This is a genomic window from Bacillus sp. AFS053548, from assembly GCF_002575105.1.
GTDB lineage: Bacteria > Bacillota > Bacilli > Bacillales > Bacillaceae_G > Gottfriedia.
On the sequence record NZ_NUHI01000012.1, the window covers coordinates 57,672 to 115,342 of the forward strand.

The 57,671-nt window shown below is 34.1% G+C and carries 49 protein-coding genes and 1 pseudogene (2 of these 50 cut by a window edge); 18 read left to right on the forward strand and 32 right to left on the reverse strand.

The window, feature by feature from the left end; genetic code table 11:
- Positions 1-123 carry the 5' portion of a hypothetical protein gene (locus CN946_RS06660; RefSeq protein ID WP_098860424.1) on the reverse strand. It extends 60 nt beyond the left edge of the window, so 123 of the gene's 183 nt are visible here — the first part of the coding sequence; its start codon is at positions 121-123; the stop codon falls past the left edge of the window.
- Between the two features lie 267 nt (positions 124-390).
- Between CN946_RS06660 and CN946_RS06665 the strand changes: the two genes are divergently transcribed.
- From CN946_RS06665 to CN946_RS06680, 4 genes are all read left to right on the forward strand, one after another.
- Positions 391-1,824, forward strand: coding sequence for a spore germination protein (locus CN946_RS06665; RefSeq protein WP_098860425.1), 1,434 nt, complete (start codon positions 391-393; stop codon positions 1,822-1,824).
- A gap of 1 nt (position 1,825) precedes the next feature.
- Positions 1,826-2,908 carry a GerAB/ArcD/ProY family transporter gene (locus tag CN946_RS06670; protein WP_098860426.1) on the forward strand — a complete coding sequence of 361 codons (1,083 nt, stop codon included), beginning with the start codon at positions 1,826-1,828 and terminating at the stop codon, positions 2,906-2,908.
- A complete protein-coding gene (locus CN946_RS06675; RefSeq protein WP_098860427.1) occupies positions 2,905-4,035 on the forward strand; it encodes a Ger(x)C family spore germination protein in 1,131 nt (376 codons plus the stop codon). Before CN946_RS06670 ends, CN946_RS06675 begins: the two co-directional genes overlap by 4 nt.
- 417 nt (positions 4,036-4,452) lie before the next feature.
- On the forward strand, positions 4,453-6,129 hold the full coding sequence (locus CN946_RS06680; protein ID WP_098860428.1) for a M4 family metallopeptidase: 1,677 nt from the start codon (positions 4,453-4,455) through the stop codon (positions 6,127-6,129).
- A gap of 100 nt (positions 6,130-6,229) precedes the next feature.
- Here the strand turns inward: CN946_RS06680 and CN946_RS06685 are convergent, their stop codons facing one another.
- The 8 genes and pseudogenes from CN946_RS06685 to CN946_RS06720 form a co-directional block, all read right to left on the reverse strand.
- The gene (locus CN946_RS06685) at positions 6,230-7,225 is read right to left on the reverse strand and encodes an alpha/beta hydrolase (RefSeq protein WP_098860429.1); all 996 of its coding nucleotides are present in this window, start codon (positions 7,223-7,225) and stop codon (positions 6,230-6,232) included.
- 156 nt (positions 7,226-7,381) lie between these two features.
- Positions 7,382-8,152 carry a Cof-type HAD-IIB family hydrolase gene (locus CN946_RS06690; protein ID WP_098860430.1) on the reverse strand — a complete coding sequence of 257 codons (771 nt, stop codon included), beginning with the start codon at positions 8,150-8,152 and terminating at the stop codon, positions 7,382-7,384.
- Between the two features lie 46 nt (positions 8,153-8,198).
- The gene (locus CN946_RS06695; protein WP_098860431.1) at positions 8,199-9,146 is read right to left on the reverse strand and encodes a LacI family DNA-binding transcriptional regulator; all 948 of its coding nucleotides are present in this window, start codon (positions 9,144-9,146) and stop codon (positions 8,199-8,201) included.
- Between the two features lie 43 nt (positions 9,147-9,189).
- Positions 9,190-9,489 (reverse strand): hypothetical protein, encoded by a 300-nt coding sequence (locus tag CN946_RS06700; RefSeq protein WP_098860432.1) that lies wholly within the window; start codon positions 9,487-9,489, stop codon positions 9,190-9,192.
- 221 nt (positions 9,490-9,710) lie between these two features.
- Complete coding sequence (locus CN946_RS06705; protein WP_483295371.1) at positions 9,711-11,429, reverse strand: alpha-keto acid decarboxylase family protein; 1,719 nt, start codon at positions 11,427-11,429, stop codon at positions 9,711-9,713.
- 179 nt (positions 11,430-11,608) lie between these two features.
- Positions 11,609-12,286, reverse strand: a pseudogene (locus CN946_RS06710) (SDR family oxidoreductase); the annotation flags it as partial.
- Positions 12,287-12,357: 71 nt separating this feature from the next.
- Positions 12,358-14,016: an FAD-binding dehydrogenase gene (locus tag CN946_RS06715; RefSeq protein WP_098860434.1), complete on the reverse strand. Its 1,659-nt coding sequence runs from the start codon at positions 14,014-14,016 to the stop codon at positions 12,358-12,360.
- 181 nt (positions 14,017-14,197) lie between these two features.
- Positions 14,198-15,076, reverse strand: coding sequence for a YitT family protein (locus CN946_RS06720; protein WP_098860435.1), 879 nt, complete (start codon positions 15,074-15,076; stop codon positions 14,198-14,200).
- Between the two features lie 174 nt (positions 15,077-15,250).
- Between CN946_RS06720 and CN946_RS06725 the strand changes: the two genes are divergently transcribed.
- The gene (locus tag CN946_RS06725; protein WP_097978114.1) at positions 15,251-15,694 is read left to right on the forward strand and encodes a MarR family winged helix-turn-helix transcriptional regulator; all 444 of its coding nucleotides are present in this window, start codon (positions 15,251-15,253) and stop codon (positions 15,692-15,694) included.
- Between the two features lie 2 nt (positions 15,695-15,696).
- Complete coding sequence (locus CN946_RS06730) at positions 15,697-16,881, forward strand: MFS transporter (protein ID WP_098860436.1); 1,185 nt, start codon at positions 15,697-15,699, stop codon at positions 16,879-16,881.
- Between the two features lie 39 nt (positions 16,882-16,920).
- Here CN946_RS06730 and CN946_RS06735 read toward each other — a convergent pair whose 3' ends face one another.
- From CN946_RS06735 to CN946_RS06745, 3 genes are read right to left on the reverse strand one after another with little or no spacing between them, the layout of a single operon-like run.
- Positions 16,921-18,042: a Ger(x)C family spore germination protein gene (locus tag CN946_RS06735; RefSeq protein WP_098860437.1), complete on the reverse strand. Its 1,122-nt coding sequence runs from the start codon at positions 18,040-18,042 to the stop codon at positions 16,921-16,923.
- Positions 18,039-19,136 (reverse strand): GerAB/ArcD/ProY family transporter, encoded by a 1,098-nt coding sequence (locus tag CN946_RS06740; protein ID WP_176547238.1) that lies wholly within the window; start codon positions 19,134-19,136, stop codon positions 18,039-18,041. The genes CN946_RS06735 and CN946_RS06740 overlap by 4 nt, the downstream gene beginning before the upstream one ends.
- 20 nt (positions 19,137-19,156) lie before the next feature.
- Positions 19,157-20,611, reverse strand: a complete 1,455-nt coding sequence (locus CN946_RS06745) for a spore germination protein (RefSeq protein WP_098860439.1) — start codon at positions 20,609-20,611, stop codon at positions 19,157-19,159.
- 161 nt (positions 20,612-20,772) lie between these two features.
- Here CN946_RS06745 and CN946_RS06750 point away from each other — a divergent pair, with 161 nt between their 5' ends.
- Entirely contained in the window at positions 20,773-21,516 is a 744-nt protein-coding gene (locus CN946_RS06750) for a hypothetical protein (protein WP_098860440.1), read from the forward strand.
- Between the two features lie 19 nt (positions 21,517-21,535).
- Positions 21,536-21,883 carry a DUF952 domain-containing protein gene (locus CN946_RS06755; RefSeq protein ID WP_098860441.1) on the forward strand — a complete coding sequence of 116 codons (348 nt, stop codon included), beginning with the start codon at positions 21,536-21,538 and terminating at the stop codon, positions 21,881-21,883.
- A gap of 114 nt (positions 21,884-21,997) precedes the next feature.
- Here CN946_RS06755 and CN946_RS06760 read toward each other — a convergent pair whose 3' ends face one another.
- Positions 21,998-22,732 (reverse strand): AAA family ATPase, encoded by a 735-nt coding sequence (locus CN946_RS06760; RefSeq protein WP_098860442.1) that lies wholly within the window; start codon positions 22,730-22,732, stop codon positions 21,998-22,000.
- A 646-nt stretch (positions 22,733-23,378) separates the two neighbouring features.
- The gene (locus CN946_RS06765) at positions 23,379-23,714 is read right to left on the reverse strand and encodes a hypothetical protein (RefSeq protein ID WP_098860443.1); all 336 of its coding nucleotides are present in this window, start codon (positions 23,712-23,714) and stop codon (positions 23,379-23,381) included.
- Between the two features lie 213 nt (positions 23,715-23,927).
- On the opposite strand from CN946_RS06765, the gene CN946_RS06770 reads away from it, so the two are divergent.
- Positions 23,928-24,995 (forward strand): GIY-YIG nuclease family protein, encoded by a 1,068-nt coding sequence (locus CN946_RS06770; RefSeq protein WP_353616186.1) that lies wholly within the window; start codon positions 23,928-23,930, stop codon positions 24,993-24,995.
- A gap of 29 nt (positions 24,996-25,024) precedes the next feature.
- On the opposite strand, the gene CN946_RS06775 is transcribed toward CN946_RS06770, so the two are convergent.
- From CN946_RS06775 to CN946_RS06815, 9 genes are all read right to left on the reverse strand, one after another.
- Positions 25,025-26,320, reverse strand: a complete 1,296-nt coding sequence (locus CN946_RS06775; RefSeq protein WP_098860445.1) for a uracil/xanthine transporter — start codon at positions 26,318-26,320, stop codon at positions 25,025-25,027.
- 19 nt (positions 26,321-26,339) lie between these two features.
- Positions 26,340-27,245, reverse strand: coding sequence for a DMT family transporter (locus tag CN946_RS06780; RefSeq protein ID WP_098860446.1), 906 nt, complete (start codon positions 27,243-27,245; stop codon positions 26,340-26,342).
- A 374-nt stretch (positions 27,246-27,619) separates the two neighbouring features.
- Positions 27,620-28,864, reverse strand: a complete 1,245-nt coding sequence (locus CN946_RS06785; protein ID WP_098860447.1) for an amidohydrolase — start codon at positions 28,862-28,864, stop codon at positions 27,620-27,622.
- Positions 28,865-28,897: 33 nt separating this feature from the next.
- Positions 28,898-30,139, reverse strand: coding sequence for an amidohydrolase (locus tag CN946_RS06790; RefSeq protein WP_098860448.1), 1,242 nt, complete (start codon positions 30,137-30,139; stop codon positions 28,898-28,900).
- 23 nt (positions 30,140-30,162) lie between these two features.
- The gene (locus CN946_RS06795; protein WP_483295372.1) at positions 30,163-31,434 is read right to left on the reverse strand and encodes an amidohydrolase family protein; all 1,272 of its coding nucleotides are present in this window, start codon (positions 31,432-31,434) and stop codon (positions 30,163-30,165) included.
- Between the two features lie 752 nt (positions 31,435-32,186).
- Positions 32,187-33,752 (reverse strand): glutathione ABC transporter substrate-binding protein, encoded by a 1,566-nt coding sequence (locus CN946_RS06800; protein WP_098860450.1) that lies wholly within the window; start codon positions 33,750-33,752, stop codon positions 32,187-32,189.
- A 114-nt stretch (positions 33,753-33,866) separates the two neighbouring features.
- Positions 33,867-35,363, reverse strand: coding sequence for an amidohydrolase family protein (locus tag CN946_RS06805; protein WP_098860497.1), 1,497 nt, complete (start codon positions 35,361-35,363; stop codon positions 33,867-33,869).
- 31 nt (positions 35,364-35,394) lie between these two features.
- Positions 35,395-36,873: an amidohydrolase family protein gene (locus CN946_RS06810; protein ID WP_098860451.1), complete on the reverse strand. Its 1,479-nt coding sequence runs from the start codon at positions 36,871-36,873 to the stop codon at positions 35,395-35,397.
- A 247-nt stretch (positions 36,874-37,120) separates the two neighbouring features.
- Positions 37,121-38,677: a glutathione ABC transporter substrate-binding protein gene (locus tag CN946_RS06815; RefSeq protein ID WP_098860452.1), complete on the reverse strand. Its 1,557-nt coding sequence runs from the start codon at positions 38,675-38,677 to the stop codon at positions 37,121-37,123.
- 211 nt (positions 38,678-38,888) lie between these two features.
- Between CN946_RS06815 and nikC the strand changes: the two genes are divergently transcribed.
- From nikC to CN946_RS06855, 8 genes are all read left to right on the forward strand, one after another.
- Positions 38,889-39,791, forward strand: a complete 903-nt coding sequence (gene nikC / locus CN946_RS06820; RefSeq protein ID WP_098860453.1) for a nickel transporter permease — start codon at positions 38,889-38,891, stop codon at positions 39,789-39,791.
- Positions 39,792-39,803: 12 nt separating this feature from the next.
- Positions 39,804-40,724: an ABC transporter permease gene (locus CN946_RS06825; RefSeq protein ID WP_098860454.1), complete on the forward strand. Its 921-nt coding sequence runs from the start codon at positions 39,804-39,806 to the stop codon at positions 40,722-40,724.
- 12 nt (positions 40,725-40,736) lie between these two features.
- Positions 40,737-41,765 carry an ABC transporter ATP-binding protein gene (locus tag CN946_RS06830; protein ID WP_098860455.1) on the forward strand — a complete coding sequence of 343 codons (1,029 nt, stop codon included), beginning with the start codon at positions 40,737-40,739 and terminating at the stop codon, positions 41,763-41,765.
- The gene (locus CN946_RS06835) at positions 41,765-42,751 is read left to right on the forward strand and encodes an ABC transporter ATP-binding protein (protein ID WP_098860456.1); all 987 of its coding nucleotides are present in this window, start codon (positions 41,765-41,767) and stop codon (positions 42,749-42,751) included. Before CN946_RS06830 ends, CN946_RS06835 begins: the two co-directional genes overlap by 1 nt.
- A gap of 294 nt (positions 42,752-43,045) precedes the next feature.
- Entirely contained in the window at positions 43,046-43,807 is a 762-nt protein-coding gene (locus CN946_RS06840; protein WP_098860457.1) for a sensor histidine kinase, read from the forward strand.
- Positions 43,804-44,502 (forward strand): response regulator transcription factor, encoded by a 699-nt coding sequence (locus CN946_RS06845; RefSeq protein WP_098860458.1) that lies wholly within the window; start codon positions 43,804-43,806, stop codon positions 44,500-44,502. The genes CN946_RS06840 and CN946_RS06845 overlap by 4 nt, the downstream gene beginning before the upstream one ends.
- 3 nt (positions 44,503-44,505) lie before the next feature.
- On the forward strand, positions 44,506-45,825 hold the full coding sequence (locus CN946_RS06850; RefSeq protein ID WP_098860459.1) for an SLC5/6 family protein: 1,320 nt from the start codon (positions 44,506-44,508) through the stop codon (positions 45,823-45,825).
- Between the two features lie 134 nt (positions 45,826-45,959).
- Positions 45,960-46,631 carry a Rossmann-fold NAD(P)-binding domain-containing protein gene (locus CN946_RS06855; protein ID WP_098860460.1) on the forward strand — a complete coding sequence of 224 codons (672 nt, stop codon included), beginning with the start codon at positions 45,960-45,962 and terminating at the stop codon, positions 46,629-46,631.
- Positions 46,632-46,684: 53 nt separating this feature from the next.
- Here CN946_RS06855 and CN946_RS06860 read toward each other — a convergent pair whose 3' ends face one another.
- A complete protein-coding gene (locus CN946_RS06860) occupies positions 46,685-46,879 on the reverse strand; it encodes a hypothetical protein (protein WP_098860461.1) in 195 nt (64 codons plus the stop codon).
- Between the two features lie 277 nt (positions 46,880-47,156).
- On the opposite strand from CN946_RS06860, the gene CN946_RS06865 reads away from it, so the two are divergent.
- The gene (locus tag CN946_RS06865; protein ID WP_098860462.1) at positions 47,157-48,635 is read left to right on the forward strand and encodes a S8 family serine peptidase; all 1,479 of its coding nucleotides are present in this window, start codon (positions 47,157-47,159) and stop codon (positions 48,633-48,635) included.
- Between the two features lie 73 nt (positions 48,636-48,708).
- Here CN946_RS06865 and mtaB read toward each other — a convergent pair whose 3' ends face one another.
- The 8 genes from mtaB to hemW all read right to left on the reverse strand — a co-directional run.
- Entirely contained in the window at positions 48,709-50,043 is a 1,335-nt protein-coding gene (gene mtaB / locus CN946_RS06870) for a tRNA (N(6)-L-threonylcarbamoyladenosine(37)-C(2))-methylthiotransferase MtaB (protein WP_098860463.1), read from the reverse strand.
- A 4-nt stretch (positions 50,044-50,047) separates the two neighbouring features.
- The gene (locus tag CN946_RS06875) at positions 50,048-50,800 is read right to left on the reverse strand and encodes a 16S rRNA (uracil(1498)-N(3))-methyltransferase (RefSeq protein WP_098860464.1); all 753 of its coding nucleotides are present in this window, start codon (positions 50,798-50,800) and stop codon (positions 50,048-50,050) included.
- 1 nt (position 50,801) lies between these two features.
- Positions 50,802-51,752 carry a 50S ribosomal protein L11 methyltransferase gene (gene prmA / locus CN946_RS06880; RefSeq protein ID WP_098860465.1) on the reverse strand — a complete coding sequence of 317 codons (951 nt, stop codon included), beginning with the start codon at positions 51,750-51,752 and terminating at the stop codon, positions 50,802-50,804.
- A 146-nt stretch (positions 51,753-51,898) separates the two neighbouring features.
- Complete coding sequence (dnaJ, locus tag CN946_RS06885; RefSeq protein WP_098860466.1) at positions 51,899-53,032, reverse strand: molecular chaperone DnaJ; 1,134 nt, start codon at positions 53,030-53,032, stop codon at positions 51,899-51,901.
- A gap of 301 nt (positions 53,033-53,333) precedes the next feature.
- On the reverse strand, positions 53,334-55,157 hold the full coding sequence (gene dnaK, locus CN946_RS06895; protein WP_098860468.1) for a molecular chaperone DnaK: 1,824 nt from the start codon (positions 55,155-55,157) through the stop codon (positions 53,334-53,336).
- 93 nt (positions 55,158-55,250) lie between these two features.
- On the reverse strand, positions 55,251-55,823 hold the full coding sequence (gene grpE, locus CN946_RS06900; RefSeq protein ID WP_056472839.1) for a nucleotide exchange factor GrpE: 573 nt from the start codon (positions 55,821-55,823) through the stop codon (positions 55,251-55,253).
- 57 nt (positions 55,824-55,880) lie between these two features.
- Positions 55,881-56,909 carry a heat-inducible transcriptional repressor HrcA gene (hrcA, locus tag CN946_RS06905; protein WP_098428314.1) on the reverse strand — a complete coding sequence of 343 codons (1,029 nt, stop codon included), beginning with the start codon at positions 56,907-56,909 and terminating at the stop codon, positions 55,881-55,883.
- A 199-nt stretch (positions 56,910-57,108) separates the two neighbouring features.
- On the reverse strand, positions 57,109-57,671 hold the end of the coding sequence (gene hemW, locus CN946_RS06910) for a radical SAM family heme chaperone HemW (protein ID WP_098860469.1). It continues 574 nt past the right edge of the window; 563 of the gene's 1,137 nt are visible here — the last part of the coding sequence; its start codon lies beyond the right edge, outside the window; the stop codon is at positions 57,109-57,111.

Genomic DNA, 57,671 nt, shown 5'->3' on the forward strand with positions numbered 1-57,671 from the left:
ATATCTAAATCTCTTTCCGTCTTTTTTAAACGCTCTACCATCTTCTTGAAAACCTAAATCGTGTAAAACGTCTTTAATTGAACCATTTTCGTAATCTTTTCCAACCTGGAATTCGATACTCAAGTAACTCACCCTTTTACTATTTTTTATTATTTATTTTGGTAATTTTAGGGTGATTTTATACTTAACTGTGACTGTTTAGCAATCGTATAATCTAAGCTTAGTGAACAACTTTTATCTGATTAACGAGGTACACATTTGTAAAGAAACAGACTACATACGCCCTTAACTAAGTAAAAAAGTTACTCAACATCAAATCAGAATAGTATTCACCTAAAATGTGCAAATTAAGACTGGTAACAAATGTAACTTTGAATGGGGTGAGGGACATTGAAGGACACTACAGAACGCCGCTCTAGTTTTATTGACCAAGAGGGAAATTTAAATTCAAATATTGAACTTCTTCGGACATTGTTTCCTACCTCAGATTTAGAAGTTAAAAATGTAATGTTAAGGGAGAAAAAGGGTGTAATTATTTATTTAAATAGCTTAGTAAATGAAGAAAAAATAGACCAGTTTGCAACTAATATTCTTGAATATAAAGAAGATATATTTCAATTTTTTTATAGTCATACAACACCTACAAAAAAAATAGAAGACATAGAGCATTCATTACTTGCGGGAAAAAGTGTTATTTTAATTGACGGTGAAGTGAAAGCATTTCTCTATTCTGTTGATGATTTTCCTATACGTCCCTTTTCTCCACCAAGTATCGATAATTCGATTAAAGGTTCAAAAATTTCATTTGTAGAGATGACTCAACATAATTTAGGATTGCTACGACGTTATATTCAAAGTCGCGATTTATTATTCAAAGAAACAAAAATTGGCATAGAAAATAAATCTAGAGTTACACTCGCTTATTTAAATAGTGTAGCCAAGCCAGATCTAGTTACTGAGATTGAATCAAAACTTTCTACAATTAAATTTGATTCGATTCTAAACGCAAGCCAATTGGCTCAAATGATGGAAAACTATCCGTTATCATTTTTGCCTCAGCTTGTCACGACAGAAAGACCTGATATTGCAGCAGAAGCAATCCAAAAAGGAAAAGTTGTGATCGTATTAGATCGATCATCCGAAGTAATTATATTGCCTGGGTCATTTATTTCGTTCTTCAAAAGTATTGATGACTCATCAACTAGGCCAGTAATAACATTTTTTATTTTTTTCTTACGAATAATCGCACTTTTCATAACACTTTATTTACCTGGAATCTATATTTCAATCGTGTCATTTAATTATGATGTAGTTCCATTAAAATTAATTATATCGATTGGCGAATCTCGTGCAAATGTTCCTTTTGATCCGCTTGTAGAAGCTATTATTATGGAAATAACGCTTGAATTGTTAAGAGAAGCAGCTATTCGTCTTCCTACTCCAATTAGTACGACAGTAGGGGTAGTTGGTGGAATTGTCATTGGTCAAGCCGCCGTACAAGCTGGAATTGTGAGTAATATCATGGTAATTGTCGTTGCATTAACTGCTATATCATCTTTTATTATTCCGAATTATGATATGGCTTCAAGCTTACGCATTTTACGATTCCCTATTATGATTATGGCTTCAATATTTGGGATTATTGGTATTATTGCAAGTACGATGATCATTATTGCCCACGGATTAAAATTATCCAGCTATAATGAATCCTTTAGTCAACCATTTTCTCCTATGAACTTTAAACAGTTAAAGAAGAAATATCAAAACAGTGCACTATCAATTCTTTTCAATCAACACATAACGAATCAAAAAAAGAGGAAATAATATGAGACAAAACGCACCTAAAGTTACGTTTGTTCAATTTGTTTTATTAATATTTGGTGTACAAGTTGGAATTGGGGTGATTTCTTTACCCCGGGTATTAGAAGAAAAGGCTGGAACAAGTGGATGGATTTCTTTATTAATAGGAGGTTTACTCTCTTTAATCATTAGTGTCGCGATTGTAAAACTACGGGAAAAAGACCCTAACTGCTCATTTAATACCTACCTTACTCATAGTTTTGGGAAAGTGATTGGTACGATATTTTCCATTTTCTTTACCCTTTTCTTTCTTGGAACGGGGTTTGTCGTTTTTTTGCGAACTATCTTATTTATCCAATCATATATTTTACAAGAGTCTTCATTAATGATACTTATCGTATTGTTTTTAATTCCAACCTATCAATTCGTAACAGGTGGTATTCAAATTATTGGAAAATATGTTGAAATTATTTTTCCGATCGTTATCTTTTTTTTAATTATGCTCCTCTTCACTTTAAAGCAAAGCAATATACATTTTATCTTGCCAATAATTAAGGATGGATGGAGCCCAATTTTTAAAGCTGTCCCTACAACAGTTACAGCCTTTTTAGGAATAGAAATTATTTTCATTCTCTATCCTTATTTAGAAGAAAAAGAAAAAGCACTTAAAGGTGTTATGATTGCAAATGGTATGATAACCTTTCTTTACTTATATGTTACGATTATTTGTTTTGTCGTATACAGTCCGGATGAGATTGGGATGATTTTTGAACCAGTTTTAGATATTTTAAGTGTCATTGAATTTCAATACGTTGAAAGATTAGACTTTATTCTCTTTTCACTTTTTCTAATGGTTATTTCGAAAACTTGGATTATGTATATTTGGATTGGTGTAACTAATCTAGCGGAAATGTTTCAGCAAAAACGGATTGATTATCTATTCATCGGTCTATCAAGTGTATTTTTATTTTTAACAAGTTTCTTCATTCCAACATTTAAACAAAATAACCTCTACATGCAGTTATTATCTACGTATGGTTCGATCGGAATGTTAATTATTTTAATCTTAATTTGGGTTCGTTCATTAGGGAATAAGGTGATTGGATGAAATGTCTAAAAATCGCAACGATTAGCTTGATATTGTTCGTGCTTTTAACAGGGTGCAAAAAAACAGTAAATATTGAAGATATCACAATGGGACTAATATTAGGAATCGACGCCGATGAACAAAACGACCAACTAAAAATATTTATGTCCAGCCCCGTTTTTAGTGAAGAAGCCGAAGAAAAGAATGAACAGATCATGGTAGATGCTTCATCCGTACGTGAAGCTCGTAATTTATTTGACGCAAGGGTAACTGGTGTTTCTTCAGCTGGGAAGCTCCAAGCTTTTTTGGTCAGCACTAAATTGATCGAAAATAAAACTTGGACGTCTGTTTTAGATGTATTCTATCGTGATCCAAAATTAAGACAAAATGCCGATCTTGTCTATTTTGATGGATCTGTTTCGGAACTTGTAGATTTAAACCCAAAAGATAAGCCTAGACTATCAATTTTTATTCCTCAGTTAATCGAAACTGCTGATTTTCGAAATATTACAATTCGAACAACGATTCGAATGTTTCATCTGATGGAGTTCGAAAAAGGAATAACACCCTATTTTCCAAAAATGTCCATTAAAGACGGGGAGCTTGAAGTTAGTGGTGTAGCTTTATTAGATCGAAATTTTTTAATAAAAAGAACTCTTTCCATAAAAGAAACGCAGTTATTACGTATGCTTCAGGGTAATAAAACTGGTCAGTTGGCCCCGATGACTACTATAGCTAGTGGAAAGAAAGGAAAGGAAAATAAACCGCTAATTGACTTTAGACAAGGAAGCTATAATGTAAAGGCTATTAAAAGAAAAGTAGATTGCACATTCGATCATAACCATTTTAATTTTAAAATATCATTAACAATCCCCATCATGATTTCACAATCTCCTTATCCGTTGAGCGACAAAACCGCGGGTAAATTAAGTAAGGAAATTAGATCTTCATTGGAAAAGGATTTAAATAAACTTGTCAATAATTTACAGGATGATGAAGTAGATCCAATTGGCCTTGGAATCTTAGCAAGCTCTTACGAACATAAACAGTGGAAAAAAGTAAAACAAAAATGGCCAGAGGCCTTAAAAGACTCAAAGGTTCAAGTGAAAACAAAGATAATAATTGTTGATAAAGGAATTTCTATGTAGTAAAGATTGTGTAAAAAAGATAAATGAATATTAAACTAGGAAAGCAGGAATTCTTTACATTTTCTGCTTTTTTTGTATTTCCGACTTTACCCTCTTTCTAAAACACAAAATAATCATTTACTAATATAATAATTTTAATACTTTTTTTCTCTTTAAGCTCCGTTTCCTTAAGTTAATTTTAACCAAAAACATACATATTCTTAATAAAATTCGATTTTTTATTTACCATTTTTTAACTAAAATCGATACTTTTTGACTATTTTAAAGATTCAGAATTTATTTTTCGTCGATATTTCCGCTTATTTTTGCCTAACAAAATGCAAGAATTGACGGTTTTTGTCGTTTGATAAACCAGTTTTTGAGATGATACGATGAATTCCTCAATACCACATTGTTAACCAAGGGGAGGAATTTTTAATGAACAAAAAAGTTTTAGCGGTTGGATTATCTGTAGGTTTGGCGGCAAGTAGTTTATCAGTAACTAATACATATGCTGCACCAAAAAATGTATTATCAAATTACAAGTACAACAAATCAGTGGGATCTCCTGAATTCGTTTCGGGCCAGCTGACAAAACCATCAGCTAAAAATGCTGAAGGCGTTGTAAAAGCTTATGTAAATGCTAACAAAGATAAGTTCAAATTAGGATCAAAGTCTGCAGATGATTCATTCATTGTTCAGTCTAGTAAAAAAGATACTTACGGTACTGCTCTTCACCTACAACAAGTTTATAACGGTGTTCCTGTATGGGGATCAACTCAAACTGCAGTAGTTGGAGATAATGGAGTTCTAAATGTTTTCTCTGGTACAGTTATTCCGAACTTAGATACTAAAAAAGGGTTAAAATCTACTAAAAAAGTTAACGCTAATAAATCTATCAAAATCGCAGAAGCAGACCTTGGATATACTCCTGACTATGAAAAAGATCCTACAGCTCAATTAGTAGTTTATACAAATGGTAATGATGCAACGTATGCTTATCTAGTAAACTTAAACTTCCTTTCTCCAAAACCTGGAAACTTTAATTATTTCATTGAAGCTTCAACTGGTAAAATTTTAAATAGCTACAATAGTATTGATACAATGGATAGCATTCATGCTGCTAGTAAAACTGTTGGAGCATCAGTTGCTAAACCAACAGTTACTGGTACAAATGTAACTGCAACAGGAAAAGGTGTACTTGGTGATACAAAAACAATAAATATGACTCAATCTGGTTCAACTTATTATTTACAAGACAATACCAGAGGAAATGGTATTTTCACATATAATGCAAATTCACGTACTACTTTACCTGGTACGCTATGGACAAGTACTGACACATTATTAAATAGCACAACTGAAGCAGCAGCAGTAGATGCTCATTATTATGCTGGAAAAACATTCGACTATTATAAAACTGTTTTTGGTCGTAATTCATATGATGGTAATGGTGCTGCTTTAAAATCATCTGTCCATTATAGCCGTAGTTATAACAATGCATTTTGGAACGGATCTCAAATGGTTTATGGTGATGGTGATGGAACAACATTCACTTACCTATCAGGTGGACTTGACGTAGTAGCGCATGAGTTAACTCACGCTGTTACAGAAAGAAGTTCAAACTTAATCTATCAAAATGAATCTGGTGCATTAAACGAAGCTATTTCGGATATTTTTGGAACTGTAATTGAGTTCTATAATAATAACAATCCAGATTACGAGATTGGTGAGGATATCTACACACCAGGTATTGCTGGTGACTCACTTCGTTCTATGAGTGATCCAACTAAATACGGTGATCCAGATCACTACTCAAAACGTTACACTGGTACTTCTGATAATGGTGGCGTTCATACAAATAGCAGTATCATCAATAAAGCTGCTTACTTAATTGCAGTTGGTGGAACTCATTATGGTGTATCTGTTACAGGCATCGGTAATGATAAATTAGCAAAAATTTTCTATCGCGCAAATACTGTTTACTTAACTTCTTCAGCAACATTTAGTCAAGCTCGTGCAGCACTTGTACAATCTGCTGCTGACTTATATGGTGCAAGCTCTGCTGAAGTAACAACTGTTAATAATGCATTTGATGCAGTTGGTGTAAAATAAATTTTAATTAATAAAGTAAAAGAAGTCTCATAAGTGAAAGTACTTATGAGACTCTTTTTTTATGAACGGAAGTAGCAAATGAATAAATCCCATCACCTTTTTATTGAGAAACTTTCGTACCATTCAAGAAGTTGAGTAGTTCATTAAATGTATTTTGAGCAGCCTTCGTATTCATCTGGAACTGATATTCATGACCTAATTTTCCTTCTGATTTACTATAAAAGACTTGTTTAACACCAGTTCTTTTTTCTAGTAATGTTGCAAATTTTTTACCTTGTGATTCAAAGGAACCTGTATTTCCGTCAGTTATAAATGTTGAAACAAATTTTTCTGGTACATTTCTTAAAAGGGATGATTCCTTTGTCATCTTTTCATCTTCCCATTTGTATTTTCCAAAATAAGCCCAGCCAACTCGCTTAAATACAAATTTCATCAATCTTGATGAAGCTTGCGTCTGAACTTCTTTCATATCATAAGGACCACAAAGAAGTATTGCCCCTCGTATTGTATTTGGATCGACGCTTTGACCTATTTTAGCTGTATTGGAGTAGTTTTTATTCATTTGAATGCTTACAAATTGTGCTGTAAGCTGAGCTCCAGCTGAATCTCCAGCTATATAAATATTGTTTAAATCCAGTCCATATTTGCCAGCGTTTTTTTTAATAAATCGGTACGCTTGATCAATTTGTTGTAAAGGTATTGGATAAGCAACACTTGGAGCTAAGGGGTAATTTATATTTACTACATTATACCCATGACTCGCTATATATGTAGCATATTTCCGTACATCATTTTTATCTCCCGCTACAAAAGCACCACCATGAATCCAAAAAATGGTTGGAACGTATTTTAGGTCACCTTTATACTTAATCAAATCAAATGTACTGCTTTTATATTTTGATGAGTATTCTATATCAGTATCCATTGTTGTTTTTTGTTTAGCTATACCATAATCAGCTGCCTCTACTTCAATTCCACCGGCAAAAGACTTTTTCAAAAACCACGTTACAGGTCTTGGGGATAGAAATATCGATCCAACACCAATTATGATCATTATAAGTAAACAAATTCCAATGATTTTAAAAGTACGCTTCATATTTCTCCTCCTGATAAAAGAGTTAACTGAAGCTTATTATTCGATTTTCCAAAATTTTCATACATGTAGACAGTATTTAAGCCAGTATTATCAATATTCAAGCCTAGCTCACAAAGTGTTCGCGCTTTTCAACTTTTATCTAATTTCTTTCAAGTATTAGATTAATAACATTTTCTTAAGTGCATTGTAAATCCCATGTTCATTGCAACTATCTGTAATTAAATTAGCTTTCTCTTTTACCGCAGTTTCAGCATTTCCCATTGCAACGCCAATTCCCGAATGTTCCATTAATTCTATGTCATTCATTCCATCTCCGAAAAAGACGATATCATCTTGCTTAAATCCATTTTCTTTAGCGATTTTCAAAATTGTTTTTGCTTTCGAACCTTCTCTAGGAATGACATCTGAGCCAAATTGGTGCCAACTCACATATCGGAATTCGTTGATATCATATTTGTGAAGATCTTCAGTCTTGCAAAACAGCATAGCTTGAATAATAGAATTTTCTTTCCAATAAATCTCATTAAAGTCAGGGATAATCAAACCTAGACTTTCATAGGCCTTAGTTAATGACTCTCCAGGTTCTTCAAAATGTCTTTTTACTCCGTTCAATGTTTGGAACACAATCTGATCATTATTTTCCATCGCAATTTCAATTAGTTTCATAATAGATTCTTTCGAAAATATTTCCTCATGAGCTATTTCATGACGGACAAACCCTACTGATCCATTGCATAAAACATAAGTATCAATCTCGAGTTCGTCGAGGATGGATATTGCAGAAGTGTAGTCTCTTCCTGTCGCGATTACGATTTCATGGCCATTTTCTTTTAGAGAAACCAAAGCTTGTTTCGTACTGTCTAGAAACTTCATTTCAGTCGTTAGTAATGTTCCATCAATATCAAAAACAATAAATTTTTTACTCATTTTCTTTCCCCACATTTTTCTCTATTTTTTTATCTTTAATTATGCTTTAAACAGAATCTCTTTCTACAATTCGATATGGTATTTTTACTTTTTCTCTAGATTTCGCTATTACAAGGCTACAAGCTTGTTCACCGACCTTCGTTAATTGGTGATCCACTGTAGAAATTCCCATACCGATACCAATTGGTTGATTTTCTTGACCAATGATTGCTAAATCAGTAGGGATTTTCAATTGTTGCGAGTTTGCGTATAAATACATTCCACCAGCCACTTCATCCCCATTTGCATAGATAGCGGTTGGCTTTTTTCGTAAATGCAGGAATTTCTTTGCTGCTTCATATCCGTCTTCTAAGCAATGACATTCTGATAGATGGTATTCAGGTTGAAGTTCACCAAAAATCTCATTATAAGCAGCCATCATTTGCTTTGTGCTATTACTTTCTAGTCTAGCTGTTGTGAATGCTACCATATCATGACCTTTGTTTTTTAATAATTGAAAGGCATCTAGATATGATGAATAGCGGTCCATATAGGAACAGCCAATTTCCTTGTGTTGCGTATATTCACAAGCTACGATTGAACCATATTCGCTAAACGGAATGATTGTTTCCCAATCATTTGCTCGTGAAGTGATAATGATGCCATCATAAAGCTTGCTTTTTAATTTTTGTAAATACTCTACTTCTTTTTCTTTACGATAATTTGAGGGAAGTACCGTTATCAAAAAATCTTTCTCTAATGCCTTGTTCAGTATACCGTTTAATATTTGATCAAATGCTGGATTGTTGTTATATGGGAGAATAACCCCTATTGCTCTTGTTTCTCCCCGTATTAAATCAATTGCATTTTTATTTGGTGTATAGTTCATTTCTTCAATGACTTTAAGAACAGCCTCTCGTTTATCACTAGCTACATATTTATAATTATTAAGTACTCTAGAAACAGTAGAGACGGATACACCTGCTAATCTTGCAATATCGTTAATATTTGCCATCACACACCTCCAACATATATGAATTATCAAGGAATTTTATGCATTAACATTCATTCTCGGAAAAAGCGTTTATAAAGTAAAGTAGGTTTCCACTGTATGCCCATCTTACCGTAATCCTGTGTTCTCCTACAATGAATGTAGAATGTTCAAACTCTTTTTTTTCTCCTTCAAACCAGAAGGATTTTTCCATATTTAATAGTTTATTGTTTACAATATATAATCTTTTATTGGTTAAAAACAAATCTCCAAAGTAAATATCCTGTGTTCCATCAAAGATTTCCAATAACCCTGTAACGGTAGACAATAGATGTTCATCGTGTTTAATGTTAACTTTACTGTTCATCTTTTTCTCCCTTATTGAAATTTGGCTTATTTTCAATCTAATTTATGAAATGGATTTCAAGTCAAGAGAAAAAATCAAACTAAATTTCTAGTCAGTTATAAAGAAGCAGATTAAAGTTTTCATCACTCGATTTGTTAAACTACTAGCCATATATAGAGCAATGACAATTAAAAAAAGTTGGAATCATCTTTTTTATTGATTCCAACTTTTTTGTATACTGACTATTTTTGGCTGCGTTGCATTGCCTGCTTCTCCAAATACTTGTACATCTTTTTCATATTTTCTGGTGCATCCAATGGGTCTTTTACAATCATTTCAATAATACTGACTCTCTCGGAACATTCAATTTCAGCTTGGTTTATTGCCTGTTCAAGCTCTCTATTGGTACTGACCATAGCAGTAAACGCATTACCCCCAAAGGCTTCAGCCAGCTTAGTGTAAGACCACCTAGGGATTTTGTTGTATGTTTGATTTTTAGTTTTGACATTTAAATATTTTTCGATCGTATAACCATCATTGTTTAAGATGAAAATTATCGGTTTACAGCCATAATAGAGCATGGAGCTGATTTCTTGTGCAGTTAGCTGCAGTGAGCCATCACCTGTAAACAGCAACACCCGACGTTCTGGGGCTGCAATACAGGCACCAAACGTCGAGGGGGTTGCATATCCGATGGAGCCCCAACCTCCTTGTCCAATATATGTAATATTACTAGGCAGTCTCACCTCCGCCATGCCATTGAAGAGTGTACCAATCTCAACGATCATAATGTCGTCCTTTTTCAGCATACGTTGAAAAAGTGGATAATAGCCAGCTGCCGTAAGTGGTTTATCGTTATTTAAATTGAATTGATCGTATGGAAATGACACTTTCTTGAGCATTCCTTGACCTTTATAACCCACATTTTGTACTGCTTGAATCATGTCATTAGCAAGAACGTTCGGATAGACAGCCTCAGCAATCTTCACTAGGTCCGATTGGATATTAATAGTCACCATTGAATTCAGTTTTGCGGTAAAATTCCCTGTGTTGGTGTCCGCGGGTACCAAACCAATCGCAATGATACAGTCTGAATTTTCTACCGTACTTTGAACTTCAGAACATCCAAACGAACCTAAATACATCCCAATATAATTTGGATGGGTTTCATCAAATGCCCCTTTACCGAACATCATGGACGCAACAGGTATATTCATCGCGTCAGCCAGCTGTTGAACTGCAGCCTGAAGGCCAAAACGCATGGTTTTTACATCTACTAGGATAACTGGCCGCTTTGCACATTCTAGTAGCTGACGGACATGATCTGTCGCAGCTTGAAGAGATTTTAAGTTTGACGTTTTTAGTTGTGGTGTTGGCTCTATCCGGTCCATTATCGGCTGATCCACTATATCATCAGCCACAACGAGGTAAACAGGTTGTTTCTTTTCTTTTGCAATACGAATAGCAGCAGGAATTTCAATCATGGCATTTTCAGGTGTGAGTACCGCACTATAAGCCGTTATCTGTTTATACATATTGTGAAATACATTAAAATTCCCATCCATTAGAGTGTGGTGCATCAGCTTGTGCTCTTTTTGATCTTTTTCTTTTGGCGAACCAACAATGTGGATTATGGGAACGTTTTCACTATAGGCTCCAGCTATCGGATTGCATGCATTCAACTCCCCAACACCAAACGTTGTAATAAGAGCAGAAATCCCTTTGATTCTTGCATAGCCATCTGAAGCGTAACCCGCGTTTAGTTCGTTCCGTCCTTCTCTAAACTGGATTCCGTTATATCGCTCCAACGTATCAAGTAGTGAAAAATTATAGTCCCCTGCGACGCCGAAAATTTCTGTAATCCCCTCTTGCTTCAAGCAATCAAATAAAAACTGCCCAACTGTTTTTCGTGCCATACCAGCATGTGTGTCGGGACTAACTGAATCCTCCATTTTATCCATTACACACCCACTCCTTTTCCAATAATAGCTTGTTCAGTTTTTTAGTACCCTTTTTATTCGTACCCTATCATAGAACAGGCTATACGGTTGTTTGGAATAAGGAATAATGTAAAAATCAATACAAAAAAATAAAAGGACAAATCCGAATTAACGAACTTGCCCATTTTTAAAATAGATGGTTACTGAATTGTGTTTTTCAACATATTATACATATTTGTAACATGTGCATCGACTTGATCTCGCGACATACCAAGTCGTTCAACTGAAGTTCCATATCCGATTTCTTTTTTCCCTTCTTTTAATCCCATGAAAATCCCATCTGCGAATTCATCTAAAGGTTCTCCATGAGTATGCAATCCTGCTCCACCTAAATCGGTATTGACTGCGGGAGGAGCAACTTCAATTACTTCCACAGATGATTCGGAAAGTTGGTGACGTAAACTCATTGTAAAAGAATGGATTGCAGCTTTTGTTGCTGAATAGATTGGCGCAATGACCAACGGAGTAAAAGCTAATCCCGATGAAACATTAATAATTGTTGAGGCTTCTTTTGTAGCAAAATATGGAGCAAATAGCATAGACAAATGGATTGGTGCTTCAATATTAGTTATGATTTCATTATTAAAATATTTCCAATCGTTCTTGGCATCTGATTTTAAGATATTAAAACGTTGTTGAATCCCTGCATTGTTTACTAGTACATTCACTTCTGGATAGTTCTTCGTTACCCACTCAAACAATGATACACGTTCTGATTCAGAGCTCAAGTCACCCACATGTGTAATAAGATCTGGAAATTTTTCTTTAGCATTTTCAAGTATATTTTCACGTCGTCCAGTCACTATAACTTTATTTCCATTTATTTTTTTACTTTATAATCAATTCGTTTGCGATCAAAGTTGTTCACTTAAGCATGGATTGGATACAATTATTCCAAATCTCTACTAATCGCTCTCCCTGCTTGTCTACCGGAAAATAAACAACCGCCTAAAAATGTTCCTTCCATCGCGCGATAACCGTGTACGCCGCCGCCGCCGAATCCAGCAACTTCACCTGCTGCAAATAGTCCTGGAATTGGATCACCCAAAGAATTTAATACATTACCATCTAAATTTGTTTGAAGTCCACCAAGTGTTTTACGACTTACAATATTTAAACGAACAGCAATTAATGGACCGTTTTTTGGGTCTAAAATTTTATGAGGAGTTGCAACACGAATTAATTTATCACCAATATAATTTCGCGCTCCCCTTAAGGCAGTGATTTGTAAGTCTTTCGTAAATTTATTATCCATTTCACGATCACGTGCAATCAGTTGGCGTTCGATTTCATCATAGTTTAGTAATTTTTCCCCGGTTATCTCATTCATGCCTTCAACAAGCTCTTCTAACGTGTCTGCAACGACAAAGTCCTCTCCTTTTTCCATAAAAGCTTTTACAGGTGCTGGTATTCCTGAAGTTGCCCTTTTCATCACTTGTTTTATACTTTTTCCAGTTAAATCAGGATTTTGTTCCGAACCTGAAAGTGCAAACTCTTTTTGAATAATCTTTTTCGTTAAAATAAACCAGGAGTAATCATAACCAGTTTGTTGAATGGATTGTAAAGTACCTAAAGTATCAAAACCAGGAAAATTTGGTGCAGGAAAGCGCTGTCCACGTGCATCTAACCAAATTGATGATGGTCCAGGAAGAATACGGATTCCATGATTGCTCCAAACTGGATTCCAATTTTTTATGCCTTCAGTATAGTGCCACATTCGATCACGATTAACAATTCGACCACCAGCATTTTCAGTAATAGCAAGCATTCGACCATCAACATGTGCTGGTACACCAGATATCATCCTTTTCGGCGGGGTACCTAATCGACTTGGCCAATTTTGGCGAATTAAATCAAAGTTCGCTCCAATACCGCCACTTGATACTAAAACGGCCTTTGCCCCATATTGAAAGTCACCAATTACTTCACGAGAGCTATCTTCTCCTCGCTCTGATTTACTTGGTTCTAATAAAGAACCACTTACTCCTACTACAGCTCCATCTTGTGTTAGTAGTTGATCTACACGATGTCGGGATCTGAATTCTACTAAACCTTTTTTCATATGCTCGCGAACTCTTCGTTCGAAAGGAGCAACAATTCCAGGACCTGTACCCCATACTATGTGAAATCGGGGCACTGAATTCCCATGTCCTTCTGCCAGATATCCCCCACGTTCAGCCCAACCGACGATTGGAAAAAATCTCACCCCCATGTCATAAAGCCATTGCCTCTTCTCACCTGATGCAAACTCGACATATGCCTCTGCCCATTTCTTTCCCCAATAATCCTCATCATCTTCTCGATCAAATCCTGCTGTTCCAAGCCAATCCTGCCAAGCTAATTCTCTCGAATCCTTAATTCCTAACCTACGTTGCTCAGGAGAATCTACTAAAAATAACCCACCAAATGACCACCAAGCTTGACCACCAATAGATGCTTTCGGTTCCTGGTCTAATAACAAAACACTTTTCCCAGCATCAGCCATCTCAGCAGTTGCAACTAATCCAGCCAATCCTGCTCCAACAACAATCACATCGAACTTCTCCATTCAACTTCTCCCTCCTTTAAGCCTTCTAATCTATCAAATTTTAAATTTATCTACAAAAAGACAGTTTTCTAAATTTTCAGTTATCAATTAAATAATACAGCAAATTGCAAGGGAATAAAAGGAAAGAAGGTCCAACAATCCTGAACCTTCCTCCATTTTTCAATGCTTTTGTTAACCAATCCTAATGTACATTTTTCTTTTTAAACCTTCCACCACGTACTTCTGCAATATCTGAAATTGCTAAAAAGGCACTTGAGTCAATGTCATCAACAATTGTTTTTAATTCCGCTTCTTCTAATCGAGTGATAACACAATAGATAACCTTTGTAGTTTCACCTGAGTATGCTCCAGTACCATTTATATATGTAACACCACGGCCCATTCTAAAAAGAATTGCTTCTCCAATATCATCACTTTTATCACTAATGATCCATGCTGACTTTGATTGTTCTAATCCTTCAACTACGATATCAATTGTTTTAAATGCGACTAAATATGCAATAATTGAGTACATTGCTCGATCCCAAGAAAAGATGAATCCAGCAGCCCCCAAAATAAATAAGTTGAAAACCATAATGATTTCACCAACGGAAAATGGAATCTTACTATTAATAATGATCGCTAGAATCTCAATCCCGTCTAGTGCGCCACCAAATCGAATGGCTAATCCTACTCCGACACCTACGACCATTCCTCCAAAAATTGTTGCAAGTAGAATATCTTCCGTAAAAGCAGAGATATGGTGAAACCTACTTGTTAAATAAGAAAGAACAGTGATACCAAGAATGGTGGAAATGGCAAATGTTTTCCCAATTTGTTTATAACCCAAATAAAAAAAAGGTAGGTTTAGTACAAATAGAAATACCCCAAGTGGAAGTCCTGTAAGATGGGAAAACATAATTGAAATACCTGTTATTCCACCATCAATAACATCATTTGGAACTAAAAAAATTTCAAGACCAGTCGCTACAAGTAAAGCACCTACTAGCATTGCGATTGCTCTTTGCACAATCTTCATTTTGTGAGATTTACCGTTTGTTGCATGTATTGCTCCTGCCATCTCGAATACCGTCCTAACTGTTTTGTAAAATTTTTCTACATTTAATATTTGCTCTTATGCTCAATTTATACTAATTAAGTTCATTCACTGGACATTCACAATTTGTTCAAATATAATTAGCTAGACAACTATTTTAATTAGCTAGCTAACTAATTTTCCAAGGAGACTTTTTTTATGCGCAAAAAGCAGCCTTTCTTTTTTTTATTAAATCAAACTACACGTCAGTTTTCGAAATCATTTAATGAGCATCTCGTTCCTACTGGATTATATTTGGCACAATGGTCCGTTATTCACTATATCCATTTACATGGACCATGTACTCAACGAACAATTTGTTCGAATTTGAACATTGAGCCACCTACACTGACACGTACACTACGTAGAATGGAAACTTTAGATTTAATTGTTCGCAAAGAAGGAACGGATAAAAGAGAAAAAATGATTCATCTAACTGATAAAGCTGTAAATCAATTTGATAGTTGGAAAGAACAAATCATCTCATTTGAGAATGATGTTATTAAAGATATACCCGATGAAGAGCTTGATATTGCACTTCAAGTTTTTCAAAAAATGATGAACAATATGAAAGCGTCGGAGGTTACTAAACAGGGGGAATAAGTTTGAAAAACGAGCGTTTATGGACAAAGGATTTTCTAAGTGTAAGCTTAAGTGGATTTTTTGTGTTTTTAGTATTTTATACGTTGATGGCGACATTGCCGATTTTTGTGATTGATAATTTAGGCCAAGAGGATAGTAAAGTTGGTCTAGTAGTAACATCTTTTCTAATCGCCTCAGTTGCAATTCGTCCTTTTGCAGGCATCTGGCTTGATACAATTGGTCGCAGAAAAATACTAATCATTTCATTAGTTTTCTTTACATTGACAACATTTTTTTATCCTTTTATAAATAATTTTGCATTATTACTATTATTGCGTTTTGCACAAGGGATTGCTTTTGGTCTTGGAACAACCGCAACTGGTACGATTGTTGCTGAAATAGTTCCCGTAACACGTAGGGGCGAAGGAATGAGTTATTATAGTTCATCCATGATCCTTGCAATGGTTTTTGGTCCTTATCTTGGTATTAATTTAATGAATCATTTCACCTTCCATATTTTGTTTTTTGTTTGTGGTTTCTTCGCAATTCTTTCACTTATTTTCGGTCTATTCATTGCGATTCCTAAACAAACATTAAAAGCAAAAACTCGAATTAAACCATCACAATTAATTGAGCGTTCAGCATTACCAATCTCAATTACTTCAGCAGTTATCTCTTTTGGTTATAGTGGTATCATTTCATTTATCACATTATACGCAAAGAATTTAGGTTTTGTAGATGTTGCTAGTTTCTTTTTTATTGTATATGCAGTTTTCATTTTAGGTTCAAGACCTTTCACTGGTAAACTATTTGATCGTAAAGGAGCAAACATAATTGTTTATCCTGGGATCATCTTATTTACGATTGGTCTAGTTGTCTTGAGTTTTTCAACTGTACCAACAATCTTTTTATTTTCGGCTGCATTAATCGGTCTAGGCTATGGTTCAATCGTACCTAGTTTCCAAACATTAGCGATTAACACTGCTGCCCCTGCTAAAAAGGGAATGGCGACAGCGACATTTTTTATGTTTTTTGACACCGGTATGGGTATTGGCTCTTACGTTCTTGGAATTATATCTGCGAAATCATCTTTCCATATTATGTACGTAATTACGGCAATTGCTGTATTATCAACGACTGTCATTTACTATTTATTGCATGATCGTAAACAAAGAAAAGCTATAGATTTCGAAAATGCAGCCGCATAAACTTAAAACCCACCAATATTTTTGGTGGGTTTTCTAAGTTTACATCGTTATACCTTTATCTATAACAATAATTTTAACATTTACTTTTATATTCGATTTTTGATATGTATCAAGCCAATGATTCTCATTTTTTTTCCAATCAGCGTACTGAAATGAGTGAGCAAGTATACCAAATCCAACTGGATCAACTTTATCTTTTTGAAAAGATTGGATTAGATTATTTAGTTCTTTTTGTAATTTTTTTTCTATCGCTTTTTTTAATATAACTTCTGATGAATTCGTTAATCCTATTGGAGATTCTGTAAACATAATCGGCATTGTCAAATTCACAATAAAGCTATAATGACCATTAGTATATTTTTTATCGATTTTTCGTTTTACATCTTTAATATAAAAACTAGTTTCTTCATCTGTAAAGACATCATCTACATCTTTTTTAAATTTTTTAAGATCCAATGCAATAACTAATTGTCCCTCTAAATGATCTTTTAAAATTTTTAACAGTTGTGTTTCATTCATTGATAAGGTTCGATTATACAAATTATTTTTGGTTAATAACGTTGTCCCATTGACTACTAAATGATCTTCTTGTATTGCTAGTTCAGGTGCAAAAGGTGTAATTCCCTTCTCATAATACATTTGATGAAACTGTCGTATAGACGTCCTGAAAGCAACATTTCGAAAATCGGCAGTTTGTATTAATTGAGGAATATAGATTGGTAACTCTGGTTTATCCTCTGGTTTTAAATTAAAAACATCGGCAAGTGGACCATCTACAAAAATAAGATCTGCATTTAATCGAAATTTTGGATCTCGAAAAAACATATCCATTATTGAAAACCAATTTTTATGTTCAAGTACTTTTGACCCTATTAAGATTGCTTGAATTTTACCCCCACCAGTAACACCACTAGCACGCGTATCAAAATAATTTCTAGATTCTTTTATCGATAGAGTTTGAACGTTAAAATGTTCAGTTTTCGCTTTTGTTTCTCCACTAAAGACCGGACTTGCCATAAATACTTCTACTTTATTTTCATCGTTTACATCGATTCCTAAAATCATCGATAATGTGACATCTTCTATATTAACTTTCCCTCTGCAACCTGAAACGCCGATTACTAAAAAAATACTAAGCAAACATACTTGAAAATATTTCAATTGATTTTCACCTTACTTAACCTATTTTTTATTAAACCGCCGACCAATAACAGGATGGGGATACCGATCGTGATGTATCTTCCAGAAATCATTAAAACATGTAAATGATTAGTTGTATTTGTAAATGTAGGAACTTGAATAAATGTAAGGATGATAATGATGATAAAAAGAATAATAATGATAATAGGTAATAGTCTAAATTTAAATAACTCTGATAATCCATTCATTCCGGCCCAAATAAACGTAACCCATGTTTTCGAAATAATCATTAAAAATAATGAGAATAAAATGAAATCTAACCTCTCAACATATTGAAATTCGATTACACTTAAAATATCGATTACTGGCTCAAATGTCATTTTGATTTCATAAGGACTATAAATAACAAAACAAATAATTGTTACGAAAACGTAAGTAAAAGTTGTTAAAGCATTTCCAATAATAACGCCTTTTACCGCCTGTTCTTTCGACTTTAAATATGGATAATAAACTAGAATTAATTCGATGCCTAGAAATGAAGTCGTCGTTAATGGAATCGTCTTAAAAATCGGTATCCAGCCATCCTTAATAATTGGTAAAATAAAATTTATATCAGCATCTTTAAGTGTGAATAACAGCATGAATAAGGTAAAAAAAGCAATTGGAAAAATTGCTTCTATATATTTTGCAATTAAATGAACTCCTCCACTTATTAGCTGATAAGTTGGAAAAAGAAATAACACTAATAAAATATAAGATTTTGTTTCTTGAAGTATGTAGGATTGAATATATAAAATCGTTCTAACTAATGCGAGATATCCTCCATATAGAAAATACATTGCTTGTAACAAAACTACGATAGATCCAATAATTTTACCTAGATAAAAAGTAAAAAAACCTATGTAGTTTAAATTAGGAGCCTTCTCTCTAAATTTAACAAATAGAATGCTAATTAAAGTAGAAATTATCCCCCCAAAAAGAATTGAAATCCAACTGCTAGTACCTCCTTTTAGAGCTAGTTCTCTAGGAAGTGACAACATTCCAATCCCTACTTGAATACCAAAAATCATTAAAACAAATTGAAATTGTGTAATTTTTGACTTCGTAATTATCATGAAAGAATCCCTTCTAACATTCATTCTTCATTACGTTTATTTTGTTTTTTCCAAAGATAGTTTAAAGGTATTCTTATGATTGTATCTTTAAATGCATCACGATTGATTGGGGAAAATGGCGATGTATAAGGATTGTTATAGCTAGATAAGCTCAAACCATGGATCATGAGAATCATTGTACTTACAATCAAACCGATTAAACCAAATAATGAAGCCATAATCATAATTGGAAATCGAATGACTCGTAAACTAGATGCCATTTCATAATTTGGAATAATAAATGATGAAATAGCAGTTAAAGCTACGACGATTACCATAATATTACTAACGATTCCTGCTTGTACCGCTGCTTGCCCAATCACAATCCCGCCTACAATGCCAACTGTTGTACTAATAGGTGCTGGTAGCCTAATTGCTGCTTCTCTTAACATTTCTAAGGTTATCTCCATAACTATGGCTTCAAATAAAGGATCAAATGGAACCTTTGCCCTAGATTCCCCGATTGATAGTAGTAATTTTAAAGGAACGATCTCATAATTAAATGAAATAATTGCAATATAGATTCCCGGCAAAAAGATTGTTAAAAAGAATGCAACTACTCTAAGTATTCGATTAAATGAAGCCACCATCGCTCTTGCTGAATAATCATCAATCGTTTTAAAAAATATTGCAAAATTAATCGGTAAAATAATAACCTCAGAAGATCGGTCTACGATTAAAACTACTTTTCCTTCAAGTAATGTCGTCGCTGCAACATCCGGTCTTTCTGTTGTAAAATATTGTGGAAAAGGAGAAAATGGGTTTCTTTCTATTAATTGCGCTAAATGGTTTGCATTTATAACAGAATCAAGTTTTATCTTTGAAATATCTTGTTCTACACCAGATATTAAATCTTCATCTACTAATCCATCGATATACGCGATTGATACGATACTTTTATTCTCATTCCCGATTTCAACTTGCTTAATTTGAAAATCACGGCTTTTAATAAATCTGCGAAGTAAAGCAATATTAGCTAGATCAGTTTCAACAAAGGATATTTTTGAACCTCTTAAAGAATTATCAATACTTGGAGGTGTATAGGCCCTTTGTGGCAATTTTCCAGTTGAATAAACAAATACAGCTGGATCGCCTTCTACAAGGAGAATACTTTTACCATCCAATATTGCTGTTTCAATCTCTAAGATTTCATTAGTACGAACAGTATTATTCGTTATGAATAATTCTATTTCTTCTGTAGTTGAACTTATTGTATTAATAAATTGAGATATTTTTTGTTCATCGGCAATACTAGATAAGTAACAAATCATAGCCTGTTTATCTCTTATAACTAAATTTTTTTTTACTAAATCAGAAGTCGGGAACATTCTCTGAACAATGTTGAGATTTTCTATTAAATTTCCTTCAGTATGAAGTACGGAAGAACGTAAATTATATTTTCTTAAACGCTTCTTTTGTTCATTAGAATAATTCACTTAATCTTCCATCCTTTCATAAATTCCGATCTTACTTTCAGCTAATCAGTTTTATCAAAAATCACCTATTTTATACTTGAAAGGCTAGTTGAGAGATAGTTGGATTTCACGGAGAACTTTCGATACAATGAACTAAAAATAGTTGTGATGGAGGACCAAACATGGCAATCTTAGCTAACGCAAAATTTAAAGAATATAAAACGTTAATATCTTCTTTATCTCCTTCACTTGAAACTAGTGCATTAAAAAGTGAAAAATTTCTAGTAAATAAAGATGAAAAGAAAAATTTAGAAATTTATTATGCTCCTTTTGAGTACATTAATGAGCGAGCAAAAGTCATCATAGTTGGGATTACACCAGGCTTACATCAAATGAAACAATCTTATTCTACTGTCATTAGACTTAAAGACGAAGTGCTGGATGACGAAGAAATTTTACACGAAGTAAAAAAGAATTCTAGCTTTGAAGGACCGATGCGAAAAAATTTAATTGCCATGTTAGATGAATTAGAATTACATCGATATCTTGGATTAAATTCAACTAGCGAACTTTTTAGTACAGCAAGTCATTTAGTACAAACGACCTCTGTCATTAAATACCCAGTTTTTTATAAAGGGAAAAACTATAATGGTTCAACACCGAATATTTTAAGAACCGATCTACTTAAAAAGTATATTGTAAATATCTTTGCGGAAGAAATCATTAGACTAGAACATCCCCTCATTATCCCATTAGGAGTTAATGTTTCAAAAGTTTTAACCTATCTAACAACAAATGATTATTTAAACTCGGACTCCATATTATACGGATTTCCTCATACTTCTGGCGGGAATGGGCATCGACATAAACAATTTGCGGAAAATAAAGAAGATATGAAAAGAAAAATTAAATTATACTTTGAGTAATTATTAAAGGAGAACCAAAATGATTTTACATATTATTGGAAACAAAGACTGGCAAAATGCAAATAATTCTGGTGAATATTCACCTGATAGTTTAAACAACGAGGGTTTTATCCATTGTTCAGCCCTTAAGCAAACTGTTGAAATCGCAAACTTATTCTTTAAAGGTGCAACTGATTTAAAAATACTTTGCATTAATGAAGAAAAAACAAATTCAAAAATCGTATATGAAGATACTGAAAACTTTGGGCAATTATTTCCTCATATTTATGGACCATTAAATTTAGATGCTGTTTTTAAAGTTGTTGATCTTCACGCTGACGAAAATGGACAATTTATATTACCGAATGAATTAATAGAGCAAGAATAACAAAAAACTCAGTTTCACATAGGTGAACTGAGTTTGTAGACAAAGTACTAATAGCTTGATTTTCAGACTGATTGCAAGCGTTTGTCAACAGTCTGAAACTGCGTTTTTTTAGCTTCACTCATCATCACGTAACAAATCATTTAAAAATTTTTCCCTGTTTTGTAAAAAATATTTAGTAATTTGATAGTGATCCGTATTTTCATAATCAATTCTAGAAATTTCTCCATGATCAAAGCTTAAAATGTCTGCATTTGGATAACCCAGTAGAATTGGAGAATGCGTTGCAATAATGAACTGCGAATTTTCATTTTCTACTAAATCATGAATTATTTTTAAAAATGTTAATTGCCTAGCTGGAGACAACGCTGCTTCAGGCTCATCTAACAAATAGATTGCCGTTTCATTAAATCGATTTAAAAATAGAGACAAAAATGATTCCCCATGTGATTGATGATGGAGTGACTGTCCCCCATAGCTATCATATTTTTCATTTGCTGGAGCATCTAATTCATCTAAGTAAGTAGCAAAATTATAAAAAGATTCTGCTCGTAAGAAAAATCCATTCGAAATTTTCGGTAACCAAGAAAGTCTTATGTAATTCCCAAGCTGTGACTCCGCTGCAAAAACTTCATAATTATTATTACGTCCCCCACCTGCTGTATTAAAATCACATTTATCAGCAATAGCTTCCAATAATGTAGACTTTCCAGAACCATTTTCACCTACAAAAAAGGTTACATTACTTCTTAGGTTCAATTTATCAAAAAATTTAATGGAAGGAATTGAAAACGGATATTGGCTAAAGGAATTAATATCATCGCGCAAAAGTGTAATTTTTTTTAAAAACATTTTCATCACCTATGAAGATTATATACTAATTATGATCCGTATCTAAAAATTTATTAGAATGAAGTACATCATATTATTGTCTTGAACAGTAATTGAGGTATCTCAGCTGCGTTTTTTTATTGTAGTTGGCATAATCGATCCATAATCAGCGGATTTTATGATATTTTATTCGGTTTAGTAAGAATAAGAGCATCTTTACATTGAAAGTGTCTACAATCGTCCAACTCCCAGGTCAAAATACCCTAACCAGTATAGGTAATTATTAAGTTTATTTGCTATTCTTGAAATTTAATTGCAGTTTTACTATTTTTAATTGCGATTCTCTAAATTTAATTGTAGTTTTGCTATTTTTAATTGCGATTTTCAGATTTTATTTGCAGTACGCTGTTTATTTGCAACATTTCATCTTTTATTTGCACAAAATGGCTCTTTATTTGCAGTACTCTAAGACTTATTTGCAGCTCAAGCTTTTTGTCATCACTCTTTTTTTATTTGAGTTCCCCTAATATTATTTGCAATTTGTCACTGCTCTTTATTTAAAGTTTTTAAAAACTTTTTTTCCATTAAAAATAAAAAAAGAGGGTTCTCCTAACTAGTTAGACTGTTAGGATTCCCTCGTTTTTTAATGAAGGTCAATTAGATTGAATCAAAATACGGCACTAAGAGCATCCTTATAAATCACAATCGCTCTTACTACGTGAAAAATAGCTACTAGAATAATAGTTACTTCGTAAGCAGATACTTTAACTAAATCGAATTTTTTACGGAGTACAAATTTCCGAAAAAGTGCTGGGAATCCTTCATTCAATTTTAAACAAATAATATAGAATACTAGAATGACAAAGTATAGGAAGAATCCCATGTCAGCATACTTCCAGTTGACTAAATCAGCAAATAAACTGCATAACCAAATTATTAATACATTAACAATACAAGCTAGAATCCAATTGGAGAAAGAGGATGTCGTATAGATCGTTTTCATTAGGATCACTTCTCCTTTAAATCATCTGTAGTCAATTTTTACGCGTGTAGTCGTTCTTTTATGCGTGTATTAAGACTTTAAATTATGTTTTTTATATTAAATTTTGTTGAGGTTATTCCACATAATTGTTCTGACTTTTCATTCCTTTCTCATGTTAAAATGAGATTATACTTACAAGAAAAGGGATGAACTACTATTAATCTACAAGAAAAAGTGAAAAATCTGCCTTTATCCCCTGGCGTTTATTTAATGAAGGATTCAAAAGGTCAAATCCTTTATGTCGGAAAAGCAAAAAGCTTAAAAAAACGAGTTCAATCTTATTTTCAAAATTCAAAGGGACATTCACCAAAAGTGAAAAAACTGGTAACCCATTTAAAGGATTTTGACTATTTATTGACTGATACTGAATTCGATGCTTTCATGCTTGAGTGTCATTTAATTAAAGAAATTAAACCAATGTATAATCGTATGATGAAAAGTCCGCAATCATTTATTTACTTAGTCATCAACTTAAATAAGAAGGTTCCTTCATTTGAAATTAGTTATGAGCCAATTGAAAGTGAAAATGTATTAATATTTGGTCCTTTTACAAGTAGAAGTACTCTTGAAAGAGCAGTTACTGGCATTAAGGAATGCTTTAAAATTAATTGTGGTCATCTGGCAGTTAAGAATAGCGCATGTTTAAATTATTCATTAGGGACATGTAATGGAGTATGTCTAGGTGGATCAGCGCCTGAAGAGTACAATATGATAATTGATAAAGTTATTCGATTTCTTAATCGTACTGACTTGGGTCTGCTTGAAGAAATGGAAAAGCTTATGTTATCTGCATCTGAACAATTTGATTTTGAGGCTGCAGCAAAATACAGGGATTGGATTGAAATGGTAAAGTCTTTAACTAATAAAGAAAAACTAATCGAATTTACTGAACAAAATCATAATATTATTACAATTGAACAATTAGAAAAAAACAAATTTAAGTATTTTCTAATCTGTCGGACACAAATATTGCATTGTGAATTGGTAGAAATTGAAGACGATTCACTTGATCAATTGATTGAACAAATGTATTCAAATTCACTTGATTACTTCAAAAATAATAATAATCAACCTTCTAAAGATGTAAGCCGCGATGAAATCGACGAAGCTCAAATTATCTACAGTTATTTAAATAGTACGAATTGCAAACATTTGATTGTACCTAAAAGATGGCTTAGTCCTTTAAATACTAAATTTAAAAAAGAACTTCAAAAATTAGTTAATTTCTCTAAATTAAAATAAGCCCGAGGATCTTTTCCTCGAGCCTTTTTTTATCCTTTTACCTTCTCAAACTGATTCCAGTTAATCGACTTCTCTAATATAATTGAAAGAATGACACCCATAATCAGTCCATTTGTTAAAAATGGTTGAACAATCATTGGTAGATTTCCAAATGTTCCAGGAGCAATATTCATTAAGCTTACTCCAACTAAAACTGGAGCTGCCAGTCTAAAAATTGTATCTGATGTGAATACTTTTCCATTTGTACTACTAAATGCTGTTCCAAACAATTGAAGATATGCAACAAATAATACTGCATTTCCAACTGTTACAGGCATAGTTGCTAAAAATGAAATTAATGGTGGAAGTACGCCAATTATTGCTAGCAGTGCTCCCCCATATATAAATGGTTTTCTTTCATATATTTGTGTACTTTGCAAAAATCCAAGTGATGATGTAAATGGAGTGTATGGAACAATTCCAAATAATGCAGCAATAATTGTAAAACTGCCTGTGAAAAATAGTGAAAAACGATATTGTTTTGTATTCGCTTCTTCTTTTAATAAATCAGACGCAGCTTTAATTGATGCAAATGTATTACTTAAATTCATAATTCCTGCAAAAAATGAAATCGCAATTATACCTATTTCTAAATTAGGTGCTCCTAAAGGGAATAAAGAAAAATGCGCACCTGCTGCCCCTACTTCTTTTGCATCTGATCCAAATAAAATCGAGTAGAATAACCACCCTACGATAATGCCAATTAATATTGAAAAATTGCTGATAATACGAGAACCTTTTAATTTTAAAATACTAACAAATAATACGATGCATACAGAAAGTATACTGATTGATATACTGATTTCACCTTTACTCGTAATTCCAAGCATTCCTTTAAAGAATACAAATATGAGCTGAAATGAAAGTAAAAATAAATAAACTGTCATAACCATTGGGGTAAAGATTTTTTGAAGAAATGAAATTAAATTGAATGCTGATAAAAGTAATGTAACAATACCTGCTGCAATAAATCCTGTTGCCATTCCTCCTCCAATCTCTGTATAACTTAACCCAAAAGCAGAGGCTGATAATCCTAGATTCAGCATAACTCCCCATAATAAACCAGAATGCCCCTCCATTACCGGATATTTATGACCAATCCATCCTTGTAAAACGGATGCTATACCAGTAAAAATTAGTGAACTTCTGATCGTACTTTCAATAACATCTGAAGGCAAATGAAATGCAGCTCCTATTGATATAGGGACTACAATCGTATTCGCAAAAATAAAAAATAGCCATTGAACCGATGAAAAAAGAGTAGTAGAAACTCTCACGTTTTTCATAGTTTCCTCCTCCTCTTGCTTAAAAATTCTTTGTGTCTTTTATATAGACTGGGTCTTTAGTCACCTTTCTCCATTTTAATGAAGTTGAAAGAAAAACACCAATAATAATGAGTGCTCCACCTAATAATTGAGATGCGGTTATATTATTTTTTAAGACAATCAATCCAACTAACATTGCAATAAATGGTTCTAAGTTAAGAAACATAGCCGCTTTTGATGCTCCGACAATTTGAATTTGGTGATTCCAAATTAAAGTACAAATCCCATGCATAACAATAGCTGTTACAATTAATAGTATCCAAGGCATCGCTTCCTTACTCAACGCCCCAGTTGTCTCTGAAAAAAGCGCAATCGGTAATAAACCTCCAAAACCAATAAAATTAGAGTAAAGAGTAATTGTGGTGGATTCATAGCTTTCCGTAAGCTTTTTAATCATAATAATTGAGATTGAAAACGTGAGCATAGTTAGAAATATCCAGACCAAGCCAATTGTAATTTGAAGTTTTTGTCCGTTTGTAATCACAAAAAAAACACCTATAAAAGCGATAATTGAACCTAATACAAAACCTTTTGTTAGTCTTTCCTTTAAAAATATTGAAGCTAAAAAAGATGTAGTAAGAGGAGCAAGCGCAAGTATTAATGCAGAAGTGGTTGGATGGGTTGTTTCTAAAGCGGAATAAAATGACCATTGATTAATACAAGTACCAATTAACCCAAGTAAAATAATCATAAACCAATCTTTTGTCTTAATCTTTTTCCACTTTTTCTTCATTAATGCATAGAAAGCCATAAATAGTAATATAAAGCACAATCTTAACGCTGACAATAATACTGGTGGAAATTCTTTTACTAGTATTGAACCAAAAATAAAATTACTTCCCCAACAGATTACACAGAAAAGTAATAATAGGTAAGAACGAACCATTTTACAGCCTGCTTTCTCAAATTATTTAAAAAAACTCATCGACAAACGAGCCTTTAGCAAAGACAAATGCGTTGTTGCACTTATACTTAATTCCTAAAATTGGCTACGACGTCGAATAATCTTTCTAGTTCCCTTTCTTAATATGAAAAAATGAAAAAGGAAATCTAGATAATTCTAGAGATCCTTTTTCTTCTAATATTTAGGTTTTACAAAGCTTTGTTCCTTTTGTTCCGGACAGGATAGGTAGTTTAAAGTCTATTGTTTGGATGTTTATTTTCCTTGGGGAGGCTTTTTGGCATCCTTTTTTAACATTAGCTAAGTGGGATTAGCGGAAGCCCACTTAGCTTTTTCCTATCCGATTCTAATTGTTCTATTTATTTACGAATCAATCTTTCTTCACTTAAGGAACCACTAACAATTTTCCCATTATATATTACTGCTTTACGATTTGCGCGTCTAGCAACTGCTTCGGCTGAACAGCTTGCATCTACTAATACTAGATTTGCAGAATCTCCTATTTTGGGCCATACTTGGTTCCCATCAGTATCTAATGGAGTTTTTCCACCCGTAATATATTTTAATGTTTGTGCTAATGATACTTCATCAATCCATCTAAAGCGTTCAGCTAGTCTTCCCGCTCTTTCCAGAATATCGCCTGTTCCGAGTGGCGACCAAACATCAAAAATATTATCATTACCTACTGCTACTTCGACACCTCGCTCATTTAGTAAATCCACTGGAGGCATTTGTCTATTAATTGGAACACTTGTAACAATCGAAATTCCAGCGTCTCTAAAGCTGTTTGCCAATTCGTACGCTTCTTCCCTTGGGATATCGCCTATCCCAAATGCATGACTGATTGCTACTCTTCCTTCCCAGCCTGCTTGTTTAGTAAATTCTACAATACGCTTCATCGTAAATGAGCCTAGATGACCTGGATCGTGTAAATGTATATCAATATCTGCATCAGCTTCAACTGCTAAATTATATAGTTGGTATAATGACTCTTCAATATTTTGATCTACAATAGCAGGGTCAACTGAGCCAACAATTCCTGCTCCATTTCTTAAAGCTTCTCTGACATAATTGAAAGCATTTGACCTTAATAATCCATGCTGAGCAAATGCAACAACTTCGGAGCTAAGTCGGTTCGAATAATTAGTTAGTGCTTGTTCGACTTGCTCTAAATTTCTTATTCCAACCTCTGGGTAAATATCAACATGCGTTCTCACATGGGTAGATCCTGAAGCTAAAAGGATTTCAAGTAAAGCTTCTGCCCGTTCCTTCGTACTTGATGCAATCGTCGGCAAGGCCATTTTTTCATATTCAAAACGTTCAATCACACTAGAAGTTGGAGTACAAGCTCTCCATACATCACCCATTAACGTTTTATCAAGATGTACATGCTTTTCAATAAATGAAGGTAAAACTAGTAAACCGTCTGCATCTTGAACAGTAAATTCACTAGTAATATCCGTTTCTTCTTTTGTTATTCGAGTGATCTTTCCATTTTCAATAAAAAGATGAAATAATTCAGTAGCAGTACCGACCACTTTGCTGTCTTCTTTTTCAAACCCAATTTCTAATCGAGCATTTTTTAACCAATAGCTAGATTTCATGAATCTCACCCCTTCTTTTATTCAATTGTTACTTTATTTCAAAACTGATTCGTAATTCAGTCCACCATAAACAATATTTCCATTAGCAATTACAGCAGCACGTTTTGCACGTCTTGCTACAGCCTCTGCAGAACATGATGCATCTACTAAAACCATGCTTGCTTCATCTCCTACATTTGGCCATAACTGGTTACCCTTTTCATCAAGAGTCCTTAACCCACCCGTGATAAATTGCAATGTTTGAGAAAGTCCGTATTCATCTTTCCAATTATATCTCTCAGCTAATCTGCCTGCTTTTTCTAACATATCTCCTGTTCCATGTGGAGACCAAGAATCATAGAAACCATCACAACCTAAAGCAACTTGTACACCTTTTGAATGTAATAAATCAACAGGTGGCATTACTCTGTTAATCGGGACAGTCGACATAATTGATACGCCTAAGCTTGCTAGTTTGCTAGCCATTTCAACTGATTCATTTTTCGGCACATCACCTAACGCAAATGCATGACTTACTGCTACGCGATTATACCAACCAGCTTGTTCAATAAATGCAACTAGTTTTTGTATAGTATAAAAACCAAGATGGCCTGGGTCATGAATATGAATATCTATATCAGCATCAAACTGTACTGCTAGATCAACCATTTCAAATAATGAAAGTTCAATATTTTGATCAATACCACCAGGATCTAATCCTCCGACAATCGTTGCTCCCTCTCTCATCGCTGTTTTCATAAATGATTTACTATTTGTACGAAGTAATCCATGCTGAGGAAACGCAACAATTTCATGGGTCATTTTATCTTTATAAGTGTAAAGTGCTTTTTGAATTTCTTCTAAATTTTTCAAACCAATAAACGGATCAATATTAACATGTGTTCGAACATGAGTTGCGCCACCTTTTAATAATAGATGAAGCATTTGTTCAGCACGATGTTGACCTGTTTCTGCTAATTCAACAAGTTCAGCTGCTTCTAAATTTAATCTCTCTACTAAATTTGCAGCAGGAATACAAGCCTTCCATGGAATTCCAAGATAAGTCTTATCTAAATGATTATGCATTTCTTTAAAAGCAGGTAAAGCCAGTAAATTTTTTGCGTCCTGAACTGGTAGATCTGTTTGTAATGGAAAATTAGCCAATTGTATTTGTTCAATTTTTCCATCATTAATTAGTAAATTATAAAGAGTAGTCTCAGTACTATCAATTTTTCCATCTTCCAATACAAACCCGCTATCAAGTTTTACATTCTTAAGCCAATATGATTGATTCATCTCATCACTCTCTTTAATAAAACTTAAACTGTTGTTGATTCAAGATTTGAAATTGAACCACTTACAACATTACCTTTAAAAATAACTGCAGCTCGCTTTGCTCGTCTCGCAACTGCTTCAGCTGAGCAAGTAGCTTCTACAAGTACGATGTTTGCTTCATCGCCTACATTTGGCCATGCTTTTTCACCTTCATTATTTAAAGGAGTTACTCCGCCTGTAATAAATCCAAGACTATTAGCAAGTGTTTTTTCTTCAATATATCTAAATCTTTCAGCAAGTCGTCCAACTTTTTCAAGATTATCTCCAATTCCAAATGGCGTCCAATGATCAGTAATGCTGTCATTACCTAGTTCAACTTTTACACCTTTTTCACTTAGTAAAGGAATTGGAATTGTTCTAAAAATTGGAACCGTAGAAGTAATTGAAATTCCTAAATCAGCAAATCTCTCAGCAATCGCAGTAGCATCTGGAACAGAAAGATCAGCTAATCCACTTGCATGACTTACTGTAACTCTTCCTTGCCATCCAGCTTTTTCAGTTAATGTTGCTAATCTTTGCATTGTAAATAATCCAAGATGATCTGGATCATGTAAGTGAACATCGATATCAGAATTTGATTCAACTGCTATTTCCATAATCGTCTCAAGAGAACGTTCGATGTTTTCATCGATTGAAGCTGGATCAACACCACCTACTAGATTTGCTCCATATTTCATAGCTTCTCTTACTAGTTCGACAGAGTGACTTCTTAAAAGTCCGTGTTGTGGAAATGCAACAATTTCATGTGTTAATTTATCTTTATATCCTTCTAAAGCTTGCAGCGTTGCTTCTAAGTTTTTTAATCCGATAACTGGATCAATATTACAATGTGTACGAATGTGAGTCGTACCGTAACTTAATAGTAGATCTAGCATCTTTTCTGCTCTTTCTTTCGCGGTTGGTAATAATTTTGGTAACAAAATTTGCTCTTCTTCAATACGTGTTTTTACACCATTTGTTGCTGGCATACACGCTTTCCATGGTCCACCATAATAAGTTTTATCAATATGAATATGCATTTCTTTAAATGAAGGAACCATTAGAAGGCCTTGCACATCATATTGAGGCAATTGATCTGAAATTAAATCACTAACTACTTGAATAGAAGCAATTTTTCCATTTTCAATTTTAACATTGTACTTTCCAGTTGCAGTTCCGTTGATCACTTCATTGTCATTATAAGTAAAACCATTTTCCAGACTCACATTTGTTAACCAATACGATTTTGACAATATACTCACCCTTCCATCCCACATTAATTTTTGATTCTATTTTAATTATAAGTCTGTTTGAAATATTTTGATTTTAGTATATTTACATATTTTTAAGGTATTTTTACTAATTGTCTACGTCAAACAAATGTAAAGTAAACCTTTTTTAAATAAGTGTGCGTTGGTTGATTTCCACTACAGGATGTTCGCTTTCCATGGGGCGTGACCTGAGCCTCCTCGTTCCTGCGGGGTCTCAGGCTTCCCGCATCTCCCATAGGAGTCGAACATCCTTCCGTTCCAATCAACTTATTCATCAAAGAAAAGTTAATCTTTAAACACAAGTAAAAAAGCCAATCTTCAATACGAATCTAGAAAGCTGTAATTATGCCATGAATCAGAAAAAATATAGTAAAAGATTAAAAAATAGATTAAATTTCTTTTAAAATATCAAACAAAAGTAAGAATTTTAAATTCCGTGTTTAAGAATGCTCTAAACTTTTTATCAAAAAATTTTTATCCCTAAATCAACCAAAATATACACTATTTCATCGAAGATATTATTTCTATATACAAGTAAAAATTGTTTAAGTAGAGCTAGTGGTGATTGAAAGTCTATTATAAGTATGTTTTTTCCTCATGAACCCTCTATGAGGAAGTACTTTTCTTCTTTTTGCTGTTTTACTTCCTCATGAACCCTGTATGAGGACGTTATTTCCGCATTCCCCCTGTTTTTACTTCTACAAAAAAGAAAGTTCACCCCTAAATCAGGATGAACCTCCACTTGCAGAAAAATCAGATTATTTAATTGTTACATCGTTAATCTCTAAATAGCCTGAAGGGCTGATTGAGAAGCCTTTTACATTTTTCGAGATTGCAGCGACATTTTCAATTACTCTTACAGGAATATAAGGTGAATCATCCATTTCAATTTCTTGTGCTTTGGCGTAGATTTCTTTACGTTTTGTTTCGTCTTTTTCTTTTCTTCCAGCATTAATTAAGTCATCAACTTTTGGATTGCTATAGAAGAATGTGTTTCCAGCAGCGCCGCGTGAGTCTGAGTGGAATAGGTTGTACTGATTGTAATCAGCATCTCCTGTTGCGTTTCTCCAGCTAATAATAAACATTTCTGATTGACCTTTATTTACTTTTTCAACGAACGAACCGTATTCCATCACTTGTACTTTTAAATTAATGCCAATTCCTTTTAATTGTGATTGAATAACTTCTGCTAAATTTACTCGTTCTTTACTATCCATCGTTAGGATTGTTGCATCAAATCCATTTGGATATCCAGCTTCTGTTAATAGTTTCTTTGCTTCTTTTAAATTGTAATTGTATGCTTTTAATTGCTCATCGTATCCGAATACTTTTGAGCCCATTGCTGAATTTGCTTTTTTACCGACATTGTTATATACACCTTTAATAATCGAATCCATTTCAACTGCATGAGCGATTGCTTTACGTACACGTACGTCATTAAACGGTTTTTTTGTTACATTGAATCCGATATACTCAGTTCCGTAACCTTCACTTCGGTATACTTCCATAGCCGAGGATGATTCAACTTGATTCATCACTGCTATTGGGAGTGGTTCTGCAATTTGAGCTTCTCCTGTTTCAATCATCGAAATTCTTGTTGAATCTTCTGGAACAACCTTGAAATCAACCTTGTCAATCTTTGGTTTTTTCCCCCAGTAATCTTCATTTTTAACTAATATAATATCCTGTCCTGGGGACCATGATTTAAATTTAAATGGACCTGTTCCGTTTGGTTCTTGAATAATATTCTTACCATATTTATCAATTGTTTTAGGACTTATAATTCCACCTTCATGATTTGCTAAAATTGAAAGAAGTGGTGAGAAAGGCTCGCTTAAAATAAATTGAACTGTATATTCGTCGACTACTTTAACTTCTTTTACCATTTTGAATACTACAGCTCTTGGTGAAGCAACTTTTGGGTCTAATAAACGATCAAAATTTTTCTTTACAGCCTCTGCATTAAATGGTGTACCATCGTGAAACTTCACATCATGTCGTAGTTTAAATTCCCAAGTTTTATCATTGATTTGATTCCATGACTCTGCTAGCATTGGTTGAATTTCGTTATTACTATCTCGCTGGACTAGACCTTCATAAATTTTATGATGGGTAACGCTTGCTGCATTTATTGTAGACATAAATTGCTGATCTAAATTTTCGGCATCTGATAACCGAGCAATTACTAGCGTGCTTCCTCCTTTTGAATCATTTGCTTGTCCATTTGCTTTCGTACCTACGTCTTGATTAGATGAACATCCTGTAATTGTGACAGCAGAAAATAGTACTAGAAAAAATTTACCTATTCCCGATTTTGGTTTCAATGGCACTGCCTCCCTATTAAAGTTGTCTTATAAATATTTATCTAATTATATATAATATTCTGATAATTATTTTTGAATATCTTTACCTGTTTTTTCAGTTTCTTTACTTATTTTTTAATTATTTGACTTTGCTTCTAGTTCTTTAATTGATTCAAGCCTTTTAAAAGATGGTGGAAATAGATCATTTTCAGGAAGTTGTTCGTAATCTCTTTCCATATATCCTTTTCTCATCTTATTAAAATACACTTGGCCTTTTTGTTTTAATACCTCTATATCAAGATTAGGAATTTCTTGATCTTGCATCACAATTCTGCCATTTATAATTGATAGTTTTACATCTCTACCTGAACCACTTACAAACATTGTTCGAATTGGATCATCAATAACGCCCATATGGAATCCATTTAAATCAATTGCAATGATATCTGCTTTTGCACCGACTGCTATTCGGCCTATATCTTCGCGATTAAGAAATGCCGCTGCTCCTAGAGTGATCGAATTGAAGAAATCTGCGTATGTAGATCCTTCAGCATCTTTCTCTACAAGTCTTGAAAGCATGCTACCAGTACGGACATTTTGAAAAATATCTGGAGGGAAAGTATCAGTACCTAATGCAATATTGATTCCCTCCTTCCTATATTTTGCATACGATTCAAGCCCTTCTCCGTGTCTTCCTATAATAAGTGGACAATGGATAACAGTAGTATTTGTTTCTTTCAGAAGTGAAATATCATTATCAATATTGTAATTCGCTCCACTATAGCCCGATACAAAATGAGCATGTGGTATTCCTGTATTTGGACCTAGGAATCCAAGATTATATAAATATTTAATTGGTGTAACTCCGTGTTCTTTTAAAATTGTATTAAATTCAAAACTTCCTTGCGCAGCATGTAGCTTGATTGGAACGTTTAATTTGTCACTGTAATATTTTGTTTTTATCAATATTTCTTCAGTCTGTGATTCGATTCTTTCTGGAGCTAACATCCCTCTGACCAATCCATCAAATGCACCATCAAAGGTTTCAACAAACTTTACTGCTCTTTCTAATCCTTCCTCGCCCGCTTTTTCATCCCAATGAATTTTGACGTTTCCATCTGGTTCGACTACTCTAATTCCAGCTTGATAGCTTGGTCCAAGGTAAATTCTCAACCCTAGTTTTCCTGCATGATTTGCGGCAGCTTCTAACTCTTCAAAAGTTTCAGCCCAATTTTTGTAAAAAACGGATGTAATCGGCATAGCAGTAGTGATTCCATTTAAGATAAGCTGCGAATATGCATATATAGATTTAAATGCTTCTTCCTCCTCACTCATTAGCTCATGATGCCCATTTTTTACAAACTCCTCAGACCAAAGGAGATTTTTTTGTCTATTTGATTTCGCTTCTAAATGTAAAATATCATGGTCAATGTCACCTAACGCATTTAAATCAATAAAACCAGGACTAAGGATTGCGTTTCCAACGTCAATTACTTGATCTACTTCTTCCGTATAGTTTTTTCCAACAAACAAAATTGTATCTTTTTCATATACAATCTCTGCATTTTTCAATATGACATGTTCACTTCCGTCAAAACCAATTACATATCTTCCCTTTAGCTTCGTTTTCATTTTTTCTCCCTTCGAATTTGAAAATTTCACTTTATTTTTCAACATATCTCATCTCATCAACATAAGCACGAGCATGTCCCCAGAAATACTTTGTAGGTTGCATATATTTTTCTAATCCAGCGCGTTTTATCGTTGCAAATGCTTCTTCATTTGCTTCATTTAAAACTGTGCTTTCATGAACGGTATTTACATTTCTGCCTTCCATAATAAGTTTTCCATCAACAATCACATGGTCTACATCATTTGCCACAGCTTGAAATACTAACCGATGAACATGCATATACTCTGGAGTCAAATGTGGTTGATGAAGATTAACTGTGATGACATCTGCTTTTTTTCCAATTTCTAGTGAACCTATTTCATCGTCCCAACCTATACATTTTGCTGCATCAATTGTTACCATTTCTAAAAGCTTACCTGGTGGTAAATAGTAATAGTCTCTAAGAGCTGCTTGATGTACAAACTGTGTCTTCCTCATTGCTTGGAATAAATCAAAGCTCGTAGATGGTGAGGTACCATCTGTAGAAATCGCAACAGTTGCCCCCATTTCAATTAATTCTGTGATTGGTGTACGTGCATTAACTTGCCCAAAACCAGGAGAAGCACTAATGTTTGTACCAGTTTCAGCTAATATTTTGGCTTCATCGAATGAAATACCTCGACAATGCTGAAGATGAACATCAGGACCTAGTAGCGCATTTTCTTTATCTTGAATGGCTAAATGAATCATTCCACCAAATGCATCTGAATGAATTCTTGTATTATATTTCCTAGCAATCTCTCTTATTTTTTTAGCTTGATAAAGATCATGTTTTGTTAACCCGTAAAGTCGATCCGGAGAAGTCGGATAGGAAGGATCAACAGACGTTACAATAACAAATGGTGTAATAAAAGCTCTTGTTCGATCATCATTTGCATGATTCAATGCCTCAATAACTGCTTCTGCTCCTTTTAGTACTTCTTCATAAGTAACTTCTTTCTCAATTCTTTTCCCATCAACCCATCTACTAAATGAATGTGGCCATGGTGGGTTACACGGACCTGTACAAACTACTTCACGAACTCCTACTTCGTTGTAAGCTTTTGCATGGTTTATCGCAAATATTGGATCATCAGATCTTGGCACTGACCCTAACACACTAACACCTGTTGTAATACCCGCTTTTAATCTTTCAAGTGCTGATAGCTTTCCTTCGTAATACCAAAAATCATCCGTCACATAATGCTTATACGTATTCGTCATAATCGGCATCCAAAAATCGATATTCTCCATCGCAATTGTTTTAAACATTGAATGACCACCATGACCATGAACATCTATTAATCCAGGTAAAATACATTGATGACTACAATCAATTACTTTTTTCGCCTCATACTTAGTTTTCAAGTTTTCGCTCAGATCAATGTCTATTATTCTCCCATTGTGAATAGCAACGGAGCCATTTTCGATAATTCTTCTTTCTGTGTCCATTGTGATAACAGTTCCATTAACTAATAACAAATCAATCATTTTTTTCCTCCTAATCTTTAGTCCGATTTTCATCAATTTGTGATATTCTCAAAAAAACAGCATAATACGATTATGCTGTCAGTTTATAGACAAAGTTCTAAAATTTTGATATTCAGACTGATTGAAAACGCTTGTCTTTCGAGGCGCGAAGTCTGGTGAGGAGCTTAAGTTACCTTAGACGGTAATGAGCACCGCTCAACAGACGAAGCAACGAAGAAAGCGAGCGTTTGTCAACAGTCTGAATTACTTATTTCACTGTTACATCATCAAGCATTAAATAACTTGCTGGGTTTAACCAAAGTCCTTTAACTGATGAGGCAGTAACTGCTAAGTGCTCATAGTTACGAATAGGTACATATGGTACATCTTTGTTTTCAATTTCTTGTGCTTGAGCATAAAGTTCTTTACGTTTTTCACTATCCGCTTCTTGACGAGCTGATTCAATTAATTTATCAACTTCTGGGTTACTATAGAAAGAACTATTTCCTGCTGCACCTTGGGATTTACTATCAAATAAGTTAAATTGGTTATAGTCACCATCTCCTGTGGCATTTCCCCATCCACCAATCGAAACTTGATGTTCACCTTTTGCAATTGCATCAATATAAGCTCCGTATTCAAGAACTTGGATTTTCACATTAATACCAATACCTTTTAATTGAGATTGAATAACTTCAGCCATATTTATTCTTTCTTTACGATCACTAGTTGTAAGCGTAAATGATAGGCCTTCCTTAATTCCTGCTTCTTTTAATAGCTTTTTAGATTCATTAATATCGTAGTCATATCCTTTAAGATTTGGGTCATATCCAAATACTTTTGGACTCATTGTTGAATTTGCTTTTGTTCCAACATCGTTATATACACCTTTAATAATTGAATCTACTTCAATTGCATGTGCAATCGCTTGACGGACACGTACATCATTAAAAGGTTTTTTCTTTGTATTGAAGCTTAAATATTCTACAGCTAGTCCATCTGTACGGTATAAATCCATTGTGTCAGAACCTTCAATACGTTCGATTTCTGTTACAGGCACTTGATCAGTTACATGCGCTTCACCAGTTTCAATCATTGCTAGTCTTGTAGCATCTTCAGGAACTACTTTAAAGACTACACCATCAATTTTAGGTTTATTTCCCCAGTAATCTTTATTTTTTTCAATTTTAATTTCTTCTCCTGATTTCCAAGATTTAAATACATAAGGACCAGTTCCAACTGGATTTCGCCCGATTTTATCACTGTTTTCTTTAATCGATTTTGGACTAATGATACTTCCTTCATTACTCATTAAAATTGATAAAAGTGGAGCATATGGGTATTTCAAAATAAATTGAACAGTTGAATCATCAACCGCTTTAACTTCTTTAATCATTTCAAATTTTCCAGCCTGAGGTGATGCAGTTTTTGGGTCAAGTACTCGATCAAAATTTGTTTTAACTGCATCTGCATTAAATGGTGATCCATCCTGGAACTTAACGCCTTGTCGTAATTTGAACTCCCAAGTCACATTATCTACTTGCTTCCATTCTGTTGCTAAAAGAGGTTGTGGCTCCATATTTTTATCTGGTTCAACTAATGTTTCATATACCTTTTCATAAACAACGTTTGCTGATGGTATATCAGTAATAAAATGTGGATCTAATGTAGTCGCATCAGATAATCTAGCAACGACCAAAGTTCCACCTGCTTTTGCTTTTGTTCCTGTTGCACTACTGCTTGTTTGGTCAGATGTACAACCTGCAAGCGCAGTAGAAATTGTTAATAATGATGCAAATAATACTCCAGCTGTCTTTTTCTTCATTGTTTTCTTCCTCCTCTTAATACTTTCCCTATGATTCTCTTGTTCACCATTTTTCTTGAGTGTGTAGGCTTAATCAAATTATAAAAAAAAATAAAATTTTATATTTTCAGAATCTTTACTCGTTTTTTAATTATCTTTACTGCTTTTCCGCATTATATTTACTTCAATTCTAATTTTGAATAAATTTAAACAAAGAAAAGGGGGAAAAAGAATGAAAACAGAGATTGTATTGAATAACAATGAAATCAAATTAGAAAAAAAAGAATCTCAAAAACTAAAAAGATGGAAAGTATTTTATAAGAAGTTTAAAAAAAATAAATTGGCACTAGTTGGAGCCTATATCGTACTTTTTTATATTTTAGTAGCTTTTTTAGCACCACTCATTTCACCGAAGGATCCTTTTGCGATTGATCTAATGAATAAACTGCAAACTCCATCGCTAGAACATTGGATGGGAACGGATGATAAAGGAAGAGATATTTTAAGTAGAATCATTTATGGAAGTCGACTTTCAATTTCTGTTGGTTTCGTATCTGTCTTATTTGGAGCAATTTTCGGAATCACGCTCGGGTTGATAGCAGGTTATTACGGAAAATGGGTTGACACGATCATTATGAGGGTTGTTGATGTTTTACTAGCATTTCCAGGTATTTTACTAGCACTTGCGATTATTAGTGCACTTGGTCCTAGTCTAATTAATGTTATGGTTGCTGTCGGTATCTTTTCAGTCCCAACGTTTGCACGAATCGTTAGAGGATCTACGTTATCTGTCAGAAAACTTGAGTATATAGACGCAATTCGTGCATTAGGTGCAACTGATTCAACAATTATTTTCAAACATATTTTTCCGAATATTCTTTCACCAATCATTGTCCAAGCTACGTTAAAACTGGCTACAGCTATTCTTTCAGCAGCAGGCTTATCATATCTAGGATTAGGTGCTCAGCCTCCTTCACCAGAATGGGGAGCGATGTTAAGCAGTGGACGTGATTACTTATTTACAGCACCTCACATTGCCTTATTTCCGGGTATTGCGATTTCAACACTTGTATTAGGATTTAATATTTTCGGAGATGGACTAAGAGATGCTCTTGATCCAAGAATGAAAAAATAAGGAGGAAAGTAAATGTTTCTATTTATTGTCAGAAGAATTATACAAACTATTCCAGTTCTACTTGGTGTAAGTTTAGTCGTTTTTTTAATTATGCAAATGGTTCCTGGAGATCCAGCAACTCTACTTGCTGGTGAAGGTGCTACGAAACAAACAATCGAAATGATTCGTCATCAACTTGGACTTGATCGCCCAGTCGTTATTCAGTATTTAGATTATGTATACCATGTACTTCAAGGTGATTTTGGCGAATCGCTACGAAATAATCGGCCGGTATTAGATGAGATTATGATTCGTTTGCCAATTACAATTGAACTTGCACTGGCTAGTATTTTCATTACAGTCGTACTTGGTATGCTAGCAGGAATTATATCAGCAACTAAACAATACTCTGCAGCTGATATTTCAATTATGATTGTCGCTTTACTAGGAATCTCTTTACCAAGTTTCTGGTTTGGTTTAATGTTGATCTACTTCTTTTCAGTTAATCTTCATATATTTCCAGTTGCCGGTTGGGGAACGTTTAAACATATGGTACTACCAGCATTAACTTTAGGTGCAGGTGGTGCTGCAATTGTAGCTAGAATGACTAGATCAAGTATGTTAGAAGTTGTTCGTCAAGACTATATGCGTACAGCAAGAGCAAAAGGTTTAAAGGAACATATCATTATTTACAAACATGGTCTGAAAAATGCATTAATACCAGTTATTACTGTTGTTGGTCTACAGTTTGGTGCATTACTTGGTGGTACCGTTTTAACAGAGTCAGTTTTTGCAATTAATGGACTTGGTAGATTAATTGTTGATGCAATTAGAACAAGAGATTTACCTATGGTTCAAGGTGGCGTATTAATCGCTTCGGTTATCTTTGTATTTATGAATCTAGCTGTTGATATTCTCTACCGTTACTTTAATAAACGAGTTGACTTGAATTAAGGAGGTACTACTATGAAAAAACAATTTGATGAAACAATTCTTGAGGTTAAAAATCTACAAACCTACTTTTATACAGATGAAGGAGTAAGTAAAGCAGTTAATGGAATTAGCTTTAAATTAAAAAAAGGTGAAACACTTGGAATAGTAGGAGAATCTGGAAGTGGTAAAAGTATTACATCATTATCCCTTTTACGATTAATCCCCTCTCCTCCAGGAAAAATAACTGGTGGTAGTATTCTTTTTAAAGGTGAAGATTTACTAGCAAAAACTGAAAAGCAAATGCGTTCCATTCGAGGTAATGAAATTTCAATGATCTTTCAAGAGCCAATGACATCTTTAAACCCTGTTTATTCAGCTGGCGAACAAATTGCAGAAGCGATTCGTCTTCACCAAAAATTAAACAAAAAGGAAGCTTGGGATAAAGCAGTTGAAATGCTGCGACTTGTAGGGATCCCTTCTCCTGAAAAACGTGCAAAGCAAGAACCACATGAACTTAGTGGTGGAATGAGACAAAGGGTTATGATCGCAATGGCACTTGCTTGTCATCCAGAAGTGCTAATCGCAGATGAACCGACTACCGCTCTTGATGTGACAATTCAAGCGCAAATTCTGGAATTAATTAAATCACTCCAAAAAGATTTAGGTACAGCCGTAATATTAATCACGCATGATTTAGGCGTCGTTTATGAGACTTGCGATCGAGTGGCTGTCATGTACGCTGGAAGAATAGTTGAATATACATCAGCAAAAGAACTTTATAATAACCCTAAGCACCCATACACAATCGGGTTATTAAACTCTCTTCCACGTCTTGATATGGATCAAGATGAATTAACAACAATTCCTGGTACTGTACCTAGTCCATACAATATGCCTAAAGGCTGTAGTTTTGCACCGCGCTGTGCACATGCAAAGCCAATGTGTCATGAATCATTACCAGATTTACAAACACTCGACAAAAGTACTGAAGTCAGTTGTTGGATGTACACATCACAATGGGAAACAGATCATACCATCAAAGAGAAAGTAGGGATTGAATAATGGCATTACAACTAGTGGATAAAAAAATACTACTTAATGTAGATCATTTAAAACAATACTTTCCAATTAAAGGTGGCGTTTTAGGAAGAACTGTTAATCACGTAAAAGCTGTAGACGATATTAGCTTCCATATTTACGAAGGAGAAACTTTAAGTATAGTTGGAGAATCTGGCTGTGGTAAGTCTACTACTGGTAGAGCCATTCTAAGATTAGACGAGCCTACAAGTGGAAGCATTCACTTTAAGGAAAAAGATTTATTAAGCTTAGGAAAAAAAGAAATGCGTAAAATAAGAAAGGATCTACAAGTAATCTTCCAAGATCCGTTTGCCTCACTTAACCCTAGACAAACAATTGGACAAATTTTAGGTGAAGCATTAGCCATTCAAAATGTCGTTCCAAAAGAAGAACGTAAAGCTAGAATTGAGGAATTATTAGGACATGTTGGGTTAAGACCAGAAGCAATGGAGCGTTATCCTCATGAATTTAGTGGTGGTCAACGTCAGCGTGTCGGAATTGCACGTGCACTTGCTGTTGATCCAAAACTAATTATTTGTGATGAAGCAGTTTCTGCTCTAGATGTTTCAATCCAAGCTCAAGTATTAAACTTATTAAAATCGTTACAGAAAAAATTCTCACTTACCTTTCTTTTTATCTCACATGATTTAGGTGTAGTAAGACATATTTCTGACCGAGTAATGGTAATGTATTTAGGAAAAATTGTTGAGATTGCTGATAAAAAATCTATATTCGAAAATCCGCAACATCCTTATACACGTGCCCTATTATCTGCTATTCCAGTACCAAACCCGGTACATCAAAGAGAAAGAATCATATTAACAGGAGATGTACCTTCTCCAATCAATCCTCCAAGCGGCTGTCGTTTTCACACAAGATGCCCTTTCGCGATTGATATTTGTAAAACACAAGCGCCTGAATTAAAAATATCCGAGCAAAATCATCAAGTTGCTTGTCACATAATTAATTAAATAGTATTCTTATAGGCATGAAGTGAAGGAAAAGAAGAGAATTGATATTGCCATGTAGAAATTCTACTTCTATTAAAAACATTAAATGCTTATAAAATTCGATGATAAATCGAATGTTGTTTGAATCAAAATGTTCTAAGGCTCCTATGGAAAATGCACGAAGGCTAGCGACTCCTCTAAGAAGCTCCAACGGGGGGTGCTCAGCTTTCATTCCATTCCATTGGAGCAACACTTTATAAACAAAGTTTTCGAAAAAATTAAAAATATTATCAAAAAAACTATTTGAGGTTCTTCATGCTTAGTTACGAGGGATTTACTTTACTAATTATGCTATTTATTTTAGCTCCTATTATGGGAGCTATTGCTTTATTATTTTTGTTTATCTTTGAAAAAAGAATTGACTTACTTGAAAATAAAAATAGAGAAATTCGGTTAGAACATGCATTACAAGAAGCTCAATACAATAAATTAAATCAGCAAATTCAACCGCACTTTTTATTTAATACACTTAATGTCATATTAAGCTTAGCGCGTTTAAATCGAACTTCGGAATTAATCCGAGCCCTAGAAACGTTCTCTCAATTTTTAAAATTTAAATATAAATCATCTGAGCCCTTAATTCCGTTAAATCAAGAAATACAATATACTCAATATTATTTAGACATTCAAAATCTACGGTTTGGTGAGCGACTTAAAACTCAGTTAGATTGTCCAAAAGATTTATATAATGCGCTAGTTCCCCCTTTTATTTTGCAAACTTTAGTAGAAAATTCATTTAAACATGGTTTAGAAAAAAAAGTTGGAGAGGCTTTACTGAATATTCGATTTTATCAAGATTCCGAGCTAGTCTGTTTAGAAGTAATTGATAATGGTTTAATGGGAATGACTAATTCTTTTTCCAATCAAGAAGGCCATGGATTAGACAATATAAAAAAGAGATTACAACTATATTTTGGTAATAGTGGACATGTACTGATTACTTCAAATGAATCAGGAACAAATGTTAAAGTCGTTTGGCCACTTATATATGAGAGTAAAGGAGGGAAAATAAAGTGAATGTATTATTAGTAGATGATGAACCATTAGAGCTTGAACAGATGGAATATTTGATAAAAAATATGTTTCCATTATGGAAGTTCTTTAAAGCTGCTGATGCATGCCAAGCAATCACAATTAATCAAAATCATAAAATTAATATTGCGTTTCTAGATATCAATCTTCCTGGACGGTCAGGACTAGAGTTTGGTGAAGAGCTTAGAACACTAAATAAAGACGTAGATATTATTATGGTTACAGCATATCAAAGTTTTGATTATGCTCAACAGTCAATCCGAATCGGCGTTCTAGATTATTTAACTAAGCCAATTATAGAAAGTGAATTATATAAAGTTTTATCTAAATATAGTGATACCGATACATCAAACCAATATTCAAGTTTAATACATCAAACTCTTTTATATATTCATGATCATTTCGCTGAAAAACTTTCTCTTTCTGACGTTGCTCGAGAAGTTCACACGAATCATACTTATTTAAGTAGAAAATTTCACGAAGAAGTCGGTGTGTCGTTTTCAGAATATTTAATAGACTATAGAATAAAAGCAGCTAAGCGATATTTAACAAATAATCCAAATTGGAACATATCCGATGTAGCAGAAAACTCAGGCTTTAATAGTCAGCATTACTTTAGTACTTTATTCCGCAAAATTGAGGGCATTACTCCAAAAGAGTATCGTGAGAAAGGAAAATAAACAGTGAATTCACGTTCATTTAGAGAATACGTACAAGGTCCTATTCAAATTGGAATGGGAATGGGAATTATTTCTCTCTTGGCACGTTGGGTAACAGGAACTACGATATTATCTTCGCCAGAATCAATGATTAAATATGGCGTATTTGGTGGAATCGGATATGCATTTTTAGGTGCGATTGCATTATTTGTATTTAGTTTTATCGGGAAAAAGGTGCGACAAGAGTACCCTGATGGTTTAACAATTGGAGATTATTTGAAGAAGAAACTACATCCACTTGGTTATTGGATTATGATTTGTATTTTAATATTAACTAGTTTACATATATTATATATACAGTCGATGACTGCATCTACGCTATTTCATTTTCTTTTTAATTTACCGTTGTACATAGAAATAATCATTTTTATAAGCTTTTGTGTACTTTTTGCAGGTTTTGGTGGATTAAAGATGATACATGGATTAGCTGGATTCCAAGTCATTACAATGTTTGCAGCGGCAATTTTAATTCCGTTGTATTTTTTCGTAAAAGAAGGCGTTCAACCCGTATATGATGGGATTAAATTATACCATCCATACATGCTAGTCATTGATCATTACGATTTATGGGGTTTTTTATTTTCAGGCTTATTAGTAGGATTTGGTCAGTTTTTCTTTGACATTACTTCATGGCACCGATTATTTATGATTGAATCGAAAAAACTTCCTTTAACATTCTCAATATCCGGGTTAATATGGTGTATTTTCCCACTTTCATTTTCATGTCTTTTTATTATTGTTATATTTACAGGTGGATTTACAGATATTCAATCAATTTTAGTTGGTTTAGCAAATAAAATTACAACACCATTCTTTTTCATACTTTTTGTTTTATGTGCATTTAATGCGATTACTTCAACATTTGGTGCGGTTTTACATTCGCTTGCTAGTTTAATCATTATCAATATAATCGAGCCATTCCACTCGATAAAAAATGATCAAAAAAAAATCAAACTTGCTTATCTTCTATCCGTGATGATTGGGGCGATCATCTTTTTCGCTACAATTATTCAATCAAAAAAAATTATTGAACTATTATTTTACTCAGGAAATGTATATTCTGCATTGTTATTTCCAATTTTAGTTATTGTCTTTAGTAAGGGTAAAGTCGGTAATTACATTCCAATTAGTATTGTAATCAGTATCATACTTTCTTATATTGTTCAGCCGTATGTAGGTGAATTTCAAAGCATCTGGTTGAGTTTATTATTTTCTATTGTGATTATTATTCTTGGTTTTACAATCCAATTTTTTAGTAAGAAAGAGTCTGTAAATATGTCATAAAGAAGAGCTAATCAGTTGACTTGATTAGCTCTTTACGCTGTTGAAAAAATTTTTTAAATTGCTTAAAAATGATTTATCATTTATTATTTGCCCATGAGATTAAAGCGGTGAAAATAACTTATGGGGGTTACATTATGAAGGTTTTACTTTTTGGAGCAACTGGAATGGTTGGTCAAAGTGTATTAAGAGAATGCTTACAAGATCCTTCTGTTAGTTCGATTTACTCAATTGGTCGTAGTATTACAGGGATTCAACATGAAAAATTCTATGAAATTAAGCATTCTAATCTGCTTGATTTATCTCCAATTGAAAGCCAATTATCAGGATTTGATGCATGTTTTTTTTGTTTAGGTGTTTCATCATTTAGAATGACAGAGGAAGATTATCGTAAGATTACATATGACCTTACCCTATCCATCGCACGTACTTTATCAATATTGAATCCTCAAATGACTTTCTTTTATGTCACTGGATCAGGTACCGATAGTACTGAGAAAGGTCGTACAATGTGGGCTAGAGTGAAGGGAAAAACAGAAAATGACTTGTTAAAATTACCGTTTAAAGCTGCATACATGTTTCGGCCAGGTGCAATTATTCCACATAAAGATATAAAATCAAAAACTAAACTATACCAATACGGCTATAACATAACGAAACCTATTTATCCAATGCTAAAAAAAGTCTTTCCAAACTCAATAACAACTTCAGAACAAATTGGTCGATCAATGATCAATATTGCAAAAGCTGGTTATCATAAGCCATTAATTGAGGTTGAAGATATTAATAGGACAGCAACAAAGAGATAGGTAAAAAGGGTATAGGGAAAGATTTTTTCATCTTTCCCCCATTCCTCTCACCGTTAAGTATTTAAATATGGAGCTCCTCGTCTTGTGTTGGCTGCTGAAGATGCGTCTTCACTAGTATCTAAGTATGGACTACCACCTTCGTCATAATTAATTTTATTAGAATCGTTTTTGCTCGTGTCCAAGTATGAGTTGGTTGCAACGTGGATATGATTGTCATCAGTTTTTCTTGATTGATTATCTTTTGACATTATTATTTCACCTCTGTATTTATATTGTGTATCGATATAAATTTTAAATTACAGGTAGTTTGAGGGAATTATTACATCCATTTCAAAGTTTAGATCTTGTTGTTTCTCATTTCTCTCCCCTTTGTATAGTTAGAATACCCTTATCGATTTATTCCCCGATAAATTGTTAAAAAATTTCGTATTTTTTTCTTCATATTTCGACAAGTTTTTATAGGGAGTTTTATTAAAATTTGATTAAATACGTGTATACGTAAATAATACAAATTGGAGAGATTTCATGAAAAAAAGAATTGCTGCCCTATCGATTTGTTCTGTTTTATCATTTTCATTACTTATTGGTACACAATCCAAACAAGCAAAAGCTGCACCTGAGGAGCTACATTATATTTTAGCTTATAAAGGAAATTTACCAAGCAATTTCTCAGATACAATTTCAAAAGCTGGAGGTTCTGTTGAACGAATTATTTCAGAAGTAGGAATTGTTGAGGTTTCATCATCTAATGGTGAATTTTTAACTAATATTAAAAAAGATACTAGCATTCAATCGGCTGGAAAAGAGCTTCAAGCATACTTGGAAGCTGACCCTGACGATAAAATTGAGTTTACTCCTGGAACACCGAATGGTGAAAAAGTAACACTTGATGCAAATGCTAACTCCTACTGGGATAAACAATGGGACATGCAGAATTTAACTCATAATGGAGATTCCTATAATATTAATAAAGGAAATCATAAAACGGTCGTAGCTGTAATCGATACAGGAATCGACTTTAGTCACCCAGATTTGAAGGCTAATGCAGATCTTGCTGGATCAAAAACATTTGTCCCTGGAACGACAGATGCATGGGATAAAAATGGTCATGGAACTCACGTTGCTGGCTCAATTGCAGCAAATGGAAAAGTTAAGGGCGTTGGACCTGAGTTAACAGTTCGAGCTTATCGAGTTTTCGGTGCAACTGGTGGAGCAGAACAGTCATGGATAACAGATGCTATTGTTTCAGCTGCAAACGATGGAGTAGAAGTAATTAATATGTCGATCGGTGGATGGCGCTGGATGGCTCATAACTTAGATGAAAAAGGTGAGTCAGCTTCAATGGTGGCATATCACAGAGCGATTCAATATGCAATTAAAAAAGGTGTAACGGTCGTTGTATCTGCGGGGAATGACTCCAGAGATTTTAACAATATACACGATATGCAAGATTATTGGAAAACTACTTACGGTTTAGATATTAAGGGACCTTCACGTGTTGTTCCTGCACAAATCCCAGGTGTAATTACAGTTTCTTCATCTAATCAATGGTCAAAAGACAGTATTGCATTCTACTCAAATTATGGAAGTGTAATCGATGTAGCTGCACCTGGTGGAGATAACGGGCCTGTATACGATGGTTTATATCGTCAAAATCCAACAGGAAACTTTTTAAATAAACGTGATTATACATATCGTACTTTGTCTACTTATCCTACATATCCAGTAGGTGTAAATTCAGCTAATCCAAATGGTACAAATGCAACAACACAATTTAGTGATGGAAAATGGCATGGCTATTCATATCTACATGGAACTTCTATGGCAGCACCAAAAGTTGCAGGTATTGCGGGTGTAATTAAAGCAGATCATCCTGAATATTCACCTTCTCAGGTAGCGGCAGCAATCAGACAAACTGCTCTTGATTATGGTAAAAAAGGACAAGATCCACTTTTTGGTTCTGGTGAAGCTAACATTTATAATTTCTTATCAAATGACAAATAACAACAAGTAAAATAAAAAGGGATAGATAATCCAGATGAATTCTAGATTATCTATCCTTTTATTTATTTTATCCTTAGTTAACAACTACATCTTCTAATACTCGGACAAATTCACCTTTATTAACTGGATAACCAGCTTTAGCGATTTTAACTTTTACAATTTTACCGATCATGTCTTCTGTTCCTTGGAAAACGACTTTTAGATAATTGTCTGTGTAACCTATTAATAGTCCATCTGCGCCATCTTCAGTATACTTTTCTTCTGGGATAACTTCTAGAACATCTCCATCAAACATTGATGCGTATTCTTTTGCAAGCTGATTTGATAATTCAATTAAACGGTGTACACGTTCATTTTTAATTTCTTCGTCAACTTGATCTTCCATACGTGCAGCTGGTGTACCTGTGCGCTTAGAGTATGGGAATACATGTAATTCAGAGAATTTATTATCTCGAATGAAATTGTACGTTTCCATGAACTCTTCTTCAGATTCACCTGGGAAACCTACGATTACATCAGATGTAATTGAACAGTTTGGTAATACTTCGCGTAGTTTTTCAATTCTTTCAGCAAATTCAGCCATTGTATATTTTCGACGCATACGTTTAAGGACAGTATCTGACCCCGATTGTAATGGTACGTGTAAGTGACGAACTACAATATTTGAATGACGAAGAACTTCAATAACTTCATCTGTAATTTGACTAGCTTCAATTGAAGAAATACGAACACGTTTTAATCCTTCAACTGTTTCTAAATCTTTTAATAACATTGCTAAGTTGTAATCTTTCATGTCTTGACCGTATCCACCTGTGTGAATACCAGTTAAAACAATTTCCTTATAGCCTGATTCAACTAATTGAGTAGCTTGTTTTACAACTTCTTTTGGATCACGAGAACGCATTAAACCACGTGCCCATGGAATAATACAAAACGTACAGAAGTTATTACAACCTTCTTGAATTTTTAAAGAAGCACGTGTACGGTCAGTAAAAGCAGGTACATCTAACTCTTCATAAACTCGTGCTTTCATAATATTTCCTACGCCATTAATTGGTTGACGCTCTACTCGATATTGCTCGATATAATCCAACATTTTAGTACGGTCCTGTGTACCAACAACGATATCCACCCCAGGAATTGCCATGATTTCGGCTGGAGATGTTTGTGCATAACATCCAGTTACACAAATTACTGCATCTGGATTTTTGCGCACGGCACGACGGATTACTTGTCTACTTTTTTTGTCACCTGTATTTGTAACTGTACAAGTATTAATTACATAAACATCAGCTTTCGTTTCGTATTCTGTACGTTCATAGCCAGCTGCTTTAAACAGTTGCCATATTGCTTCTGTTTCGTAATGGTTAACTTTACAGCCTAACGTATGAAAAGCTACTTGTGGCATTTCTTCACCCCATTAATTCAAAATGAAAGGAGGCAGCAGCTAAAACATAAAATGGTGCTGTTTCTGTTCGCAGAATTCTTGGTCCAAGTCCACATAGCTTAGCACCTTTTTCTTCTAGCTGATCAACTTCTTTATCTGACAAACCACCTTCTGGTCCGAAAACTACTAATAATCGTGAGCCTTCCTTTAATGACTGGAATGTCTGAACAAGTCCTGCTGATTCTCCTGTTTTTGCACTTTCTTCATATGCAACAATACACGCATCATAATACTGTATTGAGTTAAGTAATTGTTGAAAAGATGCTGGCTGTTCCACGGTTGGTACAATAAATCGGTATGATTGTTCAGCCGCTTCTTTTGCAATTTTTTGCCATCTATCAACCTTTTTACCAGCTTTTTTATCATCTAATTTAACAATTGATCTAGCTGCAGCAAAAGGTAAAAAACCAGAAGCACCAAGCTCCGTACCTTTTTGTATGATTAACTCTAGTTTATCACCTTTTGGTAGTCCACTAGCAATCGTAATTGATATTGGCAGTTCATTTGTATTCTCAACATATTCTACAACAGCCGCAGTTATTTGTTCACTAGAAATATTTGTAAGTGTACAACGAACAGTTGAAGAACCTGGCACTGTACAAATGATTTCTTGATCTAGCTTCATTCGCATAACATTTGCGATATGATGAGCATCATCACCAGTTATTGTAACAAGATCATTTTGAAGCTGCGTTTCTTCTATAAAATATCTTTGCATATTACATTCCTTGTTCTGGCTTTTTTGCAATAATTGCAACCCAGTCCTCTAAATGTAATACTTCCTTCACTTCAAAACCAACTCGTTTAAGCTCATTTTCGATGTCTGCTTGTTTAGCACCAATAATTCCTGAAGAAATAAATGCTCCACCTGGTTCTAAAACATTAAACACATCGTCTACGAAACGAAGAATAATTTCAGCAAGTAAGTTTGCAACTACTACTTGGAACGGACCTTCAATACCTTGTAGTAAGTTACCTTGTCCAACTTTTATAACATCGTCAACTTTGTTTAATACAACGTTTTCTCTAGCACTTCTAACAGCTACATCGTCTAAGTCATAAGCTTCTATATTTGTAGAGCCAAGTTTAGCAGCTGCAATACTTAATACTCCTGAACCAGTACCTACATCGATTACACGGTCAGTTGATTTTACAACTTTCTCAAGTGCACGAATACACATAACAGTTGTAGGATGAGTACCAGTACCAAACGCCATTCCTGGATCTAATTCGATAATTAATTCGTCTGATGATTTGACTTCATACTCTTCCCAAGAAGGTACAATTGTAAATCGATCTGAGATTGAAATTGGATGATAATATTTTTTCCATGCAGTCGCCCAATCTTCTTCGTTTACTTCATGCACAGCAAATGTATTTTTTCCTAAATCAATATCATATGAAATTAAATTATTAATTGCTTCTTTTATACCATCGATCGTATCGTTTAAAAAACTATTCACAGGAAGGTATGCTTTGACGATTACACCTTCCTCTGGATAATCTTTTGGGTTAAGTTGGTAGATTTCACCGTAAACCTGTGCTCGCTCCTTCGTCAAATCAAACACATCCTCTATGACAACACCACTTGCACCAGCTTCGTGTAAAATGTTAGAAATCGGTTCAACCGCATCCTGTGTAGTGTGAATACTTAATTCTGACCATTTCATAAACTACCAACTCCATTCATACTCTCTTCTTTACTTGGCAATACCCTCTATTCATAGTCAGAATTAGAGGGTGCCATTTAAATTACTTCTTCTATTTTAGTGTTTCCACTTTTTACCTTAACTAACGTACTGAATTAATAACTTCCTTATTGTTCGCCAAAATTCTTAACTGCACGCTTTAACTTTGTAAAGAAAGAATCGTGTTTGTCGTCTTTTTGACCTTTGCCAATATTGTAAAACTCCTCAAGCAATTCTTTTTGACGGCTTGTTAGTTTTGTTGGTGTGATAACTTTTACGATTACGTGCTGATCACCTTGACCATATCCACGCACATCTTTGATTCCTTTACCTTTTAAACGCATTCTAGTACCAGTTTGCGTTCCAGCAGGAATTTTCGTTTTAACTTTACCATGTAATGTAGGAACTTCAACTTCATCACCTAATGCAGCTTGTGCAAATGTTAATGGAAGCTCGCAGTAAACGTCATTTCCGTCACGTTCAAAGAATTCATGTTCACGAACATGGAATGCAATATATAAATCTCCAGCAGGACCACCATTTTTACCTGGTTCTCCTTGACCTGAAAGTCGAATTTGTTGTCCATCATCGATACCAGCTGGTACTTTAACCATCATTTTCTTACGAGTTTTCACTCGGCCAGCACCATGACAAGTATTACATTTATCTTTAATAATCTGACCTGTACCTTGACAGTGTGAACATGTCGTACGGTTCACAATTCGTCCAAATGGAGTATTTTGTTCAACACTCATTTGTCCTGATCCTTGACAATGATTACATGTTTCTTTTGATGTACCAGGTTTCGCACCTGATCCACTACATGTATGACATGTTTCTTCAGTTGGAATTTCAATTTCTTTTTCCATTCCAAATGCTGCTTCTTCAAACTGAATTGTCATTGTATATTGTAGATCAGCCCCTGCTCTTGGTGCGTTCGGGTCACGACGACGTCCACCGCCACCACCAAAAAACTGACTGAAAATATCTTCAAATCCACCGAATCCGCCGCCGCCAAATCCGCCACCGCCGAAACCTTGGTTTGGATCTGTATGACCAAACTGATCATAATGAGCACGTTTTTGATCATCTGATAAATTTTCGTATGCTTCTTGCACCTCTTTAAACTTCTCAGGTGCATCAGGATCCTTATTAACGTCCGGATGATATGTTTTTGCTAATTTACGAAACGATTTTTTTATTTCATCTTGTGATGCACTTTTACTAACACCAAGCACATCATAGTAATCACGTTTACTCATAGTATTACAATCCGCTCCTTTCACATAAAGAATATTTTAACACATCCTGTGCATTTCTAAAAGAAAAAGAAAAAGTCAAAGCCAAGGCTACCCTGACTTTGACTTCCCTTTTTTAGATATATAATATATTGTCTAGTTCCAGGCGTTAGCCCCTCGAGGTCATAAGCCCAATAACGGTAAAAGTTAAAAACCAAACTTTTTCCGTTATTGTTCTTATGCTTGTCGGGGCTGAGCAAACGCCTTCCACTTTTCGTTATTGTCTAGTTCCAGGCGTTACTGACCAAACGCCTTCCACTTTTTTTTATTTTTCGTCCTTAACTTCAGTAAACTCAGCGTCTACTACATCGTCTTGTTTTGCTCCGCCTTCAGCTCCACCTGCAGCTTGTTGTGCAGCAGCAGCTTGCTCATAAAGCTTCATTGATAAAGCTTGAACGATTTCAGAAAGAGCATCTTTCTTCGTACGGATGTCATCTAAGTTACCAGCTTCTAAAGCAGCTTTTAATGCGTCTTTAGCTTCGTTAGCTTTAGTAACCTCTGCTTCTTCAACTTTTCCTTCAAGATCTTTTAATGTTTTCTCTACTTGGAATACTAATTGATCAGCTTCGTTTTTAAGATCTACTTCTTCTTTACGTTTTGCATCTGCATCAGCATTTAATTCTGCTTCTTTTACCATGCGTTCTACTTCTTCATCACTTAAACCTGAAGAAGATTGAATTACGATGTTTTGTTCTTTTTGAGTACCTAGGTCTTTCGCACGAACTGTTACGATACCATTTTTATCGATATCAAACGATACTTCAATTTGAGGAATTCCACGCGGTGCTGGTGGGATATCCGATAATTGGAAGCGACCTAATGTTTTATTGTCATTAGCCATTGGACGCTCACCTTGTAGTACATGGATGTCTACAGCAGGTTGATTGTCAGCAGCTGTTGAGAAAACTTGAGATTTACTTGTTGGGATTGTTGTATTACGTTCGATTAACTTAGTAAATACTCCACCCATTGTTTCGATACCTAATGATAATGGTGTTACGTCTAGTAATACTACGTCTTTTACATCACCAGTTAATACTCCACCTTGAATTGCAGCACCTAACGCTACTACTTCATCAGGGTTTACACCTTTATGAGGTTCTTTTCCTGTTTCTTTTTTGATTGCTTCTTGAACAGCAGGAATACGAGTTGAACCACCTACTAAAATTACTTTATCAATTTGACTAGCAGATAAGCCAGAATCCTTCATCGCTTGACGAGTTGGGCCTAAAGTTCTTTCTACTAAGTTGTGAGAAAGCTCTTCGAATTTTGCACGAGTTAAGTTTAACTCTAAGTGTAATGGACCAGCTGCACCCATGCTAATGAATGGTAATGAAATTTGAGTTGAAGTAATACCTGATAAATCTTTTTTTGCTTTTTCAGCAGCATCTTTTAAACGTTGTAATGCCATTTTATCTTGGCTTAAATCAACACCGTTTTCTTTTTTGAATTCAGCTACTAAGTAATCAATGATAACTTGGTCGAAGTCATCTCCACCTAAACGGTTGTCACCAGCTGTAGCTTTAACTTCAAAAATTCCATCTCCTAATTCAAGGATTGAAACGTCGAATGTACCGCCACCTAAGTCGTAAACTAAGATTGTTTGGTCTTCATCCATTTTATCTAAACCGTATGCTAATGCAGCCGCAGTTGGCTCATTGATGATACGTTCTACTTCTAAACCTGCGATTTTACCAGCATCTTTTGTTGCTTGACGCTCAGCATCATTGAAGTATGCAGGTACTGTAATAACTGCTTTCGTTACTGCTTCACCTAAATAAGCTTCAGCAGATGCCTTTAAGTTTTGAAGAATGATTGCAGAAATCTCTTGTGGAGAAAAATCTTTACCTTCAATGTTTTCTTTATGTGTAGTACCCATATGACGTTTAATTGACATGATTGTGTTAGGGTTTGTAATTGCTTGGCGTTTTGCTACTTCCCCAACTTGACGCTCACCATTTTTGAACGCAACAACTGACGGAGTTGTACGTCCACCCTCTGGATTCGGAATTACTTTTGGCTCTCCACCTTCTAATACTGCGACACAAGAGTTAGTTGTACCTAAGTCAATACCAATAATTTTACTCATTGCATGTTCCTCCTAAAATCTACATAAGTTATATTTTAGTTTTTTTTAAAAATTTTTATATTTATGTTAGCGATATAATAGACGCTTAACTAATTACTCGTTTACTTTTACCATTGATGGACGAATTACTCTGTCCTTTAGCTTATAGCCTTTTTGGAATTCTTGTAAAACTTCATTAGATGGCTTAGAATCATCACTTTCTTGCATTACGGCTTGATGGACATTCGGATCGAATTGTTCACCAAGTGCTGGGATTTCTTCTACTCCTTCTTTTTTCACAGCTTCAACAAGCAAACGGTAAACCATTTCCATCCCTTGTTTTAAAGAAGCAGTTTGCTCATCTGTTGCTTCAACTTGTAATGCACGTTCGAAATTATCTAGTACTGGTAATAAATCCGTTACTAAACTTTGAGCACGATAAGTCATTAAAGATTGTTGATCTAAAAGTGCACGACGTTTATAATTTTCGAAATCAGCATGTAGGCGTAAGTACTTATTTTCCTTCTCATCTACTTCTGCACGTAGTTTTTGAAGCTCTTCTTCAGAAGAATTCACATTGTCAGTTTTCTCTTCTGTATTTTCTTCTGTAAAGATTGAAGGTTCTTCAACAGTAGTTTCTTCATTCACTACTTCTTCATTTAAAAGTTCTTCCTGACGTTCTGTCATGTCACCTTCACCTCCTATTTTTTTATATGTAATCCATTGTTTCTTTTCACAATGGATTTATTCAACATCCTTAGATGAAAATAATAAATTCAATTGTCCTGTAATTAAATGCATTAATGAGATTACTCGGGAGTATTCCATTCGAGTTGGTCCTAATACTGCGATTGTACCAATTTGATCTTCACCTAAAGAATAGGTTGCGCTAATGATACTTACATTTTCTAATCCAGACTTTTCATTTTCCTTACCAATTTTGACACTTAAACCCATCTGTTCAAAAGGAATAATACTTTTTAGTTCATCTTGCTTTTCAATCATGTTTAACAATACTTTCATTGTCTCAACATTATGAAATTCTGGTTGAGCTAAAATATTCGTTTTTCCACTTAAAATCAGCTTTTGTTCAATCGGTACGTCAATAGTGCCACCAATCATCTTAATAACACTTTCATAGTTCGAAATATGCGTACGTAAAATCATTGCAATTTCTTTATAAAGCTTGTCATTTATTTGATGAATTGGAACATTTACTAGTCGCTCATTTAATATATTTACCATTTTCTCAATATCACTCATAGACACACCAGGTGGTATAGTTACTGTCCGATTTTTAACAATACCTGTGTCGGTCACAATAATTGATACTGCTGTATTAGGTCCAATTGGAATAAGTTGAATATTTTTAAGCTTATTTTCAGTAACTTTTGGTCCTAGAGCAATTGTTGTGTAATTTGTTAAATCTGATAGTATATCGGCTGAATTTTTCACAAGCTTTTCTATTTCAAAAATACGCTCGGCAAAAATACCTTTTATCGAACGAACATCATCGTCATTAACAATTTGTGGTGATAACAGATGGTCTACATAAAAACGATACCCTTTTTCAGAAGGGATTCGACCTGCAGAGCTATGAGGCTTTTCAATATAACCAAGGTCCTCTAAATCAGCCATCTCATTTCGTATCGTTGCTGAACTAAATGAAATACCTTCCTTTTTAGATAAACTCCTTGAACCAACAGGTTGTGCCATGCGAATAAAGTCATCGATAATAATTTGGAGTATCAATAACTGTCTTTCAGTCAACATGTTTATCACCTCTATTAGCACTCTTATCTAGTGAGTGCTAAATATATTATTAACTTAACAAATCCTTTATACGATGTCAAGAAGTTAAGGGAAGGAATAAAGAAGTGCAGGATTATTGGATTAGGAAACATTAAATAAAGCAGATCTATCTATTGCCCCTAATCTATTCCGTTTCTCCTTTTGTTCACACTTACTGCTTTTAAAGTAAAAATGCTTGAAATACTTCGTTTCCTAATAACTTTCCTTTGTGGGTTAATCGAAGAAATACTCCATACATCTCGACTAATCCATCTTTCATTAGTTTTTCAATTACGTTCGGAAATACTTCATTAAAGTTTGAACCAAATTTTTCTTGGAACTTTTTTTCCGAAACTCCCTTCATTTTACGTAGCCCTAAAAACATTTCTTCTTCCATTTTTTCTTGCTTCGTTACCGTATGCTCATGAACAATTGGGACCCCTGTATCATCGATCAACTGAAAATATTTCTTTAATGGTCCTGCATTTGAATATCGAATTCCATTAATATAGCCATGTGCTCCTGCACCAAATCCAAAATACTCTTCATTATTCCAATAAACAAGATTGTGCTTACTTTCTAAGCCATTCTTTTCAAAATTGCTAATTTCATATTGATGAAAACCTTTTTCTTCTAAATACTTCATTAAAAAGTCATACATAGCCGCTTCATCTTCTTCTGGGGCTGGTTTAAGCTTGCCCCTATTCATTTCTATGTAAAAAACCGTTTTTGGTTCAATAATTA

Bases quoted from the DNA above. Each gene is read 5' to 3' on its own strand.
- CN946_RS06700 (WP_098860432.1), bottom strand. From the start codon at position 9,489: ATGAACAGTAAAGTTAACATTAAACACGATGAACATCTATTGTCTACC.
- CN946_RS06790 (WP_098860448.1), bottom strand. From the start codon at position 30,139: ATGAATCAATCATATTGGCTTAAGAATGTAAAACTTGATAGCGGGTTT.
- CN946_RS06680 (WP_098860428.1), top strand. From the start codon at position 4,453: ATGAACAAAAAAGTTTTAGCGGTTGGATTATCTGTAGGTTTGGCGGCA.
- CN946_RS06835 (WP_098860456.1), top strand. From the start codon at position 41,765: ATGGCATTACAACTAGTGGATAAAAAAATACTACTTAATGTAGATCAT.
- CN946_RS06740 (WP_176547238.1), bottom strand. From the start codon at position 19,136: ATGATAATTACGAAGTCAAAAATTACACAATTTCAATTTGTTTTAATG.
- CN946_RS06780 (WP_098860446.1), bottom strand. From the start codon at position 27,245: ATGGTTCGTTCTTACCTATTATTACTTTTCTGTGTAATCTGTTGGGGA.
- CN946_RS06750 (WP_098860440.1), top strand. From the start codon at position 20,773: ATGGCAATCTTAGCTAACGCAAAATTTAAAGAATATAAAACGTTAATA.
- CN946_RS06840 (WP_098860457.1), top strand. From the start codon at position 43,046: ATGCTTAGTTACGAGGGATTTACTTTACTAATTATGCTATTTATTTTA.
- CN946_RS06865 (WP_098860462.1), top strand. From the start codon at position 47,157: ATGAAAAAAAGAATTGCTGCCCTATCGATTTGTTCTGTTTTATCATTT.
- hrcA (WP_098428314.1), bottom strand. From the start codon at position 56,909: ATGTTGACTGAAAGACAGTTATTGATACTCCAAATTATTATCGATGAC.
- CN946_RS06715 (WP_098860434.1), bottom strand. From the start codon at position 14,016: ATGGAGAAGTTCGATGTGATTGTTGTTGGAGCAGGATTGGCTGGATTA.
- CN946_RS06775 (WP_098860445.1), bottom strand. From the start codon at position 26,320: ATGAAAAACGTGAGAGTTTCTACTACTCTTTTTTCATCGGTTCAATGG.
- grpE (WP_056472839.1), bottom strand. From the start codon at position 55,823: ATGACAGAACGTCAGGAAGAACTTTTAAATGAAGAAGTAGTGAATGAA.
- CN946_RS06875 (WP_098860464.1), bottom strand. From the start codon at position 50,800: ATGCAAAGATATTTTATAGAAGAAACGCAGCTTCAAAATGATCTTGTT.
- CN946_RS06705 (WP_483295371.1), bottom strand. From the start codon at position 11,429: ATGGATAAAATGGAGGATTCAGTTAGTCCCGACACACATGCTGGTATG.
- CN946_RS06855 (WP_098860460.1), top strand. From the start codon at position 45,960: ATGAAGGTTTTACTTTTTGGAGCAACTGGAATGGTTGGTCAAAGTGTA.
- CN946_RS06755 (WP_098860441.1), top strand. From the start codon at position 21,536: ATGATTTTACATATTATTGGAAACAAAGACTGGCAAAATGCAAATAAT.
- CN946_RS06670 (WP_098860426.1), top strand. From the start codon at position 1,826: ATGAGACAAAACGCACCTAAAGTTACGTTTGTTCAATTTGTTTTATTA.
- CN946_RS06675 (WP_098860427.1), top strand. From the start codon at position 2,905: ATGAAATGTCTAAAAATCGCAACGATTAGCTTGATATTGTTCGTGCTT.
- mtaB (WP_098860463.1), bottom strand. From the start codon at position 50,043: ATGCCACAAGTAGCTTTTCATACGTTAGGCTGTAAAGTTAACCATTAC.
- CN946_RS06695 (WP_098860431.1), bottom strand. From the start codon at position 9,146: ATGGCAAATATTAACGATATTGCAAGATTAGCAGGTGTATCCGTCTCT.
- CN946_RS06725 (WP_097978114.1), top strand. From the start codon at position 15,251: ATGCGCAAAAAGCAGCCTTTCTTTTTTTTATTAAATCAAACTACACGT.
- dnaK (WP_098860468.1), bottom strand. From the start codon at position 55,157: ATGAGTAAAATTATTGGTATTGACTTAGGTACAACTAACTCTTGTGTC.
- CN946_RS06795 (WP_483295372.1), bottom strand. From the start codon at position 31,434: ATGTGGGATGGAAGGGTGAGTATATTGTCAAAATCGTATTGGTTAACA.
- CN946_RS06765 (WP_098860443.1), bottom strand. From the start codon at position 23,714: ATGAAAACGATCTATACGACATCCTCTTTCTCCAATTGGATTCTAGCT.
- CN946_RS06860 (WP_098860461.1), bottom strand. From the start codon at position 46,879: ATGTCAAAAGATAATCAATCAAGAAAAACTGATGACAATCATATCCAC.
- CN946_RS06785 (WP_098860447.1), bottom strand. From the start codon at position 28,864: ATGAAATCTAGCTATTGGTTAAAAAATGCTCGATTAGAAATTGGGTTT.
- CN946_RS06830 (WP_098860455.1), top strand. From the start codon at position 40,737: ATGAAAAAACAATTTGATGAAACAATTCTTGAGGTTAAAAATCTACAA.
- CN946_RS06815 (WP_098860452.1), bottom strand. From the start codon at position 38,677: ATGAAGAAAAAGACAGCTGGAGTATTATTTGCATCATTATTAACAATT.
- prmA (WP_098860465.1), bottom strand. From the start codon at position 51,752: ATGAAATGGTCAGAATTAAGTATTCACACTACACAGGATGCGGTTGAA.
- CN946_RS06760 (WP_098860442.1), bottom strand. From the start codon at position 22,732: ATGTTTTTAAAAAAAATTACACTTTTGCGCGATGATATTAATTCCTTT.
- CN946_RS06685 (WP_098860429.1), bottom strand. From the start codon at position 7,225: ATGAAGCGTACTTTTAAAATCATTGGAATTTGTTTACTTATAATGATC.
- dnaJ (WP_098860466.1), bottom strand. From the start codon at position 53,032: ATGAGTAAACGTGATTACTATGATGTGCTTGGTGTTAGTAAAAGTGCA.
- CN946_RS06720 (WP_098860435.1), bottom strand. From the start codon at position 15,076: ATGGCAGGAGCAATACATGCAACAAACGGTAAATCTCACAAAATGAAG.
- CN946_RS06690 (WP_098860430.1), bottom strand. From the start codon at position 8,152: ATGAGTAAAAAATTTATTGTTTTTGATATTGATGGAACATTACTAACG.
- CN946_RS06810 (WP_098860451.1), bottom strand. From the start codon at position 36,873: ATGATTGATTTGTTATTAGTTAATGGAACTGTTATCACAATGGACACA.
- CN946_RS06825 (WP_098860454.1), top strand. From the start codon at position 39,804: ATGTTTCTATTTATTGTCAGAAGAATTATACAAACTATTCCAGTTCTA.
- nikC (WP_098860453.1), top strand. From the start codon at position 38,889: ATGAAAACAGAGATTGTATTGAATAACAATGAAATCAAATTAGAAAAA.
- CN946_RS06805 (WP_098860497.1), bottom strand. From the start codon at position 35,363: ATGAAAACGAAGCTAAAGGGAAGATATGTAATTGGTTTTGACGGAAGT.